Genomic DNA, 57671 nt, shown 5'->3' on the forward strand with positions numbered 1-57671 from the left:
AAGCCATCTGCCGGACAAGCGGTAGACGTGCCACTGCAGGTCTCGGCAACATCGCAGATGTCCGAGACCGGCCGGCAGACCGTGCCGTTGGTCGCAATTGCATCGGCCGGACACGCGGTCGTCGAACCGGTGCAGGATTCGGCGAGATCGCAGCCGCCTGCCGGCGAGCGACAGACGGTCGCCGTCGACGCCAATGCGTTGGCCGGACAAGTGGCCGTCGAGCCGGTACACGTCTCGGCCGGATCGCAGACTCCTGCCGAAGCGCGGCAAGTCGTCGTCGACGCGACCAACGAGTCGGTCGGGCACGCGGCCGACGCACCGGTGCAGTTCTCCGCGACGTCGCAGACTCCGCCGGAGCCGCGGCACACGGTCGCGCTCGAGACGAACGAATCGGCGGGACATGCGGCGCCGCTGCCGGTGCAGTGCTCGCCAACGTCGCAGACACCGGCGGCTGCACGGCACGTCGTCGCCGACGTCGCGAACGAATCGGACGGGCATGCGATGCCGGTGCCGGTGCACTTTTCGGCGACGTCGCAGACATCGGTTGCCGCGCGACAAGTCGTGGTCGAGGCGATGAAAAGGTCGGCCGGGCACGCGGCGGCCGAGCCGGTGCACTTTTCCGCCGTGTCGCAGACGTCGGCCACGTCGCGGCAAGTCACTGTGGACGCCGAGAACGAATCGGTCGGACACGCGGCGCCCGAACCCGTGCAGTTTTCGGCAAGGTCGCAGACGCCGGCCGAACCCCGGCAGGTGGTCGTCGAGGCTACGAACGCGTCGGCGGGACACGCGACGTCGCTGCCGGTGCAGCTCTCCGCGACGTCGCAGACGCCGGCCGAAGCACGGCAAGTCGTCGTCGGAGCCGAGAACGCGTCGGCGGGACAAGCGACGTTGCCGCCGGTGCAGTTCTCGGCGATGTCGCAGACTCCGCCGGAAGGTCGGCACGTGAAGGTGAAAGGCTGCAGCGCATCGTCGGGACACGCGGCGCTGCTCCCGGTGCACGCTTCGGCGACGTCGCAGACGCCGGCTGCCGAGCGGCAGACGGTCCCTGAATCGACGAACTCATCGACGGGGCAGTCGTTCGACGTGCCGTCGCAGATCTCGGCCAGGTCGCAGTCGCCGGTCTGGGCGCGGCACGTGGTGGTCAGCTTGGTGTCGTCCGGACAGTCCGGAGAGCTGCCGTCGCACTTCTCCTCGCTGTCGCAGACTCCGGCCGCCGCGCGACAAGACGTGTCGGCAGCGGAAAGCTCGGAGACGCAGATTCCCGCCAGGCAGGTGTCGTTCTGCGTGCAGGCGTGGTGGTCGTCGCAGGGGCCGCCTTCGTTGGTCGGCGTGTAGAGGCAGCTTCCGCCGCCATCCTCGGTGCACGAGTCGGCGGTGCAGTCGTTGTTGTCGTCGCAGTTGCGCGGCGTGAACACGCAGGCGTCGTTGCTGCAGGTGTCGACCGTGCAGAACAGGCCGTCGTCGCAGACGCGCGGAGTGCCCTTGCACGTGCCGTCCTGGCACGTGTCGCCTACGGTGCAGAAGTCGCCGTCGTCGCACGGGGCGCTGTTCGGCACGTGCGTGCAGTTGCCGCTTCCGTCGCAGACGTCGGTAGTGCACGGGTTCTGGTCGTCATCGCATCCGGTGACGCTGCTCGCGAAGGAATTGGCCGGGCACGCCGGCGACACTCCGGTGCACTGTTCGGCAACGTCGCAGAAATCCGCCGCCGGGCGGCACGTGACGTCCCCACCGAGGAATGCGTCCGCAGCGCACGCATTCGACACGCCGTCGCAGCTTTCGGCGACGTCGCAGATACCGGCGGAGCCGCGGCAGACCGCGGTGCTCTTGGCATCAATGGGGCAATCCGTGCCCGAACCGGTGCAGTGCTCGGCAAGATCGCACACTCCGCCGCTCGCGCGGCAGAGAGTGGCGCTCGAAGCGAACGCGTCGGTCGGGCACGCGGCGGTCGATCCGGTGCAGGATTCCGCGCTGTCGCAGATTCCGGCCTCGGGGCGGCACACGGTCGAGGAGTCGAGGAACTGGTCGGCAGGACACGCCGCCGTCGCGCCGGTGCACGACTCGCTCGTATCGCAAACTCCGGCGCTGGTGCGGCAAACGGTGTCCGACGAGACGAACTGGTCGGACGGACACGCGTTCGTCACGCCGTCGCAGTTTTCGGCGATGTCGCAGACGCCGGCCGCCGCGCGGCAGACGGTGGTACTGGGAATGACCGCGTCGGCGGGGCAGGAATCGGAGACGCCGTCGCAGGTCTCGACCGCGTCGCAGACATCGGCGGCCGGACGGCACACCGCGATGCTCTTCGTGTCGGTCGGACACGAGGCGCCGGCGCCGGTGCAATGCTCGGCGACGTCGCAGACGCCGGCGCTGCCGCGGCAGATCGTCGACGTGGATGCGAATGCATCGGTCGGACATGCAGCCGATGTGCCGGTGCAGCTTTCGGCGACGTCGCAGACGTCGGCCGCCGAGCGGCACTCGGCGCCCCCGGCGACGAAGACGTTGGCCGGGCAGTTGTTGGACACGCCGTCGCAGGTCTCGTCGACGTCGCAGACGCCAGCAGCGGCGCGGCAGAGGGCCGTGCTCTTGGCATCGGCCGTACAAGCCGTGTTCACGCCGTCGCAGGTATCGGCAAGATCGCAGACGCCGACAGCGCTGCGGCATACCTTCGTCGACGCCGCCACGGTGTCGGCGGGACACGAATCGGAAGTGCCGTCACAGCTTTCGGCCGCGTCGCAGACGTCGACCGCGCTGCGGCAGACGGCCGTGCTCTTGGCGTCCGTGGGGCACGCGGCCGAGCCGCCGGTGCAGTTTTCGGCCAGGTCGCAGACTCCGACCGACGAGCGGCACACGGCGGCCGAGGAGACGAACGCATTGGCCGGGCAGCCGGCCGACGTTCCCGTGCACGATTCGTCCACGTCGCAGACGCCGGCGGACGCGCGGCAGAGCGTACCGGATGAGACGAAGCCGTTGGCCCCACACGTCGTCGACGTGCCGTCGCAGGTTTCGGCGACATCGCAGATGCCCGCCGACGGGCGGCAGGCGACGCCCGATCCCTTGACGACATCGATCGGACAGGAGTCGGAAGTGCCGTCGCAGCTTTCCGCAAGGTCGCAGATGCCGGTTGCCGAGCGACAGACGGCGACACTCTTGGCATCGGCCGGACACGCGGCCGCAGCGCCGGTGCAGTTCTCCGTGAGATCGCAGATGCCGACCGATGCGCGGCAGACTGTGGTCGAGCTCACGAACGCGTTGGCGGGGCATGCCGCGGACGTGCCCGTGCAGGATTCGGCGAGGTCACAGATGCCTGCCGGGTCGCGGCAGACCGTGGTCGAGCTCACGAACGCGTTGGCGGGGCATGTCGCGGACGTGCCCGTGCAGGACTCGGCCACGTCGCAGACGCCTGCCGACGCGCGGCAGGTAGTGCCCGACGAGACCAGCGTGTCCGAAGGGCAGGAATTCGAAGTTCCCGTGCAGTTCTCGGCGACGTCGCAGGCGCCGGCCGCCACGCGGCACACCACGGTCGATGCGGACATCACGTCCGCGGGACACGAATCGGAAACCCCGTTGCAGGTCTCGACGGCGTCGCAGGCATCGGTGGCCGGGCGGCACACTGCCGCGCTCTTCGCATCCGCCGGGCACGCGGCCGTCGATCCCGTGCAATTCTCCGCGAGGTCGCAGACTCCGACCGACCCGCGGCAGAGGTTCACCGAGCTCAGGAACGAGTCGGTCGGACAGGTTCCGCTGGTGCCGGTGCAGGACTCGGCAACGTCGCAGACGCCGGCCACGTCGCGGCACGGGATTCCCGACGAGGAGAATGCATTGGCGGGGCAGGAGGTCGAGGTTCCGTCGCAGGTCTCGGCCACGTCGCAGACACTGACGGCGGCGCGGCACAGCGCGCCGGCATTGCCCGCCGTATGGGCGCAGGTGCCGGTTCCGTTGCACTGGTCGAGCGTGCACGGGTTGTTGTCGCTCGAGCACGAGACGCCGGCCGTGGTGAAGCAGGAAGCGGTGGCCTCGTTGCACGTGTCGTTGCACTCGGTGGTGCACGGGCTGCCCGCGTGGTTGCAGGTGCCGCCGCCGCAGGTGTCTGCGCCGTTGCAGAAAACGCCGTCATCGCATGCGAGCGTGTTGTTGCTGTGCGAGCACTGGGCGCCCTGCCCCGTCACCTTGCAGGTGTCGGTCGTGCAGACGTTCCCGTCGTCGCAAGGGGTGGACGTGCCGGCGTGGCAGGTGCCGCCGCCGCAGGTGTCGCCCGTCGTGCAGGGATCGCCGTCGTCGCACGGCGCGGTGTTGTTGACGTGCTGGCAGCCTCCCGAGGCGTCGCAGATGTCGTCGGTGCAAGGGTTGAGGTCGTCGGTGCAGGCGTGGCCCTGGTTGGCAAAACCGTTGGTCGGGCAGGAACCGGAGTTTCCGGTGCAGTTCTCGGCGACGTCGCAGATGCCGGCCGAACCGCGGCAGACCACGGTCGAGGCCACGAACGCATCGGCAGGACAGTTGTCGGAAGTTCCGTTGCAGCTTTCGGCGACGTCGCAGACACCGGACGCGGAGCGACAGACCGCGTTGCTCTTGGCGTCGGCCGGGCACGTGGTGCTGGTGCCGGTGCATCGTTCGGCGACGTCGCAGACACCAACCGCACCACGACACACGTTGACGGAGCTCAGCAGGGCATCGGCCGGACATGCGGAGCTGGTGCCGGTGCAGCTTTCGACGGCGTCGCAGACGCCGGCCGCCGAGCGGCACACCGTCGTCGAGGCCTGGAAGCCGTTGGCAGGGCACGCGTTCGAGACGCCGTCGCAGGTTTCCGCCGTATCGCAGACACCGGCAGAGGGCCGGCAGACGGCCGTGCTCTTGGCGTCGGCGGGACACGAGACCGAACCTCCGCTGCACGTCTCGGCGATGTCGCAGATGCCGAGGGCGGAGCGGCAGACCGTGGTCGAAGTCAGAAGGCCGTCGGCCGGACAGTCGTTGGAGACGCCGTTGCAGCTTTCCACCGCGTCGCAGACGTCGATCGCGGAGCGGCAGACCGCCACGCTCTTGGCATCGGCCGGGCACGATGCTGCCGCGCCGCTGCAGTTCTCGGCGAGATCGCAGACGCCGGCCGATGCGCGGCACTGCACCGTGCTCGCGACGAACGTGTCGGCGGGGCAGGCAGCGGCGGAGCCACTGCAGTTTTCGGCAACGTCGCAGACACCGGCCGATGCGCGGCACAGCGTGCTCGAAGGCAGGAACGCGTTGGTCGGGCACGTGGTCGACGTCCCGTCGCAGATTTCGGCGACGTCGCAGACGCCTGCTACCGCGCGGCACAGCGCGCCGGGGTTGCCGGCCGGATGCGCGCAGGTTCCCGTCCCGTTGCACTGGTCGACGGTGCACGGGTTGTTGTCCGTTGAGCACGAAGTGCCGGCCGCGCTGAAGCACGATGCATTGCCTTCGTTGCACGTGTCGTTGCACTCGGTCGTGCACGGGTTGCCCGAGTGGTTGCAGGTGCCGCTGCCACAAGTGTCGGTGCCGTTGCAGAATACGCCGTCGTTGCAGGGCAACGTGTTATTGCTGTGCGTGCAGGTCTGGGTCTGCTCCTTGCAGGTGTCGGTGGTGCAGACGTTGCTGTCGTCGCACGGAGAGCCGGTGCCGGCGACGCAGGCGCCGTTGCTGCAGGTGTCGCCCGCCGTGCAGAATTTTCCGTCGCTGCACGGGGCCGTGTTGTTCGTGTGCAGGCAGGTGCCCGAGCCGTCGCAGGTGTCGTCGGTGCACGGGTTGCCGTCGTCGGTGCACGCGGTGCCGACCGGCGAAGCACACGTATCGGTCGATTCGTTGCAGGTGTTGTTGCAGGTCGTCGTGCACGGGGTTCCGCTGTGCGTACAACTGCCGCCCGAGCAGACATCGGTGCCGTTGCAGAACAGGCCGTCGTCGCAGGACGCCGTGTTGTTCGGATGCGTGCAGAACACCGACGTTCCGCTGCAGACGTCGGTGGTGCACGGGTTGCCGTCGTTGGTGCAGCCGGTGATCGAGGACGCGAAGCCGTCGGCCGGGCAAGACGACGAGGTGCCGGTGCAGGTCTCGGCGACGTCACAGACGCCGGCAGACGCGCGGCACACCGTGCCCGAAGTCGACAGCGAATCGGTGGGACAGGTATTCGACGTGCCGGTGCATTTTTCGGCCGGGTCGCAGATGCCGGCGCTCGTGCGGCACGTGGTGGTCGAGGCGGCGAACGAATCGGCCGGACACGCCGCGGCGGTTCCGGTGCAGTTCTCGGCAACGTCGCAGAGGCCGGCCGAGCCGCGGCAGACGACGGTCGAGGCGACGAAGGCATCGGCCGGACAGGTATCGGAGACGCCGTTGCAGCTTTCGGTGACGTCGCAGGAGCCGGCTGACGGACGGCAGACTGCCACGCTCTTGCTGTCGGCCGGACAGACGGCCGAGCCGCCGTTGCAGAACTCGGCGAGGTCGCAGATGCCGTTGGACGCGCGGCACAGCGTCGTCGTCGGCAGGAAGCCGTTGCCCGGGCAGACCGTGGAGGTGCCGGTGCAGGTTTCGGCGGCGTCGCAGATTCCGACCGAAGAACGGCAGACGGTCGCCGTGGACGCGAAGGCGTCGACGGGGCATGCCGCTGCGTTTCCAGTGCAGGTTTCGGCGACGTCGCAGGTCACCGAAGCGCCGCGGCAGACGACCGAGCTTGCCTGGAACGAATCTGCCGGACAGCTCGCCGAGGTGCCGCTGCAGTTCTCGGCGACGTCGCAGATGCCGGCCGAGGAGCGGCAGACGCTCGAGGTCGATGCGAACGAATCGGCCGGGCAGGTGTTGCTTACGCCGTTGCAGCTCTCGGCGACGTCACACACTCCGGCCGATGCGCGGCAGACGGCCACGCTCTTGGCATCGGCGGGACAGGAGCCCGATACGCCGTTGCAGAATTCGGCAGGGTCGCAGACGCCGGCCGAGCTGCGGCACAGCGTGGTCGTGGACAGCACCGTGTCGGATGGACAGACCGTGGACGTACCGGTGCAGGATTCGGCGACGTCGCAGGTTCCCGCAACCGCGCGGCACAGGGTCCCGCTGGAGGCGAAGGAATCGCCCGGGCAGACGGTGGAGTTTCCGGTGCAGGTCTCGGCGACGTCGCAGACGCTGGTCGCGCTGCGGCAGACGACAGAGGAGGATGCCGGCACGTCGGCAGGACAATCGACGGAGTTTCCCGTGCAGGTTTCGGCGGCGTCGCAAATCGCGGTCGATGCGCGGCACACCACCGTCGTGGTCGCGAAGGAATCGGCCGGACAATCGTTGCCTACTCCGTCGCAACTCTCGGTGAGATCACAGACGCCGCTGGACGGGCGACAGACGGAAGTCAGTTTCGCATCGCCCGGACAGCTGGCCTGGCCGCCGGTGCATTTCTCGACGGCATCGCAGACTCCGGCCGCGTCGCGGCACACCGTCGTCGACGGAAGGAACGTATTGGCGGGGCACGTCGTCGACGTCCCGTCGCAGCTCTCGACGATATCGCAGGAGCCGGCTGCGGCCCTGCAGACGGTGCCGCTCGGCTGCCGCGAATCGGCAGGACAGCCGGCCGACGTGCCGTCGCAGGTCTCGACGGCATCGCAAGCGCCGGTGGCCGAGCGGCAGACCGTCGTGGACGTCACGAATGTGTCGACCGGACAGGCGGCATCGACCGCCGGAGTCTGGTTGCCGCACGTCTCGGCGAGGTCACAGACACCGGCGCTGGCACGGCAGACGGTGGTCGACGCAAGAAGATTACAGGTCTTCGAGTCGCAACAGGGGCCGGTCTCGCACTGCTCGTTGCCGTTGAGGATTCCGTCGGGGGCGCCGTGGCAGTTGTTCTGCGCGGCTGGGGCGGAGTGAGGAAGCAGGAGTGCGCCGGCCAGGACCACGGCCCAGGCGACTAGCGTGCGCGAGAACAAAGAATGCATCGTTCCTCCCAGTGCGGGGCGCTTCCGCACCTGACAGCCTCTTTCGAACCCCCGAAGCCGGGCCCCGTTCCCGACCGGCGCGGCGCTTGCGAGCCGGTGCAGCAATGCTGCGCCAGCACGCGAGCCGCGAGTGGGGAGCGACACGCTAGCCCAGAATCGCGGGCGCTACCATAAGGGATGGCACCCGAATGTGTGCGCTGAGGATTGCCAAAGACGGCCCCCGTGCAGATGCTGGACGCGAACGAGTCCGGCCGGGTCCGGCTCCACACCCGGGTGCGCCGGGGGCAGGATGATCGGCAGGATCGTCAGCGGGATTGCAGAAGGACCGTCAGCAGGATTGCCAGAAGGATCCTCGGCGGGATCACCACGATGATCCCAGGGCCGGGGCCGCTGCCACGGAGGATTACCAGAATGAGTTGCCAACGTGCCTGACCAGTGGTTGCCGGGTCGCCCTCCGGGCTCCCAGGGGCCGAACGACCCCATCGCCGAGTTGCAGAAGCTCTGGGGCCAGATCGTCGGAGGCCGCGGCGGCGGCAACGGCCAGTCTCCTCCCGGACCGGGCTTCAGCCTGAGCCCGTCGCTTCTGGCGGCGATCCTGGCCGCCGTGTGGCTGCTGTCGGGAATCTTCATCGTTGCGCCCGACGAGCGCGGCATCGTGCTGCGCTTCGGCCGCGTGGTCCGCGAAGCGGGCCCCGGCCCCGGCTATCACCTGCCGTGGCCGATCGAGGAAGTGATGAAGCCGTCGGTCACCGCCATCCGCAAGGAGGAATTCGGGTTCCGCACGGTGTCGGTCGGCCCTCCGGCGCGCTACGTCGACGAGGACAGCGAGGCGCTGATGGTCACGGGCGACGAGAACATCGTCAAGCTCCAGTTCATCGTGCAGTACCGCATCAAGCCCGACGCCAGCGGCCCTTCCGATTTCCTCTTCAAGGTCCATGACGGCCAGAGAACGGTGCGGGACGCCGCCGAAGCCGCGATGCGCGAAGTGATCGGCCGCAGCGACATCGACGACGCGCTGACCGAAGGCAAGGACAGGATCCAGACCGAGGCCCAGGTGCTGATGCAGCAGATCGTCGACCGCTACAGCCTCGGCGCCGAGATCATGACCGTCAAGCTCCAGGACGTCGATCCTCCCGACCAGGTTGCCGACGCGTTCAAGGACGTGATCAGCGCGCAGCAGGACCGCGAAAGAATGATCAACGAGGCCACCGGCTACAGCAACGACGTCGTCCCGAAGGCTCGGGGCCAGGCGGCGCAGATGCTGAACGAGGCCGACGCGTACGCGCAGACCAAGGTGCGCGACGCCGAAGGCTCGGCGGGACGATTCAGTGCGCTGCAGGCCGAGTACGCCAAGGCCAGCGACGTCACGCGCACGCGCCTGTACCTGGAAACGATGGAACAGGTGGTGGGCCGCAGCAATCTCATCGTCCTCGACGCCAACTCGGCAAAGCAGGTCGTGCCTTACCTTCCGCTGGACCAGATGCTCAAGGCACCAAAACCCGCGGCGGCAGAGCCGGCGGCGAAACCGTGACGGCGGCGGTACTGCGATGAACCGCCGACATCTGCCCCTGGCAATCTTCCTCGTCGTGCTCGCCGCCACGTGGAATCTCGCGCTCTACACCGTTCCGCAGTGGAAACAGGCGATGGTCGTCCAGCTCGGCGAGCCGGTGCGCATCGTCCAGGAGCCCGGCCTGTACTGGAAGATCCCGTTCGTCCAGAACGTGCTCTACTTCGACCTTCGCCTGATGGACTACGACGCCTCTCCGCGCGACGTGCTGACCAAGGACAAGCAGCAGCTCGTCGTCGACAACTTCGCGCGCTGGCGCATCCGCGATCCGCTGCAGTTCTACCGCACCGTGCGCGACGAGGCCGGCGCCGCCTCGCGCCTCGACGACATCATCTATTCGGACGTCCGTGAGAACCTCGGTCGTCACACGCTGGCGGAGATCATCAAGACCGACCGTCCCCAGATCATGGCCGAGGTGACACAGGCCTGCGACAAGAAGACGCGCGACTACGGCATCGAGATCGCCGACGTGCGCATCAAGCGCGCCGACCTGCCGGTCAAGACCGAGATGAACGTCTTCAGTCGCATGCGCACCGAGCGCGAGCGCCTGGCCAAGAAGTTCCGCGCCGAAGGCGACGAGGAGGCACGCAAGGTGCGCTCGGAGGCCGACAAGCAGGTCTCGATCCTGATGGCCGAAGCACGCAAGTCCTCGGAGATCCGCCGCGGCGAAGGCGATGCCCAGGCCGTGAAGATCTTCGCCGACGCGAGCGCGCGCGATCCCGACTTCTACCTGTTCGTCCGCACCCTGGAGGCCTATCGGAACGCGATCCAGCCCGGCACTTCGCTGGTTCTTTCTCCCGACAGCGAGTTCCTTCACCTGTTCCAGGGCGACCGCAGGCCGGCCCGGCCGTAATCGGCCGGGCCGCCGTCCCTCGCGGGCTGCCGTCTCTTGCGGACCGCCGTCTGTTGCGGACCACCGTCTCTTGCGGACCGCGGCGGCCAGTTCGCTGCGCGGCCGGCGGGCTCGCGGGCCCGCCCATGACGTTCGCCTCGCCTGAATTGTGCGACGGCGGTCCAGCGTGTAACCTCGCGCAAAAGGAGGACCACCAATGTTTTCAAGGAGCCACGGATACCTGGCCACTGCGCTGGCGGGAGCGCTGGTCGCGACGACCTCGGTGGCCGCCCTCGCGGCCGACGAAGCGAGCCCATACGGCGGAAAGTCGGCTTACGTCAGCGCCGGCGGTGTGTACGCAATCGAGAATTCCGACTCGAACATCACCCAGGGAAGCCTCGACAACAGTGGCGGCTACGACCTGCGCCTCGGCTACGGGTTCAATGACTGGGCCGCGGCCGAGGTCGAATGGCAGGCGATGACCCACTTCGACACGAACTCGCACGACCCGGCCACCGGCATCGAGAACAATCCGTCGCCCGAAGCCCGACTGCTGAGCCTCAACGGCAGGTACTCGCCGCTGACCGGCCGCTTCCAGCCCTACGGGCTGATCGGCGGCGGCTGGTACAACGTGCAGGCCGACACGCAGCGCAACTCCCTCCACGAGAGCTCGTTCGCGATGAAGTTCGGCATCGGCCTTGCGGCCTACATCACGAACCGCGCGGGAGTCGCCGTCGAAGCCGCCTACATCCTCCCGCTGAGCGGCACACTGGCCGGCGGCCACAGCTTCGACGTCATCCCCCTCACCTTCAGCTTCTTCTTCCACTTCAAGTAGGAAGAGCTCCGACCTTTGGGGTCAGGCACCATTCCTGTGGTGCCTGACCCCATTCCTGTGGTGCCTGACCCCATTCCCCTGGTGCCTGACCCCATTCCCAAGATGTAATAATCAGCGGACGAGCAGGAGGAAGAGGGCGAGCTCGTCGAGAGCCTTGCCGACGGGATGCGCAGGGTGCGCGACGATGACCGGCTGCAGCGTCGTCGCCCCTTTGTGAAACAGCTCCGGCGCCGCAGGAATGATGCCGTACTTCTTCAGCCCGAGTTGCGAGTTGATGTCGGCCGCCGCAATCGCATCCGGCATCTGCAGGCGCGAGACGATGACGCTGCCGATCGGCACGCGCACGTTCCACGACTGGAACAGCGACATCATCACGCGCGCTGCTGCGACGGACGACGGCTCGCGCTCGATGACCATGGCGACGAGGTCCGCCTTGCAGAGGATTTCCTTGTTGACGGCCGTGGCCTGGGACGCAAGGTCGATGATCACCAGGTCGGACGTGCGGATCGCGGCGTCCAGAATCGCACGCGCCTGTTCGACGCGCAGGATGCCGAAATCCTCGGGATTTTGCGGGGAAGCCAGCACCCGCAGCCCGTTCAAGTGGCGCGAAAGGCTCTGCTCGACTTTTTCCGGCGTGATCTGGTGGGGCTCGAGCACGAGCAGCGTCGCCATGTCGTGCAGCGGCGCGATGTTGACGAGCCTCGTCAGGTTTCCGTAGTCGCCGCGCATCTCGATCGCAGTGACCGACAGGCCCCTGCCGCACAGCGCGGAAGCGACGTTGGCGACGATCGTCGTCGTGCCTGCGCCGCCCTTGGCGCCGATCAGCGCGACGGTGCGTCCCCGCTTCGATGGCGCAGCCGGCGCAAAACCGGAGGCCGGCTCCTGCACCTTGGCCGCGTAACCTTCGATCGCGTAGCGAAGCGTGCGCGCGAGATGGCGTGAGCGCAGCTCGCTCTTGACGAGGTAGCCCGCCGCGCCGTGCTTCATCGCCTCGACGTCGACTTCGCGCGCGTCCTGTCCGGTCAGGATGATGACGGGACCGAGGCGCCCTTCCTGCAGCTCGCCGCAAAGCAGATCGAGGCCGCTGCGACGGCCGAGGCGGTAGTCGACGAGGAAGACGTCGTAGCCGCCGCGACGGATCTCGAGGATCGCGTCTTCGTAAGTCGGCGCCCACACCAGGTCGAACTGCTCGTCCTCGACTTCGGCGAGCAGCTCGCGGGTAAGCGTATAGTCGTCTTCGTCGTCCTCGACGAGCAGGATTCGAATCGCGGCCATGCGAAGTTGCTTCCCCCGGGAACTCCCGACCTCGGCTTCGGTCCCTCCCCGGACCGCGAGCCTGCCGATGCCGGCTTCCCGATCCCCTTTTACCGACTCGCCTCCCGAATAACAGCCGTCATCGGCGTCGCGGTGCCGAATGTTCCTTTGCAAGGCGGGTGGAGCCGAGCGCAGGACTCGGAAAACGGGCCGGGGTCGCGCAGGCAGCGCCACGCCGGTGCCGGACCCGAACTTGCCAGCGACGAGCCGGCGAACGGCCCGTTCGGGGCGCCGCGACGGAGCCGGGCTACTGGGCCGGGGCCGCCGGCGCCGCTGCCGCGGGGCCCTTCTGGGCGGCGATCGAGACCGCCGTGGCCCCTGCTCTCTTGGCCGCCTGCAGGATGTCGACGGCCTCGCCCAGCACGACGCTCTCGTCGCCCTGCAGGATCACGAGCTTCTTCGGGTCGTCGGCGAGCAGATCGCGAAGGGTCGGCTCGAGCTGGGCCAGCTCGACCGGGAGCTGGTTGACGAAGACCTTGTGGTCGGCCGTCACCGTCACCGTGAGCCCCCTCGATTCCTCGACCACCTGCTGGGCCTTCGGAAGGTTCACCGTCGCCGCCGACTCGACCATCGCGGAGGTCGTGATCATGAAGATGATCAGCAGCACGAGGAACACGTCGGTCAGCGGAGTGATGTTGATCTCGGCCATCAACGACTCGCCCGAGTCGTCGAGCTGGATCTTCCCGAGAGCCATCTACCGCTCCCCGACTGCCGATCCGGCAGCACCGGCTTCGACGAAACGCCCGAGGCCTACGCGAAGCTGGGTGTCGAGGTTGCCGATGCGCACCTGGAAGTAGTTGAAGAACAGCAGCGCCAGGATCGCGACGAGAAGACCGAGCGCGGTAGCGACCAGCGCTTCGGAGATTCCGGCGGCGACGACGGCGAAACCGCCCGTGCCCATGACCGCCATCTGGTGGAACGATTTGATGATGCCGATGACGGTGCCGAGAAGCCCGATGAACGGCGCGGAGGCGGCCACCGTGCCGAGCAGCCAGATGCTGCCCTTCAGGCGCCGCACCTCGTCCAGGCGGCGCCGCTCGCCGTACTCGAGCAGGTCGTCGGCGCTGGTGCGGCCGAGCAGGGAAACGAGCGGCGCATAGACGCGCGCTGCGGGGGAGGTCGTCATCGCGCCCTGCAGCGTCGCGCCCGCGCCGGCCGCATCTCCTGCCGCGAGCGAAGCGCACGCGCTTTCGGTGACGCCGTCGATCGAGCCGGCAAGGCCGCGCATGATCCACAGTCTCTCGATCATGATGCTCGTGATCATCACGGACATCGCGATCAGCGGGTAGGTCACGTACCAGCCGTTGCGGACCAGATCGATGATGCTGATGCTCGTGGCGACGGATTCGGGACTGGCGGCTGCGGTCGGGTCCATGGGTTCTCCTGTCTATCCGTTCCTGTTTCTATCCGGGCGCCGTTGCAATGGCGGGCTGCGGCAGGCGGCTGCGCTAGGGGCCGGCGCAGGACTTGGCCGCAACGTCGGCAAACTGCTTCTTCGTCGGCGCGTCGCGCAGATCGGGGTGGAAGCCGTCCACCTCGCGGACACTCTGGCAGGCCTTGTCCTTCTGTCCGGCGGCGACGAGGTCGCCGGCAAGCGCCAGGCGCGCCTCGTACCAGGCCGGGGTGGCAACCTGCTGGAGCATTGCCAGCCGCGACCACAATCCGGCGGCATCCTCGTTCTGCCCGCGCCGGTCGGCCAGCAGCGCGGAGGCTCTCAGCAGCGACCGCGATTCGGGCTGGGCGTGCAGCAGCTCGGCGTAAAGCGACGCTGCATCGCTCAGGCGATTCTGCTCGACGTAGGACATCGCCAGGTTGAGCTTGACCTCTTCCGGGATCGGCTTTCCTGCCGCGCGCATGCGGTCGAGCAGCGTCGTGGCCATTGCGGCCCAGCGCTGCGAGGCCGCGGGATCGGTGGGCGCCGCATCGGCGCTGCGCCTCAGCAGCGCGCGAGAGAGCTTCTCGACGATGTCGAAGTAGTTCGCTTCGGTGTCGGGCATCGCCGCCAGTATCTTGACCGCGGGCTCGGCAACATCGATGCGGTTCTGGGCGGTCGAGCCGGCGGCGCGAATCGCGGCGACCGGCAGCGCAAGGTCGCTGACTTTTGGATAGTGCGCCTCGAAGCCGTCGAGCAGCGACAGCGCTTCGGTAGAGTCGGCGCCGGGGCCGCTGCCGACGGCCATCGCATGCGCGACCGTCGTGCGTGCCTTCAGGTCTTCGGACGCCGATGCGCCGCCGCCGGAGGACAGCTTGTCGAAGCGCTTCCACGCATCCTCGGCGCGCGAGCGAAGCTCGGCGGCGCGCTCGGGCACGATGTTGTCGGTCGTGGCGATCGTGTCGGCCAGGCACTGAAGCTCGTTGGCCGCCGCGCGCAGACGAAACGCCGGCGGTCCCTCCACCTTCTCGAACGCGTCGGCGGCATCGGCATAGCGGCGCTGTCCCTGCAGCAGCTCCGCGTAACGGAACAGCCCTTCGTAGTGCGACTCGTGGTCGGGGTAGTTCTTGACGAAGTTTTCGACGACGGCGAAGAACGTGCCCTCGGTCTCCGGCGTCGCCGACGCACGATAGATTCCTTCGGCGGCCCGGAATTGCAGGTAGGCGGCTTCCGGGGCCAGCGCGCCCTTCGGTGCGGCATCGAGGTACTTGCGCAGCTCCCGCTCCGAGTCGGCGTAGCGGCCGAGGCGGAAGTAGCAGACGCCGAGGCGGTGGTGCACCTCGTTCTCGTGCGACCCCGCGTTGCCCGACTGCTCGATCTTCTCGTACGCCTTGGCCGCTTCTTCGAATTTCTCGGCTGCCGCGAGATTTTCGGCGGCGATCCATTCGGCCGACACCGTCGCTCCGAGCACGGGCCGCGGGTCTTTCAGGTGCGCAACGGCCATGGCGGTGACGCGCTGCGAGTACGAGGGACCGAGCGACGAAAGCTGAGCTGCCAGCGTCGCGGCTTCGCTGCGCACGTTGTCGCCGCCGCCCGCCGACATCGCCTGCAGCAGCGCTTCGAGGCGCAGCATGCGGATCTGCGTCAGCATCGCCGCGTTGACGCCGCCGCTTTGCGCTTCGGAAAGCAGTCGCTGCGTCTCGGCAAGGCCGCCCGAGCCTGAGGCCGATGCCTTCATCTGGCCGAGTGCCATGCGCGCCGGCCAGTACAGCGTCGTTCCCTTCGACTGCTCGAGCACGAGTTGGAGGTCGGATTCGGCTTCGCTCGTCTCGCCGAGCTCGCCGAGAGTGAGGCCGCGGCCGAGGATGCTCTCCATCCTCATTTTCGGGTCCGAAGCGCCGACGAACTCCGAGAATTCCTGAGCAGCCTTCTCGAGCCACGCCTTGCGCTTGTCCTTGTCGCTCGGGCTCAGCATCGCCATGCGGTAGTGCAGCCACGAGAGCTGCCCGGCTGCCGCCAGCGTGAAGCCGCGGTCGACCTGCCACCAGTGCTCCTTGTAGAGCACCTCGGGGTTGCCGTCGTCCCGGATGATGTCGGCCTGGGCCTTGTCGATGTGGCCCTGGTGGTGCGCGCGCAGTTTTTCGAGCAGCGGAAGAATCGCGCTTGCCGATGCGAGCGCAGCGCGGCGGCTCTCGTCGCTGCCGGTGCGCACCCATTGGTCGTAGCTGTCGGCAACCTGGTCCGACACCGCGGCCAGCTCGCCGAACAGCGCCTGCTCCTGCTGCTCGCCGAGGTTTCCCGCGACGGCGCGATCGGCTTCCGCGGCCATTTCGCCGATCGATGCAGCGCATGCAGCGCGCGGAGAGGCGCCAGCGATGACGAAGGCAGCGACGAGCGCGGCGATCAGAAATTGCCGGCTAATCGTCCCACCTCCTTTCGCCACTGCGGCCCGAAGGCCGCCACCAGCAGGTTCTCCGCAAGATCGGTGCTCTCCTTGACCTCGATCAGCTCGCCGCCGCCGTCGGCCGCGAAACGCCGGTACATCTCCTGGTTCTCCCTGAGGAACTGGGGAAGCGGCGTGATCTGGTCGGGCGCTCGACCGTGCAGGGTCTTGAACAGCTCGATCTCGTAGTCCCGGTGCATCTGCTCGGACAGGTCGATGAAGTGCACCGTGCCGCCCTTCTCGTGGAACTTGCGAAGCGTCGCCTCGAGAGGCGGGATCGTGTTCTCGTGCGGCGGAGAGCTGGTGACGACAACCATCGCGCGGTTGGCGTACTGGCGCCAGTCCATGTCCTCGACCGCCGTGCGCACCCCTTCGTAGACGGCCTCGGGATAATCGCCGCCGCCGCCGGCGTTGACCGACGAGATGAACGCCTCGAGCTTGTCGGCGTGGAACGAAAGCGACGACATGCGCACCGTGAAATCGTCGCCCTTGTCCTTGAAGACGACGATGCCGACGCGCGCGTTCGGCACCAGCGACTGGATGCGCGCGACGAGGTTCTCGACCTTGTTCTTCACGGTGTCGATCACGAACTCCATGCTGTTGGTCGCGTCGATCACGAAGACGACGTCGAAGCCCCACTTCTGCATCAGGCCGATGAAGTCGCCGAAACCGCGGCCGAAGCCCCTGCCAATTCCACCACCCATTCCGCCACCGGCGCCGAGGCCGGGACCGACCGCCATGCCGCCGCCGGTGGCTCCGCCGACGTCGCGAAGCGCCGAGGCAGTCCCCATCGGATTGATCTTCGGTGCGACGTCCGAGAGCTTGACGCCGACGTCGGAGAGGTCGGGAGTCACCTGGCTCTGCACCTGCGGCAGAGGCTCGACGTCGGAGGCCGCCTTCTGGATCGCCTCCTCGAGCGACTTCGACTCGTCGGTGCGCTCGGTCTGGGCATTGAGTTGCCCGTGTCCCACAAGGGTCGAAATCAACTCGCCTTTTCCGCCCTCCCCGTTGCCCGGACCACCACCACCCGACAGGAAGACGCTGGCCAGCAGGACGAAGATCACGAAGGCGTGAAGCCCGAGCGAGACGAGCCAGGAGACGCTGGTCTTGAAGTAGTCGCGGCGCAGCCACGGATAAACCGGGGGTGTGCGGCGCGGACGGTCTCCCCGGTCTTCGGTCACCGCGGCGAATCTACCAGAGCGCGCTCCGTTCGCCAGAACGCAAGTGATCGCGGACAGATTGCGTGCGCGTGGGCGAGGTCGCGACGCGGTGCGAGGCGCTGCGGGCTCCCCCGCAGTGTGGACCCGCTCGCCTGCCTCTGACACTGTTCCGCTCCTCGAAGACGCTGCCCGCGCGGAGTGCGCCGGCGCCGTCCCCAAAGGGAGAAAAGACCATGAAGGACTGCCTCGATTTTTACATCAACGGACAGTGGGTGAAGCCGGCGGTGGCCAATCCCTTCGACGTCGTCAATCCGGCGACCGACGAAGTGGTCGGGCACATCAGCCTCGGCAGCAAGGCCGACGTCGACAAGGCGGTCGCGGCAGCGAAGAAGGCTTTCGAGACCTGGTCGCGTACGACGCGCGAGGAGCGCATCGCGGTGCTCGAGCGCATTCTCGGATCCTACTCGTCGCACCTCGACGAGCTCGCCGAGACGATCTCGATGGAAATGGGCGCGCCGATGTGGCTCGCCAAGGCTGCCCAGGCTCCGTCCGGCATGGCCCACGTCGCCAACACGCTCGAGACGCTTCGCGCCTACGAATTCGAGACGAAGAAGGGCAAGACGCGCATCGTTCGCGAGCCGGTCGGCGTCTGCGGGCTGATCACTCCGTGGAACTGGCCGGTCAACCAGATCATGTGCAAGGTGGCGCCGGCCCTGGCCGCCGGTTGCACGATGGTGCTCAAGCCGAGCGAGATCGCTCCGCTGAACGCGATCGTCATCGCCAGGATCCTGCACGAGGCCGGCGTTCCCGCCGGGGTCTTCAACCTCGTCAACGGCGACGGGCCGACGGTGGGCACGGCGCTGTCGTCGCACCCCGACGTCGACATGATGTCGTTCACCGGCTCGACGCGCGCGGGAATCATGGTCGCCAAGAATGCAGCCGACACGGTCAAGCGCGTTGCCCAGGAGCTGGGCGGCAAGTCGGCGAACATCATCCTGCCCGATGCCGACCTGAAGACGGCCGTCACCGCCGGCATTCGCCAGTGCTTCACCAACAGCGGCCAGTCGTGCAACGCGCCGACGCGCATGCTGGTACCCGAAGCGAAACACGCCGAAGCGGTCGCGATCGCGAAGGAGGCCGCCTCAGCGGTCGCCGTTTCCGATCCCGCCACCGCTGATCCGGGCGCGATCGGCCCCGTCGTCAGCAAGGCCCAGTGGACGAAGATCCAGGGACTGATCAAGAAGGGCATCGACGAAGGCGCCCAGCTCGTCGCCGGAGGCCCCGGCCTTCCCGACGGCATGTCGCGAGGCTGCTTCGTCAGGCCGACCGTGTTCGCCGGCGTGCGCAACGACATGACGATCGCACGCGAGGAGATCTTCGGACCGGTGCTCACGATCCTGCCGTACAAGGACGAAGAGGAGGCGATCCGTATCGCCAACGACACCGTGTACGGGCTTTCGGGCTACGTGCAGTCGGCCGATGCGGAGCATGCGTACAAGGTCGCCTCGCGGCTGCGCACCGGAAACGTCCACGTCAACGGCGCCGGCCCCGATTTCGGCGCACCGTTCGGCGGCTACAAGCAAAGCGGCAACGGGCGCGAGTGGGGAGAATTCGGCTTCGAGGAATTCCTCGAGATCAAGGCGGTGATGGGCGCGCCGGCGTAGAGTGGTGGGGTCAGGCCCCAGCGCACATCAACTGGACGATGTCGCCCGCGCGATACGCGCTGGTGCCTGACCCCGGCACCGCGGCCGCTGGTGCCTGACCCCTATTTCCTTCGCCGCTCGCTCCGGGCAAGACTCCGCGCCCGGAGAAACGCCATGAAACCTCGCCAGGTCCTGTCCGTCGACGAGATCGACCTTTCTTCCATTGCGTTCTGGGAACGTCCCCTCGACGAGCGCGAAGGCGCATTCCAGACGCTGCGCAGCCAGAGGCCGATCTCGTTCTGCGCGGAGCCCGAGGTACCCGGTCTCGACAAGGGCCCCGGCTACTGGGCGCTGACGCGCCACGCCGACGTGCTCACCGTCAGCCGCAACCCGGAGATCTTTTCGTCGGCGCGCGGCGGCGTGAACGTCATCGACCAGCCCGCCGACTTCGGCGAGTTCTTCGGCTCGATGATCGTCATGGACGATCCGCGCCACGCGCGCTTGCGGCGCATCGTTTCCAAGGGCTTCACGCCGGCGATGCTGCGCAAGGTCGAGGACAACGTCGAGACGGCCGCCGCCGGCATCATCGACGCGGTGATCCGGCAAGGCTCCTGCGATTTCGTCTCCGACATCGCCGCCGCGCTGCCGCTGAAGATCATTTGCGACATGATGGGCATCCCCGAGTCGGACTACCGCTTCGTGTTCGACCGCACGAACATCATCCTCGGTGCCGGCGATCCCGAGTACGTGCCCGATCCGCTGTCGGTGATCCCTGCGCTGCTGCAGGCCGGGCAGGACCTGTCGGAGCTGATGCAGAACCTGGCGCGCTTCCGCCGCGAAAAGCCCACCGAGGACCTCACGTCCGCGCTGATCCACGCCGAAGTCGACGGCGAGAGGCTCACCGACCAGGAAGTCGGCTCTTTCTTCGTGCTGCTCGTCGCAGCGGGCAATGAGACCACCCGCAACGCGATCAGCCACGGCATGAAGGCGCTTTGCGACTTCCCCGACCAGAAGCGCCTGTGGCAGTCGAGCTTCGATCGCTACGCACCGACGGCGGTCGAGGAGATCGTCCGCTGGGCATCGCCGGTGATCCATTTCCGGCGTACCGCCACTGCCGACGCCGAGATCAGCGGCCAGAAAATTCGCGAAGGCGAGAAAGTGGTCATGTGGTACAACTCGGCCAACCGCGACGAGAAGGTCTGGGCCGATCCCTTCGCGTTCCGCATCGACCGCACGCCGAACGAGCACGTCGGTTTCGGCGGTCCCGGACCTCATTTCTGCATGGGCGCCCACCTCGCACGCCGCGAGATCACCGTGATGTTCCGCCAGCTCTTCCGGCGCCTGCCCGACCTCGAGGTCACGGCGCCGCCGGCGCGCCTGCTGTCGTTCTTCATCCACGGCATCAAGCGCATGCCTTGCGAGTTCACTGCCGGCGGCACGGTCGCCGCCTGACTTCCGGGCCGCGCCGCCGTCGCCGGCCGGCAATGGCGTTCGCAACGCTGCCTGCTGCTGCCCCGGCGCTCGACTCGACGACGCGAACGCGGACAATCGCGCGCGTCATCGAGGACCGGCCGTGACGCAGCGACTGATTGCAACAACCTGGCTCGTCCCCGCGAGCTGCTGCGTCCTTTTCGGTTGCAGCGTGCTCGGCCCGTCGGGAAACGGAGGCTGGTCCGGTGAGCGCCGCTCGCAGGAGATCGACCACGCCCGGCAGATGAGCCGCGCCGTCCTCGCGAGCACCGAAGCGAACACGGCCGCGCAAGCCGAGACGCCTGTGAGTAGCGCCACAGAAAGCGTCGCAACTGCGCCCGTCGCACGCACTCTCGACCTTGGCGCAGCGCTCGACCTGGCGTCCCGCAACAACCGCGGCATCGCGATTGCGCAGGAAAACGTCGCCGAAGCCGCCGGCAACGTCGCGATTGCACGGTCGGCGCTTCTGCCGACGCCGTCCGTACAGGCCGTCTACGACTGGTACAGCGACAAGGAGACGAACTCGATCAAGCTCGATCCGTCGCTGTTCCCGCCGGGCACGACGCTGCCGGTGGTCACCGTGCGCCAGCAGGAGTTCGCGACCGTCAATGCCGCCGTCAGCCTGGCCATCGACATCAGCGGGCAGCTGATGCACGTCCTCGAGTCTTCCCAGGCCTCCTATCGCGCCGAGAGCGCCCGCGCGTGGGCGACGCGCCTTCAGGAAGAGCGCGACGTCGTCGCGGCGTATTTCGGGCTGCTCGAAGCCAAGAGCCTTCTCGAGGTCAACCTGCAGACCGTGTCGCTGCACGAGCGCCAGCTCGCCGATGCGCAGAACCGCTTCGACCAGGGACGTCTGACGCGCAACGAGGTTCTCGTCGTCGACGTCGCGCTGGCCAATTCGCGCCAGAACAGCCTGCGCCTGGCAAACGTCGTCTCCTCGGCTCGCCGCGATCTCAACCGCGTCACCGGCCTGGAGATCGGCGACGACACCGACGCCCGCGACGTCGCGTCACGTCCGGGCCTTCCGACGCTCGACGGCGCGCTTGCGGCGGCACGTGCGAAGAACCCGCTGGTCACTTCGCTCGTCGAGGAAGTCCAGGCCGCCGACGAAAGGCTGACTGCTGCCCGCCGTGCCCGCCTGCCGCAATTCGGAGCGACCGGCGGCTACAGTACGACGACGGCCGACACCCTCCATCCGCGCGACTATGGTGCCGTTGGTGTCACGATGAACGTCGACCTCTACAGCTTCCGCCGCGAAGGCGAGATCGCGCGCCTGGATTCGGAGAGCCACCGCTCGCGCCTGCTGCTGGACCGCCTCGTGCGCGACATCGAAGCAATGGTTCGCGACAGCCACGACCGCGTGCGCGAGAGACTGTCGGCGATCGATACCGCACGCGTCGCCACCGACCAGGCCGACGAGAACCTTCGCATCCGCCAGGTACAGTTCCGCGAAGGCCGCGCCACCAGCGAGGACCTGCTCGACGCCGCCGAGCTGGCCGCGCGCCAGCGTGCCCAGCTCGCCTCGGCGCTCTACGAGGCCCACGAGCGCCGTGCCGAGCTTCAGCAGTTGATGGGCGAGCCGCTGGGCAACCTCCTTGCCGAGGGGTCGGTCCCGGCGGCTGCGTCGCGACCCCCCGCCCTCGCCGCGCCCGGGACGACCAGCGCGGCGCCCGCGCCGCCGCCCTCTTCGACGTCGCCCGCGCCTTTCGTCGAACCGCCGGTGCCTTCGACCGAGCCTTCCCGCACGAGCCAAGGAGACAGCGAACGATGAAACGCCTGCCCGCAATCGCTGCCATCGTCCTCGTCCTTGCCGGGGTGGTCTTCTTCGTGGTCCATCGCGACCACCGCAGCGGCGGCAAGTACACCGGATTCGTCGAAGGCGAGGAGCGGGTGCTAAGAAGCGAAGTCTCCGGCCGCGTCCTCGACATCGTGTTCCACGAAGGGGACTCGGTGCCGGCCGGCGCGGTCATCGCCCGCCTCGACGACGCCGACATTTCGGCGCGCGCCAAGTCGGCCAGGGACCAGGTCGACGTGCTGACGCGCCAGATCGAACAGGCCGTCATCGACGCCGATCTTCGCGAAGCGACGTGGAAACAGGACTTGAGGACGCGACAGGCCGAGTCCGACCAGGCCAGGGCCGACGTGGACCTCGCGGTGCGTACCGCCGAGCGCGAGGAGACGCTCGCCAAGAGCGGAGCGACGACGAAACAGTTCCTGGACGACACGCGAAACAGGCTTTCGGCCGCAAGGAGCGCTTCCGAGCGCGCTTCGGGCGTGCTCGAGCGCACGCGCGCCGAAGAAGCGACGATCACGTCGGCGCGCGCGAAAGTCGACGTGCTGAGGGAACAGAAGGAGCTGGCCGAAAGTCAGCTTGCCGAGCTCGAGGTCACGCACGGCAAGTTCCAGATCCACGCTCCGGCAGTGGCTACGGTGGTGCAGACCCAGCTGCTGTGGCCGGGAGAGCTGGCCCAGCCCGGCACACCGGTGCTGTCGGTGCTCGATCCGCGCGACAAGTACGTGCAGATCTACGTTCCGGTGCCGGATCTCGGCCGCATCCACGTCGGAACGAAGATGGACATCGATCTCGACTCCCAGCCCGACAAGCGCTGGCCGGGAGAAGTCTCGTTCGTTGCCGATCGTGCCAACTTCACGCCCGAAAAAATCGAAACGCGCAGCGACCGCGTCGGGCAGGTCTACCGCGTCAAGGTGCGCATCGTCGAAGGAGTCGAGTCGTTCCTGCCGGGCGCCGAGGCCGACGTGTACCTGAAGGACGAGGGAGCGAGGTGAGCCCGGCAGCGGCCGCGGAGAGGATCGAAGCGGCAGGCGTGCCGTCGATCTGCCTTCGCGCGCTGCGCAAGCGCTTCGGATCGCGCGAGGCGCTCTCCGGCATCGACCTCGACGTGCGCGGCGCGCAGATGCTCGGTGTCGTCGGGCCCGACGGCGCCGGCAAGACGACGCTGCTTCGCGTGCTGGCCGGCCTGCTGGAAATCGAGGCCGACGAAGCGCGAGTGCTCGGCTTCGACCTTCTCCAGGACGTCCAGCAGTACAAGCGCCACATCGGCTACGTGCCGCAGACATTCAGCCTCTATCGCGATCTCTCGATCCTCGAGAATCTTTCGTTTACCGCAAGGCTGCACCGCATCGACGATGCCGAGTTCGAGCGGCGCACGAGCGAGCTGCTCGAGCGAACCTCTCTCGCGCCGTTCGCCACGCGCATGGCCGGGGCCCTTTCGGGTGGCATGAAACAGAAGCTCGCGGTGGCCAACGCGCTGCTTCCGCATCCGTCGCTTCTCATCCTCGACGAGCCGACGGCCGGAGTCGACGTCGTCGCGCGGCGCGAGATCTTCGAGATCCTCGCCGAGCTGGAAAGCTCGGTGCTCGTCGTCGTCTCGACGAGCTACCTCGAGGAAGCCGCACTCTGCGACCATCTCGTCTACCTGCGCCGCGGCAGAGTGATCGCGCAGGGAAGCCCGCTCGAGCTCGAAGCCGCCACGGGGACCGAGCCGTACCGCGCGTGGACCGACGACTGCGAGACGGTACGCAACGCGGTGCGCGCGCTGCCGTGGGTCGACGGCGCCCGCGACTGCGGCCGCTTCGTGCGCGTCGAAGTGGAACGCGACAAGTCGCCGGGCGCCGAGGCCGTCTGCCGCGCGCTCGCCGATGTCCGCGGTGCCGACGGCACAACCGCCGTCGCGCTGGCCGAAAGGGCTCCGGCCGACCTCGAGTCGACGCTGCTGGCGCTCGGCCGCCGCGCAGGAGTGGCATGACGGCCGGCGCGCGAAACATCGTCATCGAGGCGAACGGCCTGACCAAGCGCTTCGGTGATTTCACCGCGGTCGACGACGCGACGCTTCACGTGCCGGAGGGCACGGTCTACGCGTTCCTCGGCGCCAACGGCTCGGGAAAAACGACGACGATCCGAATGCTGATCGGGCTGCTGACGCCCACCCACGGCAGCGTCACCGTCGCCGGCGTCGACGTGATCGCGCACCCTCGCCGCGTGCGCGAAGCCATCGGTTACATGGGCCAGAAAGTCAGCCTCTACCGCGGGCTGAGCCTCTACGAGAACGTCCAGTTCTACGGCGGACTGCACGACATCTCCGGAAAGGAGCTGAAGAGGCGCTGGGGATCGCTCAGCGAGCGTTTCTCGCTGGCGGAAGCCGAAAAATACCTCGCCGACGACCTGCCCGGCGGCCTTCGCCAGAGAGCGGGCCTGGCGCTGGCGATGCTGCACGAGCCGCGCGTGCTCTTCCTCGACGAGCCGACGGCCGGCGTCGACGTCGGCAGCCGCACGCTTTTCTGGGAGCTGATCCGCGAGCAGCGGCGCAGCGGCGTCACGGTGTTCGTGACGACGCATTTTCTCGACGAAGTCGACTACTGCGACCTCATCTCGTTCATCGACGCGGGAAGGATCCTCGTCGATTCCACACCCGAGGGATTGCGCGAGCGCTGGTCGGACGGCTACGAAGCGTTCTGCCCGGTGCCGGCCCACGGCGGCGCGGACAAGGTCGCCGCCGAGCTGGCGGCGGCGGGCTGGCAGGTGGAGACGGTCGAAGGCGGGCTGCGCCTGCGCGCGCGCTCCGCGAAAACTGCCATGCTGGCAGCGCTGGCACGCGCGGCAGGCCCCGAGGGTGCGCCGCGTGTGCAGGTGCAGCAACCGGCGATGTCGGACGTGTTCCAGAAGCTGATGACCGACGGAAAGAGCGAGGCGCCGCTGCCGTCATGATGAAGATGCCGAACCTCGCCTCCATCCGCAGGAGCGGCCGGCGGCTGCGCACGCTGATGGTACGCGAGTTTCGCGCGACGCTGCGCGACCCGTTCACGCTGTTCGTGATGATCTCGGTGCCGCTCGGCTCGCTGATGGCATTCGGCTTCATCGTCTCGACCGAAGTACACGGCATTCGCCTCGGCGTCTTCGACGGCGCCCAGTCGTCGCTCAGCCGCCGCCTCGTGGCCGAGCTGGCTGCCAACGACACCTTCGATCCGATCGTCTACCGCACGCGCGAAGAAGTGGAGCACGCGATGATCGGCGGCGACATCGGCGCGGCGATCGTGATCCCGGCCGATTTCGAGCGCGAGAGGCTGAGGGCGCTGGCATCGAGCCCCGCGGACGAGGCCGCCGAGATCCAGCTCTTCTACGACGGCGCCGAGCCGGTGCTCGCGCTCAACGCCGAGGCATCGATGCGCGGCATCGTCGCGGCCGCGCTCGCCGACGTCGCCGCCTCCGGCGGAGCGGCGCCGCAGATCCGCACCCACGGCGTCGATGCCGTCGTCCGGCCGATCTTCAACGCGACGCTCGACGGCCGGCCGTTCATGGTGGCGGGCACGTTCGGCTTCGTGCTGACGTTCCTGACGACGCTGATCACCGCCGTCTCCATCGTCAACGAGCGCCTGACCGGAACCTACGACCAGCTGCAGCTCACGCCGGCCACTCCGCTCGAAATCCTGCTCGGCAAGATGGTGCCGTTCGGCGCGGTCTTCTCGTTCGACCTGATCCTGATGATGCTCGTCGCGGGTTTCGTGCTCGGCACCTGGCCTGCCGGAAATCCGTTCCTGTTCTGGATCGTGGCGACGTTCTACGTCGCAACCTCGCTGGCGATGGGACTGATCTTCTCGGCCACCTCGGCCACGGCCGCCGAAGCCGTGCAGAAAACCGTGCTGTCGAGCATCCCGCTGATCCAGCTGAGCGGCTTCATCTATCCGGTGCGCAGCATGCCGCAGCCGATCCGCTCTCTGGCCCAGCTCATTCCGGCGACGCACTTCCTCGAGGTAAGCCGCGCAATCTATCTTCGCGGCGAGGGCGTGGCCGAGCTGTGGCCGCAGATCGCCATCCTCACGGTGATGGGCCTGGCGCTGGTCGCCATCGCGCTTCGTACGCTGGAGTCACGCGCGTGAGCTTGTCGTTCTGGCAGAACGTGCTCGCGATCGCGTACAAGGAGGCGACGCTGCTGCGGCGCAGCGTCGTCGTCATCGGCGCCGTCGTCGCGCAGCCGGTGATCTTCCTGCTGCTGTTCGGATTCGTGCTGTCGAGCAAGCCGGCCAATGTGCCGTGGGCGGTGCTCGACCGCAGCCACAGCGAGCTTTCGCGCCGCCTGGTCGCCGAGACCCAGGCGAGCGGCTATTTCCTGCCGCGCCGCGAGGTCGCCAGCTACGAGCAGGGCATCGAGTGGCTGCGCCGCGGCAAGATCCTTGCGCTGCTGGTGCTGCCTCCCGAGCTTTCGCGCGACGCCGAGCGCGGCGGAGCCAGGGTGCAGATCCTGCTGGACGGCGCCGATCCGATCGCCGCCGCGCGCATCGGCGGCTACATGAAAGCGATCGCCGCGTCGGTCGAGACGACGGCGGGGCTGGACACCGACGAGCGCTTTGCCGCAGCCCCGGTCGAGCTGCGCCAGCGCTTCTGGTTCAACCCTACGCTGGCCGACAGCAACTTCCTGCTGGTCAGCCTGGCGGGAATGCTGCTGACGAACCTTTGCCTGTCGGTCGCCAGCTTCGGGCTGGTCAGCGAGCGCGAAGACGGCACCTGGGAACAGACGCTGGCGCTGCCGGTCACCGTCGTCGAGCTGGTGATCGGAAAGCTGATTCCCGACGTCGTGCTCTGTTACGGGATCCTCACGATCTCGATCCTCGGTCCCGGCATTTTCTTCGGCGTCTGGCCGGCCGGCAGCATCCTCGCGCTCGCGATCCTGACGCTTCCGTTCGTGCTGGCCACGCTCGGCGTCGGCGTCTTCATTTCGACGCTCGCCTCGACCGTGGCCCAGGCCGTGTTCATCTCGGTCTTCGCGATCATGCCGTCGTTCGTGCTTTCGGGCGTGATGATGCCGTACCAGCTCATGCCGACCGGCCCGCGCTGGGTGGGAGCCATCGCGCCGCTTCGCTGGTACCAGATCGGGCTGCGCCGCATCGTCGCCCGCGGCGGCGGCCTCGAAGACGTGCTGGTCCCGATGCTGGCCGTCTCGGTCATGTTCGCCGCCTTCCTGGCGCTGATCCGCCTTCGAACCCGCCCGCGTCTCGGCTGAGCGCGCCGAGCTCGTGACGATCGCATGAAGCGCAAGCCCGCCGGGACGCAGGATCGCGATTTGCCTCGCATGCGCTTCGGCAGACAATTGCCGTTCGTGCTGCGGCGCCACCATTCGTTCCTGCTCTGGATCGCGCTGCTGCTGTGCGCTCCCCTTCCGTTCTTCCTCCTCGAGGTCGGACACCAGCCGCTCATTGCCACCGCACAGCTGCTCGTCGTCACCTTGGCACTGATCGCCAGCGAGGGCGCCAGCGGAGCACTCACAGTGACGGCATGGATCCTGGCGCTGCAGATCCTGCTCGGAGCGATTGCGTTCGGGATGCTGTCGATCGTCGTCACGCGGGCCCTCGATCGTGCTCTCGGTGCCCGCGCCGTCCCGGCGACGATGGTGTTGATCGTCGTGATGTTCGCCGTGGCGCTGACCCAGCCGATCTACCGCACTCCGTTCCGCACGACGGGGCTGCAGTCGACGCTGCCGGAGGCATTCGAGTGACGAAGCTGTCGTGGCCAAAGCGCGCGACGGCCGCCTTGCTCGCCGGAGCGCTCGGCACGGCGCCGCTGGTCGTCGCCGGCCAGGACGCCGTTGCCCACGCGCGCGCGGCTGCGTCGCATCAACAGGTCGGCCGCGGCGAGGATCCAGGCACCCCGTCCCACCGCTGCGCCTCGTACACGCCGCTTCGCCGGCCGCTGTTCGGCGACCTGCACGTGCACACGTCGTTGTCGTTCGACGCCAACTCGCTCGGCGTGCGCAACATGCCGCCTGCAGCGTACCGATTCGCCAAGGGCGACCAGATCGGGCTGCAGCCGTACGACGAGGCCGGCAAGCCGCTGCGCCATGCCAAGCTCGAGCGACCGCTGGATTTCGCCGCCGTTACCGACCACTCCGAGCTGCTCGGCGAGCTTCGCATCTGCCATACGCCGGGCACTCCGGGCTACGATTCGATGGTCTGCCGAATCCAGCGGCGCTGGCCGCTTCTCGCGTACATCTTCGTGAGCAGCCGCATGCTCAACAGCGCCGATCCCAAGCGCTACAGCTTCTGCGGCAGGAACGGCGAGATCTGCCGCCAGGCGGCCGCCGGGCCGTGGCAGGAAATCCGCGATGCCGCGGCCGAAGCCTACGACCAGACCGACGCATGCTCGTTCACGAGCTTCGTCGCGTACGAATGGAGCGGCGGCCCCGGCGGCAACATGACCCACCGCAACGTGATCTTCGCCGACGAGCACGCGCCCGATCTTCCCGTCAGCTTCATCGACGAGAGCACCGGCGAAGGTCTGTGGAAGCACCTCGACCAGGATTGCCGCAAGAGCGGCTGCCGCTACATCACGATCCCGCACAACACGAACCTCTCCAACGGGATGCTGTTCAACACCGAGACGCCGACGCGCGAAGACGCCGAGAGGCGCCGCCGCCTCGAGCCGCTGCTCGAGGTCATCCAGCACAAGGGCGACTCCGAGTGCCGCGCCGGCGCGGCCGACGAGCTGTGCTCGTTCGAGAAGCTGCCGTTCTCGCGCATGCAGGAGCAGCCGTTCCACGTGACCTGGAAGCAGCCCGGTCCGCTCAGCTTCGCGCGCGAAATCCTCGGCGAAGGGCTCGTGCGCGAATCCAGGCTCGGGCTGAATCCGTTCCGCCTCGGCATGATCGGTTCCACCGATACCCACTTGGCAGCGGCCGGGTTGACGGCAGAAAAAGGCTATCCGGGCCACGGCGCCGGCGGCGACACGAGCGCGACCGAAGTGCCGCGCGTCGCCGATTCGGTATGGTTCAACCCCGGAGGCCTCGCGGTCGTGTGGGCCGAGGAAAACAGCCGCGAGTCGATCTGGGCAGCGCTCAACCGGCGCGAGGTCTACGCCACCAGCGGCCCGCGCATGATCGTGCGCTTCTTCGGCGGTTTCGATTACCCCGACAACCTCTGCAACAGCATGCGCTTTGCCGAAGACGGCTACGCCGGCGGCGTGCCGATGGGCGGCGAGCTGCACCAGTTCCCGGACCAGCCGAAGGCCCCGGTATTCGCGGTCTCCGCGCTGCAGGACGCCGGCACCAAGGACAGCCCCGGCACTGCGCTCGACCGCCTGCAGATCGTCAAGATCTGGTATTCGGGTGGGTCGGTGCACGAGAAAACCATCGACGTCACGACGGGCGCAGGCGCGAGCGATCTCGACGCGAGCACCTGCGCACCCACGAAGAGCGGCAGCGCCAGCCTGTGCGCCACCTGGCGCGACACCGAGTACGATCCGAAAGCCTCGGCGCTCTACTACGCGCGCGTCGTCGAGCAGCCGAGCTGCCGCTGGACCGGATTTGCATGCGCGGCCGTCCATGCCGACTGCCGCCATCCGGGCTCCCTTCCGGAGGGCTTCGCGTTCTGCTGCGACGCTGCCGTCGCCAAGACGGTCCAGGAAAGGGCGATCACGTCGCCGATCTGGCTTCCGACGGGACCGCCGAAGTAAGCCACCCACCGCCGCGTGCAAAAATGGTTTTGGTCGCGGCCGGCGTCGTGCTATCCGGCGCGACCGTGCGAACCGACAGGCTGCTGGCCCGCAAATCCATCGAAACCCTTCACGCCGAGCTCGCCGGCGCCGATCGACTCCACCGGGTGCTCGGCCGCTGGGCGCTGACCGCGCTCGGGGTCGGCGCCATCATCGGTGCCGGGATCTTCGTGCTGGCCGGGCTGGCCGCGCGCGACTACGCCGGCCCGTCGCTGATGCTGTCGTTCGTGCTCGCGGCCATCGGCTGCGCGCTGGCGGGTCTCTGCTACGCCGAGTTCGCCGCGATGATCCCTGTCGCCGGCAGTGCCTACACCTACGCGTATGCGACTCTCGGCGAGCTTCCCGCGTGGATCATCGGTTGGGACCTCGTGCTCGAGTACGCGATCGCTTCGTGCGCGGTTGCCCACGGCTGGTCCCACTATTTCCAGGCATTGCTGAGCCTGTACGGGATGTCGCTGCCGCCGTGGCTCAGCGGCGATCCGTTCAGCGCGACGGCCCAGGTGCTGGCCGCGGCGCCGCACATCGGCGGCATTCCGATCGTGTTCGACGCTTCGGCGCTGTCGATCGCGCTCCTGCTGACGATCGTGCTCGTCATCGGCATCCGCGAAAGCGCCGGCCTCAACACCGCGATCGTGCTGTTCAAGCTCGGGATCGTGCTGTTCGTGATTTTCGCGGGCATCCCGCACGTCGATGTGAAAAACTGGACGCCGTTCTTCCCGTACGGCGTCATGGGCACGTTCTCCGGTGCCTCGTACGTCTTCTTCGCGTACATCGGGTTCGACGCGATCAGCACCCACGCCGAGGAAGCGAAGACGCCGTCGCGCGACGTCCCGTTCGCGATCCTCACGTCCCTCGGGGTGTGCACCGTGCTGTACATCGCGGTCGCCGCCGTGCTGACGGGGATGATTCCCTACAAGGAGATCAACATCGATGCGCCGATCGTCGCGGCGTTCACGGCCAAGGGGCTCGGCGCCGCCAGCATCGTGATTTCGGTCGGCGCCGTGGCCGGCATCACGAGCGTCCTCCTGGTGATGATGCTGAGCCAGGCGCGCGTGCTGCTGGCGATGGCCCGCGACGGCCTGCTGCCGCACTGGATGTTCGGTGCCGTGCACCCGCGCTTTCGCACGCCGTGGCGCTCGACGATCCTGGTCGGAATGCTGGTGGGCACCATTGCGGCGCTTGTCCCGCTCAAAATCCTCGCCGAGGTGGTCAACATCGGAACGCTGTTCGCGTTCGTCGTCGTCTGCTCGGCGGTGCTCGTGATGCGCCGCACCAGGCCCGAGGTCGAAAGGCCGTTCCGCACCCCATGGGTACCGTTCGTGCCGATTGCCGGCATCGCCGCCAACCTCATCCTGATGCTCGCGCTGCGCTGGGAGAACTGGGCACGCCTGGTCGTCTGGATGGCAGTCGGCCTGGTGATCTACGCGGCCTACGGCTACCGCCACAGCAAGCTTCACGCGGCCGACTGAAGCTCTCGCGTACGACTGCTGCCGCGCCCGCGGCGCAGCGTCACGGCCGCTCGTGCACCCCGATGATACCCGTGCGGATCGCGTAGACTGTCAGCTCGGTGCGGTCCCGCAGACCCAGTCTCTGGAAGATGTTGTTCAGGTGGGTCTTGACCGTCTGCTCGCTGATGAACAACTTGCGCGCCACTTCGGCGTTGCGCAGCCCCAGAGCAACGTGGCGCACGACTTCTTCTTCTCGCGTCGAAAGCGGAATGGCGTGGGGCTCGCGAAGCCGCGCGGCCAGCTCGCCCTGGACGTGAGGCGGCAGCCAGACCTGCCCTGTCGCTACGCTGCGGATCGCATCCATCAGCGTCTCGACCGCGAAGCGCTTGAGCACCACCGCACGCACGCCGAGGCGAACCGCGGCAAGCGCGTCGCCGATCAGCTCGCTCGCCGTCACGACGATCACCGGAATCCGCGCAGCGATGGCCGGGATGTCCCCGAGGGAGCTCCGGTCCATCTGCACGTCGAGCAGCAGCACATCGGCCACGGTTTCCGGAAGAAGCGCGAGCAGGCGGTCCATCGTCTCGGCTTCGGCCACCACCGTGACGTCGGGCTCGTGCTTGAGCAGGGACTTGAGACCTTCGCGGAAGAGCGCGTGGTCGTCGGCGAGGATCAGGCGGATGGGCATACGAAGTCCTCAGCACCTCGGGAGCAGGATCTGCATGTGGAAACCAGGCACGCCGGCGTCGCCGAGATCGATGCTGCCGCCGATCTCGCGCACGCGTGAGGCAATCGACCACGGCGGCGCCGGGCTGCGCAGCCCGAGCCCGTCGTCTTCGATCCAGATACGCACGCCGGACTCTTCGGTCGCGACGCGGATTCGCGCCGAAGCAGCCGCCGAATGGCGGCGCACGTTGCTCAGGCCCTCGCGCGCGATCTGCAGCACGTGGTCGGCAAGATCGATCGAGCCGTCGACGCTGACCCTCAGCGAAAAACGCGTGCGGCTGGCCGACGCAGGCGACGACGGCGACGGCGGCAGATCGGCCAGCGTGCGCATGAACGAGCGCAGCTCGTCGTACTCGCGCGTAACGCTGGCCTGCAGCTCGGTCAGCTCCCCGAGCGCCTCGGCCGTCTTGCTCGCACGCAGCAGGCGGCGGCAGCTTTCCACCTTCAGGTTGATGCCTGCCATCGCCTGCGCGAAGCCGTCGTGCAGGTCGCGCGCGATGCGATGGCGCTGCTCGGCCGCTTCGCGGATCTGCAGCTCCTGCTCGAGCTCGAGCCTCTGCTGCCCGAGATAACCGACGAGGTAGCCGACGATGGCCAGGTACACCGGCCGCATCATGTAGATGTTGGTATTGCCGGGCGCCGAGATCGCGATCATGCACAGGTACAACGCGACGCTGGCGGCGGTCACGACCAGAGCCTGGCGCAGCCCGGCACGAAGGCCGGAGACGACGACGGCATACGCGAAGAACGGATAGAACGGGCTGGTCGCCCCTTCCGTCATCAGCGCGATCGCGCCGCCGAGCAGCACGTCGATCCAGATCGTCAGCGTCGCGAGGCGTTGCGGCGCGATGCTTCCCGTCCGGGCCGCCAGCAGCGCCAGGATGCTGTAGACGAGGTGGGTGCCCATCACGGTGAGGACCGCCGGATCGATCGTGAAACGACCGCTGGCGATCGGGATGCGCGAGGCAACGAACGGAGCCGTCGGGTCCAGGAACACGGCGGCGAGCGCGACGACGGAAAGCACCAGGCGGCACCCTGCGATGCGGCTCTCGAACTGCGGAGACTGCTCGACGCTCATTGCCTTGCACCTCGTGACCGGTCGACTGCTATTCCATCGCGGCGGCGTCCGGCAATCGCCCGGCGGATGGAATCCCGTCCCTCGCGGGGAGCGCGTGCCGGAAACGCCGCAGGCCCGACATCCGGCGCCGAATGCGGATCGTCTCAGGAGCGCGGCCGGCGGCCAGGCGACGACGGTCTGCCGGCTCCCGGACAACGGCGACTCAACCCTCCAGCAGTCGGGCGGAACGTGTCATGGTTCGCGCCTTCGGCGCGGGAAAACAGCCGCACGTCGCCCGACTGAAGGTTTTGACAGGTTTCAGGACAAGAATGGCAAAGGGAAATCGAAACCGCCTCCCTGCACAAAAGCCGCAGTTTTGTGGTCGCCGCCACCGTTAATCCTGACGATGTAGTAACTTCCACCCACATACCGTTTGGAACAATCAGCGTTTCGTAGAACAATTTGCCCCGCACTTATAAGCGTGCCCGGTTCATCGGGAGGATCGTGGGCACGCGGAGGGTAATCAGGATGGCCAGGAAAACACTCATGGCGGCAGCCGTTGTTCTGCTGCCGCTTTTCGTCACTCAAGCCCACGCGCAGACGCCGACAATCTGCGGGGACGTGGACGCCAGCGGGGCGGTCGTCGCAAGCGACGCGCTCAGGGTTCTGCGGTTCGCCGTGGGACAGAACGTCACGCTGGTCTGTCCGGCCGCAGCGGCCGGCATCAACAACCTGTGCTGGGACACCAACGGAAACTCCACCTGTGATCCGGCAGAAGACCTGAACGGGGACGGCTTCTGCGATGCCCAGGACTGCCAGGGTCCAGCGGGTCCTGCGGGTCCGGCTGGCGCCGCGGGCGCGACCGGCTCTGTCGGCCCAGCGGGTCCCACGGGTCCCCAGGGTGCTGCGGGTGTCCAGGGCGACGCGGGCGCTACCGGCTCCGTCGGTCCGACCGGTCCTGCGGGTGCCGCCGGCCCGACGGGTGATACCGGCGCTACCGGCTCTGTCGGCCCCACCGGCCCGACTGGCCCTTTCGGCCCCTTCGGTCCTCCGGGACTGAACGGCAACCCGGGCCTCAACGGCAAGGACGGCCCCCAGGGACCTCCGGGATCCGACGGACCTCCGGGTCACGACGGCCAGACGGGACCTCCGGGTGCCACCGGCCCTCCGGGACATGACGGCTCGCAGGGCCCTCCGGGTCTGCAGGGCAATCCGGGTAAAGACGGCATAGCTGGTCCTCCGGGGTCCACAGGACCTCCGGGACAGACCGGCGCCAACGGCGTTCCGGGCTCGCCCGGCAAGGACGGCGTGGCTGGCCCTCCGGGATCCCAGGGTCCTCCGGGGCTGATGGGCCCCAGCGGCCCTCTCGGCCCTCCGGGACAGAACGGCAAGGACGGCACCAACGGAGTTGACGGCAAGGCCATCGGCTGGACGAACACGTTCAACAATGCCGCCATCAGCGGCACGTTGACCGACGTCCTCGTCAAGACCGTCACCGGCGCGACGTCCTACATGGTCAACGCAAAGGTCGGCACTCCGTTCGCGAACAACCAGAAGCAGGTCAACTGCAACCTGGTTGCCGTCGAGAACGGAGCAGCAACGTCGATCGACTCGTCGGAGACGATGCTGCTCGCCAATGCGACGACGACGGCCAAGGGCGTAGTCGCGCTCGGCGGCGTCTTCAATGCAGCGAGCGCGTCCGACAGCATCGACATCGTCATGCAGTGCCAGACGGGCGGTGACGCCCGCCAGCTGACACGCGGCGTGCTGAACGTCGTTGCAGTAGCCAACCAGAACTGATCGCTGCGGGAGCCGGCATCACGCCGGTTCCCGCCTCTCTCGAAAAAAGGCCCCTGCATCGCAAGATGCAGGGGCCTTTTTGTCGGCGCCGATGCGAGCCCGAAGCGCGGAGCGCTCGTTCTCCTGGAGCGCGGAGCGCTCCGTTCGCCTGGAGCGCGGAGCGCTCCGTTCGCCTAGGAACGCAGAGCGCTCCGTCCAACTGCAGCCGCCGAACGCTACGCTCGAGCGGCGATCTCGCAGATCTCGGCAATGATCGTCGGCCAGGTCCCCACGGGCAGGTCATGGCCCATCCCTTCGATGGAAACGAGCTTCGCGCCCGAAATCGCGCGGGCACTGGCAACGCCGCATTCGTACGGGACGAGCGGGTCGGCTTTGCCGTGGATGACGACGGTCGGCGCGTTGACGGATGCCAGGCGCGACGTGCGGTCACCGGAAGCGAGGATCGCGGCAATCTGGCGCGCGACGCCTTCGGGATGGAACCCGCGGTCGAACGAGCGGCCGGCAAAATCGAGGATGCGTGCTTCGTCGAATGGAAAGCCGGGGCTGCCGATTGCGCGAAAGACCGTGACGGCCCGCGCGAGGTTCGATTCGCGCGTCGCGGCCGGCGGCGTCAGCACGGCGTTCATCGCATCCGGGGTCGCCTGCGGAAGTGACGGGTCGCCGGTGGTGGACATGATCGACGTCAGCGAGCGTACCCGCGCCGGCATCTCGATGGCCATCGTCTGCGCGATCATGCCGCCCATCGACGCGCCGACGATGTGCGCGCTGCGGATCCCGAGCGAGTCGAGCAGCCCGGCGGCGTCGGCGGCCATGTCGCTCAGCGTATACGGTGCGTCGACGGGAGCGCCCGTCATCTGCGCCATGATCAGCGCACCGAGATCGGGGGCGCCCGCGTCGGCGAGGCACGTAGACGCCCCGACGTCGCGGTTGTCGAAGCGCGTGACGTGAAACCCGCGCGACGCAAGCTCGCGGCAGAACGCATCGTCCCAAAGAATCATCTGGGCACCGAGGCCCATGATCAGCAGCAGCGGCGGATTGCCCGGCTCGCCGAAGCTTTCGTATTCGATTTCGACTCCGTTGGAGGCAGTGCGCGGCATTGCGGTCTCCTTCTTCAGCTCCAGCGCGGTTCCTGCGGTGCGCCGGTCAGAACGTCATCGGAAGCTTGAGGTAGCTGCGGTAGATGCGGTCGCGGTGCTCGAGCAGCGCGGGGTCCAGCGCCGCCGCCACGACGGGACCGACTGCCGAATACCAGCGGCGAAGGTTGTCCGGAAGCGGACAATCGGCCCCGGCAAGCGGCGCAAGCATCACGGTGAATGCTGCCCAGTAGATGTCCAGTGCGGTCAGCGACGAGCCGACGAGGAAGTCCCTGCCGGCAGCCCTCTGGCGTCCGAGCTGGGCAGAGAAGGCGACGAGGATCGATGCGACGCGGGCCGGGGCAGCGGCGGCGACCTCGGCCGAGTAGCCGTAACGGGCGCCGAGCACTTCTCCCGCGCGGCGGCCCTGTTCGGGCGCGCCCGGCGCGACCAGGGAGTCGATCATCATCAGGCGCCGCGACCAGCCGAGCCCGTGCTCACCGCAGATCTCGCGGGCAAGACCGAACATCAGCGCCCGCTCCAAGGCGTCGGCCGGGACGAGGGACGGCTCGGGCGCCACGCGCTCGGCAAGAAACAGGATCTCGGCCCAGCCGCTGCGCGGCGGCTCGTCGTCGCACATGGCGACGGGGGCGTTGGCGTGGCCGGTCCATTCGACCAGCTCTTCGTTCGCCATCGTCGCGTACTGGGCCACCGCAGCGTACGGAATCGATTTGACGTGAAGAATGCTCTTGGCGGCTTCGCCCCAGGGTCCGGGCACGCCGGCCGACAGCACCAGGCGAAGACCGCGACGGCTTCGCGCATCGGCGACACTCAGGTACTCGAACGCAGTCTGCACAGGTGCTGTGCGATACCTCCGGGACGATCGATTGCCAACACTGCAGCGTCCGGGCGCCAAGATTGACAGGCAGGGGGCTGGCCCCCATGATAATCGGACCTTGCGGGGCGGCACGGGCCTCGGCAACGGCAAAAAGGAGACGTCAATGAACCGGACCATTCTGCCTCGGCTGCTCATCTCGGGGCTCGTCGTCGCCTGGGGTGCGAGCGCCCGCGTTGCGGCCGCCGATCCTGGAGCGTCGCCTTCCAACGAATACCATCTGCCGCTGCGCACGGCTGTCACCTTCGTCACCGACGCGGAGACGTCGCCAGGCATCTGGGCCCAGGTCGGAACGGCCTACGGCGCCGAGAAAGACAACGCGACACCGCAGCCCGTCGAGCATGTCTTCGACACGACACTGCTGTTCGCGTACGGGCAGGAGAAGTGGGAAGTCGGCAGCGTTCTGCCGATCTTCGACTCGAGCAACCATGCCGGGCGCGGGCTGCACAACACGCACGATGGGATCGGCGACCTTGCGTTCTGGGGCAAGTTCCTGCCGGTGAGAAACGAGCACATCACTGCAGGTGGAGGCCTCGGAATCACGACGCCGACGGGCACCCATTCGTTCGGCAGCACCAATGTCGGCTTCGAGCCGTTCGTCACTGCTGCCGAACCGGTCGGCCCGGTCAGCATCCGTGAGCATCTCGGCTACCAGACGTACACCGACAACCACGACGACAGCCTGATGTACTCCCTGGCGGCGCTGTATCCCTACTCGTCGGTCGTCGGGTTCCGCGCCGAGCTCGTCGGCCAGCATGGCTTCGACCACGGACAGGTCGCGGACCCGATCGGGGCGTTCCCGTCGACGTGGCGCCGCGGCTCCGACCCTGTCAGCATCCTGCCGGGCATCGACCTGCAGGGTGTCGAAGCGGGCTGGGAGATCCTGATGCGCATTACCGGCGGCGGCGGCCTCACCAAGGCAGCGCCCGACTACCAGTTCGGCTTCAGCCTGGTCTTCGCCAAGATCATGCAGTGAGCGCGCTGCGGGAATCGCGCCCACCGGCGCGATTCCCGCAGCCCTCTGCGCGCCACTTCCCTCTCGCTTTCCCCCGCTTCTCCCGCCTCGCATCGCAGCGCGATTCGCCGCTTGCTCACGGCCGCGCCGCGTCAGCCTGCCGATTTCCCGCCCATGAATCCGAACAGCGTGCCGGCCACGCGGCGGATCTGAATCTCTTCGGAGCCCTCGGTGATGCGATATCGCCGGTGATGGCGATAGATGTGCTCGAACGGCTTGTGGCGGGTGTAGCCGATGCCGCCGTGGGTCTGGATCGCCTGGTCCGCAGCATTGCAGACTAGACGATTGGCGCGATAGTTGGCCATCGACACGAGATGGCTCACATCCATGTGGTGCCCGTGGTCCAGGTGCCACGCCGTCTTGTAGACGAGCCCGCGCACCATCTCGCACTCGGTGTGCAACTCGGCCAGCGGCCACTGGATCGCCTGGTTGACGGCGAGAGGTTTCCCCCACGTCCTGCGCTCGCGCGCGTATTTGACCGACTCGTCGATGCAGTACTGCGCCGCGCCTACGCCGGATGCCGCCTGGCGAATGCGGTTCTCGTGCACGAAGTGCTGGGCGAGGTCGAGCCCCTCGCCTTCGACGTGCAGGATCGCCGACGGCGGCACGCGCACGTCCGAGAACGTCACGTCGGGATGGTCGGACGGCATGTTGAACGTCCACCACATGAACTCGACCTTGACACCGGGAAGCTCGGTGGGGACGACGAAGCACGTGATGCCGCGCGCGTCGCCGGGATTGCCGGACGTGCGCGCGAACACGAGGTCGTGCGTGGCGTGGTGCATGCCCGTGTTGAAGCGCTTGGTGCCGCGGATCACCCAGTCGTCGCCGTCGCGGTGCGCCGTCGTCTCGAGCCAGGTGGCGTCCGAGCCGTGGTTCGGCTCGGTAAGGCCGAAGGCGACCCGCTTTTTGCCGGTGATCATGTCCTCGAGGAACTCGGCTTTTTGCGCGGACGTCCCGAACGCATCGATCATGTGCACGACGGGAAAGTTGCCGACGATGGAGCTTTCGTTCTGCAGGTCGTTGTGGAGGCCGAGGCCTTTTGCGGCCAGGTGCTCGCGAATGACCGCCATCGCAAGGTTGCTGCCCCCGCTGCCGCCGAGGTGGCGAGGAAGCGCAAAACGCAGGTGCCCTGCCCTGTCGGCGCGCCGGCGCATCTCGGCCAGCAGCGCTTCCCATTCGCTGCGCGGCCGGCCGTCGTTGTCCCAGTCGGTGCGCGCGTGCTCGCGGCGATGGTCGAAGTACTGGATGTTCTCGCGTTCGAGCGGCTTGATCTCGCGCTCGATGAAATCGTCGAGCTCGGCCAGCTTGGCGCGGATGTCGGCGGGGACCTGGAAGTCCATGAAGTTCGTGCTCCTTTCGATCTAGCCGCAGCAGCCGCGCGACGGCCGCCGGAGACGATCCGGGATCGCGAAGTGACCCGGATCGCAAACCTGCCGCCGCGGTCCCTTGTCATGATCGAGTCGATTCATTCCACCTCGTCCAGCGCCGGCGCGCCCCAGATCTTCCGGCTCTGCGCCTGCCACGGACAGCGAGACCGGGGCGCCGCGAGGAACTTCCCGCGGCGCCCCGCGCGACGCTTTTTCAGTCCTCGGGAATCGCCCAGCGGCGCGGGTCGACCGCGAAAACGCGCCCGCGCATCGCGCGGCCTTCGCTTCGCCCTTGCGCATTTTCGAGCGCGCGCTCGCGAAGAAGGCGCATCGCCGCGCGGTCGTCGGCGTATCGGCCGTCGCAGGCTGCAACCGCCGCGCGGCCTGCGTCGTGCTCGTCCAGGTGCTCGGCGAACAGCGCACGGCGCAGGCCTCCGGCCACGCCAGCGTCCCACGTCGTCACGTTGAGCTCGGTATCGTCGTAAAACGAGCGGAACATCGCGTTGGCCGAGCCGATCGTCGCCCACTCGTCGTCGATGACCGCGACCTTGGCGTGCACGTAGATGTCCTCGTGCGAGCCGTCGTCGTGCGAAGAGCCGAGCGCGGCCATCAAGAAGCGCTCATGGCGCGCCAGCTCCTCGATCATCGCAAACAGCGGCGCCGCCTTGGGATGACGCCTGGCGCGCGCGATCTCAGGCATCGCGCGGCCGGGAACGACGACGGTGACCTCGACGCCGCGCTCGAGCGCAGCATCCAGGCTCGGCACGAGCATCGGGCACAGCAGGATCTGGTTCTCGATGTAGATCGTGCGCTCGGCTGCCGCGACGGCCGTCAGGTACTGCTCGAAAATGCTCGTCTCGCCGCCCGCGATCGCCAGCGCCGCGGCGCGCGGTGCGGCGGCGTCGCGGCGGTAGGCACCGCTGCGAACGGTACGCGCGACCTGCACGATGCTCGATCCCCGCTCCGGCGACGCCTCGGCCGGAACCTCGAGATCGTCTGCCCGCTGCAACGACGGAAACGAGCCGTACGGCGCTTCCCTTTCGCTGGCCTCGTTCCAGCGCTGTACGAAGTTGTGATGCACGTCGCTTGCCGACGGCCCGCGAAGCTCGGCGTAGACGTCGTGTACGCTGTCGCCGCGATTCCCTTCGCCGGCCGGATGGCGCGGCGACACCAGCGAGTCACGGTCGAGGTTGATGCCGCCGACGAACGCGACTTCCCGTTCGGCTCCGGCGTCGACGAGCCAGCTCTTCTGGTGGTGGCAGTAGCCGCGCAGGCGGTCCCAGCGCGCGAGCACGTGTGGAGCGCGTTCGGCAAGGATGCGAAAGTTCTGCTCGCCGGCCGGAAAGTGCGAAGAGTCGGCGATCATCGTTTCGATCTCGGGCTCGCTCCAGAACAGGACGCGCACGTCGAGGCCGCGCGCGGCCGCGCGCTCGAGCACGTCGAAGAACGAGCCGCGCCCGTCGGGAAATTCAAGATCCTGCTCGAGAAAGGCGACGGTCACCCACACGCTGGAGACGGCCGCATCGACGGCCGCAAGGATCGCGCGAAACGCGGGAAGGCCGTCGATCAGGGGCCGGACGAGATTGCCGCCGCGAACCGGGTAGGAGCAGGCCGTTGCCGCCGGAATCCGCATCGCCGGGAAGCTAGCACGGGCACGCGGCGGGCGGCATCATCGAAGCAGTCCCGCCGCGGCTTCGGATGCCGCACCGCGCGACGCGGAGGTTTTTCATGCTCGCATTTCGATCGCGCTCGTTCCCGGTTGAGGCGACAACGATTGCCGTTGTCTTCGCGTTGTTCGCAGGCGCCACGGCCCGGGCCGACAGCTTCGACCCGGCCCACGCCCGCCTCGTCGACCTGACGCACCCGTTCGGGCCGAGCACGGTGTACTGGCCGACGACGCCGTCGGGCTTCGGCTACGCATTCCTCAGCAACGGCAAGCAGCCCGGAGGCTGGTACTACGCTGCCGGCGCTTTCCAGGCTCCCGAGCACGGAGGCACCCACATGGATGCTCCGAGCCATTTCAAGGAAGGCGGTACCACCGCCGACCAGGTCGCGCTTTCGCACCTCATCGCACCGGTCGTCGTCCTCGACGTGACCTCGGCCGTCGCGGCGGACCCCGACTACGAAATCACGCCGATCGACGTGATGTCGTACGAAACGCGGTACGGCCCGATTCCTCGCGGCGCCATCGCGCTGGCCTACACGGGCTGGAGCAAACGCTGGCCCGACAAGAAGGAGTACCTCGGCGACGACACGCCGGGGGAAGCCGACAACCTCCACTTTCCGGGATTCGGCGCCGAAGCGGCCAAGATGCTCGTCGAAGTGCGCGGCGTCGCGGCCATCGGGCTGGACACCGCGTCGATGGATCCGGGAAAATCGCAGGAGTTCCCCGTTCACCAGCTCACCGCAGCAGCCGGTGTGCCGGGATTCGAGAACCTGACGAACCTCGACCAGGTGCCGGCGCGCGGGGCATGGCTGCTGGCGCTGCCGATGAAGATCGAAGGAGGGACCGGCGGGCCGCTGCGCGCGGTCGCGATGATTCCCGAAGGCAAGTAGCGCGCTTCAGGCGGCCGCTTGCAGCGCGTCGACGTCTGGTGCCTCGCTCGAGGCGGCAGCCGCCGCGCGAAGCTGGCGCGACGTGAGCGTCGTGCCGTCGGGACTCCAGCCCGGCGATGCAAAGAGATAGCCGGACACTTCGCGAATGCCGCGTGCGCGGCGAACGTCGGCCGCGATCGCGCGAAACTCGTGCATCGCGATGTCCAGCAGGCGGAACGTGCGGATGTTCTTCGTAAGTCCGTAGCGCACCGGCGCGCGCTCGGGCTCGAACGTCCCGAACAGCTTGTCCCAGACGATGAAGACGCCGCCGTGGTTGCGATCGAGGTACTCGATGTTCGTGCCGTGATGCACGCGGTGGTGCGAGGCCGTGTTGAAAACCATCTCGAGCCATCCGATGCGATCGACGAGCTCGGTGTGGATCCAGTACTGGTAAAGCGTGTTGACGGCCTCCAGCGCGAAGATCATCACCGGATCGATGCCGGCAAGCGCCAGCGGCCAATAGAACGGCATGCTCGTGAGCGGCGTCGTCCACGACTGGCGAAGCGCGGTCGACAGGTTGTAGCGCTCGCTCGAATGGTGGTTGACGTGCGCGGCCCAAAGGATGCGCACGTCGTGCGAAGCGCGGTGGAACCAGTAGTACGCGAAGTCCACTGCGACGAACGCGATCAGCCACGCCTGCCAGGCCTGCCAGCCTGCTGCATCCAGGTGCCACGGCGCAAGGCGCGAGAAGTACGTCAGCAATGCGAACTGCAGCAGGCCGGCGACCGAGTTGATGAGCACGTTGACGATGCCCATCGCGATGCTCGCGCGGGTGTCGCGTACCTCGTACCCGCGCATTTCAGGATGACCGCGCAGGATCGCGGCCTCGAGGAGCATCGTGACGATGAAGACAGGAATGGCGGCGACTTCGAGGCCTGTCATTTCGGCTCCTGGGCGTCGGTCTTGCGCGCGCGGCGCGGCGTCACGCTGCCGAGCACGCGTCGGCGGCGCGCAGAGGCGGCATCGGTGGCGAGCTTCTCGATCAGCGTGGTGAGCGCGCCCTGCGAGGGATCTTCGCCGTAGAGACCGCGTGCGACCGCCATGCCGACCATCGCGTGCAGCAGCAGGTCCAGCGTGAGGTGGAAGCGCTCGTCACCGGCGGCTTCGGGGAAGTAGAGGCGCGCAAGACCGATCACGTTGTCCCGGTGGGCTGCCGCTACAGGAACGAGGCTCTCGCGAAGCTCGGCGTCGGTGCGCGCGGCGGCGTAGAGGTCGAGCACCGCGAAGTGGCGCGGGTCCATGCAGCTGGCCTGCAGCAGGCCGACAGCGCGGGCGGGGCTCCGTTGGCCGGCGCCGAGGGCAGCGAAGGCGCGGCGGTAGTCCTCGGTAAGCCCGGCAAAGACGTGGGCGACGGCAGCGGCGACCAGGCAGGCCCGGCTCGGGAAATGATGGAGCTGGGCCCCGCGCGACACGCCGGCCCGGTCGGCGACGGTCGTCGTGTGGAAACCCTGGTAGCCGCCGTCGATCAGGCACTCGACGGCCGCGTCCAGCAGGGCCTTGCGCGTCGTGGCGCTGCGCTCCTCCTGGGTGCGGTGGACCCGGGGAGCCGACGCGGTGGCGGGCGGCATGGGACGGGACTCTAAGGCAAAAATAACAAACAGTCAAGACTGATTGTTTCCGTGCCGGGGCCCTCCCCGGTCTCGAAAGTCCCGCACGCGCGCCGATCCGAGACCACGTTTCCCGACGGCCTCTCGCGCCGGAGCCATGACATCGATCGCATGATCGTCGTGGCCGCCGCGGCCATGACACTCGTGGCATGAGCAGCGCCGTCGTGGCCGCGCATGACATGCGTGGCATGGACGCGCGCCCCGGTTCTCTCCTACCAACGCGGCGGAGGGAACAACCATGCAATCCATCTTTCGTCACGCCGCGGCGGCCGCCTGCATTGCCGCGTTCCTGCAACCGGCTCGCGCCGACGTCCTGCCGCCGATCCTCAGCCACGACATCGGTGCCTACGCGCTCTACGGACGCAGTTACGTGGCGTGGGACGGTGCCGCGACGATGCCGGCGCGCGGCAGCGTCGGCTCGGAAAGCAGCGTCGCGTTCTCTGCGTTCACCGCGGCCGACGGCGAAGACAGCTTCGTCGCTGCCGCTACGGTGCAGGCAACGGCGGGCACTCGCATCCACGCCGTTTTCTCGAGCTCGCTTGCTACGTCGGCCGATGTCGTCATCGAGCATCCGCCGATGCCGCTGGCTTTGCCGGTCGTCTCCAGCATCGACTTTCCGCAGGCACCTGCGTTCGATTGCGGCGGAGCGGACATCACCGTCGACAGCACGAACTCGCCGCTGTCTCTGCCGCCGGGCCGCTACGGCAACATCACCGTGATGCAGGACCAGACGCTTCGCCTCCAGGCAGGCGGACGCTACGAGGCCTGCAACATGCGCGTCCGGCCGGGCGCAACCGTCGAAGCCCATTCCGGGACTTTCGTGCTGCTTCGCGATTACCTGCTCACCGGCGCAAGGGCCCATATCAGCGGCGACGACGCCTGCGGCGCGCGCTGGATCGCACTGGCAACCACCCCGTCGCCCGCGCCATCAGCGGCCGGCTTCGAGTTCGACCAGGGCACCGGCTCCCAGAATCGCGCGCTGATCCAGGGGCAGTTCTTCACGCCGGGCCGGATCACGATGGCGCAGCCGAACGACTATGTCGGCAGATTCTGGGCCGACCGCATCGACGGGCTCGGAGGCACGCAGGTGACGCGCACGCTGGCCGACTGCACCGCGTCGCGCTGCGGTGACGGCGTTCTCGATCCCGGCGAGCAGTGCGACGACGGCAACAACCGCGACGGCGACTGCTGCTCGGCGTTCTGCCAGCTCGTCGCGGCCGGTTCCTCCTGCGACGACGGAAAGTTCTGCACGATGACCGACACCTGCGATGGCAGCGGTCACTGCAGCGGAAGCCGAGATCCTTGCGTTCCGCCCGACGGCGATGCCAACTGCTCGGAGTCCTGCAACGAAGTCACCCACGCCTGCGATGCGCCCGATCCTGACGGCTCCTCGTGCGACGACGGCCTGTGGTGCAACGGCAGCGACCGCTGCGCCGGCGGCCAGTGCATCGCCCATTCGGGAAGCCCCTGCCCCGGTCCCGACCAGGACTTCAGCTGCCACGAGAGCTGCGACGAAGCGGACCATGCCTGCGACGCTCCCGATCCGGTCGGCGCACCGTGCAACGACGGCCTTTTCTGCACCGTCGGCGAAACCTGCAATGCCAGCGGTGCCTGCATCGGTGGATCGTCGCCGTGTCCCGGGGCGGACGGCGACGGCAACTGCGCCGAAACCTGCGACGAGCTGGGCCGTTCCTGCACGGCGTCCGATCCCGAGGGTTCGCCCTGCGACGACGGGCTTTTCTGCACCGCGACCGACACCTGCGACGGGCGCGGCACTTGCCGCGGGTGGGGAGACCCCTGCGCCGCCGATGTCGGTGACGGCGACTCGGACTGCTCCGAGTCCTGCAGCGAAGCCGACCGCGCGTGCAGTGCGCCCGACATCGACGGGGCACCGTGCGACGACGGGCTTGCGTGCACGATCGGCGAGCGCTGCATCGGCGGCGCGTGCACGGCCAGCGGCACGACGAGCTGCGATGACGGCAACCCCTGCACCGACGAGTTCTGCGCGCCCGACGGCAGCTGCCTGAGAAGCTACAACAGCAACGCCTGCAACGACGGCAACCCGTGCACGACCGGCGACCGCTGCCTCGGCGGCACCTGCACGGGCAGCGGCACGATCGATTGCAGCGACGACGACCTGTGCACGAGCGACGTCTGCGATCCGATCGACGGCAGCTGCCATCACTCGTACGCTCCCGCGACCGACTGCCATGTGGCCGGCACCAGCACGACAGAGTTCGAGCTCGGCTACTCGCCGAAGGACGGACAGCTTGCCGAGCTTTTGGAAACCGCGTGGCGCGGCGCGCGCGACGTCGATGCAACGGCGCGCGAGGAGCTCGGCGATCCGAGCCAGGGCGATGCGTTCTCCGTGTGCTTCTATGACGAAGCAGGCGGCGTCCCGTCGCTCGCGTACCGTCTCGATCTCGAACCGTCGACGGTCGATGCCTCGAAATGGAGCCGCACCTGGCGCGAATCCGGGCTCGTGTATCGCATGAAAGCGACCGACGGCACTTCGCAGGGCGTCTCGCAGATGAGAATCGGCGTCGACAAGCACGGAGCGCCGGCGTTCAAGCTCAAGGCGGGAGCCAATAACGGCTGCACGAGCGACTGCCGCGCGAAGTTCCAGCCTCCGGCTGGAACCGGCGACGGCAGGCTCTTTTCGATGGAGCCGGGCATGACGGTGCAGTGGGTGGCATCGACCGGTGCCTGCTGGAGCGCGCGCTACGACGCGGCGTCCGTCAACACGAGCCAGAGCTTCCACGCTCGCTCGCGTCCGCATTGAACGCGGCTGTGCGCAGGCGGCTGCAACGGGCCGCCTGCGCACAGCCTCACGATGCGCTCTGAGGGAATGTCTCCGGCTGCGTCCCTGCCGCAGCTCGAAGCGACGATCATCCAATATCGAGCAGGAGCGAGATCGAACGAGATGCGCCGGCCTCAGCGACTTGCCCGCGACGCCATCGTGACGACCAGGAGGCCGACGACGCTCACGGCAACGCCTGCAGTGCCGATCGGCGAGAGGTGCTCGCCGGCAAGCACGACGCCGAGCAGCACTGCGACGACGGGATTGACATAGACGAAGCTGGTCGCGAGCGCCGGGCGCACGTTGCGGATCAGGAACGTGAACGACGAGAAACCGATGAGGGAGCCCGCGACGACGAGATAGCACCACGCTGCCACCGACGACGGAGTGAGGGCGGACACGATGAGTCTTTCGCCGATCGCGTACCCGAACCCGGTCATCAGAATGCCGCCCGACAGCAGCTCGACGGCGACGAAAGTCGCTCCTTCGGGCAGCACGAGGCGACGCGTCAGCACCGAACCGGCGGCCCACGACAGCGTCGCACCGAGCAGGGCTGCGGCGCCGAGAGGACTGGCCCTTAGCTCGCCCTCCAGGTTCAGCAGCAACACGCCGGCAAAGCCGATCGCGATGCCGGCCTGCTCGGTGCCGGTGGGCTTTTCGCCGAGGGCGGCGAGCATCAGCACCAGCCAGATGGATCCGGTCGAGGCGACCGCCGCAGCAAGTCCGGAAGAGACGGACTGCTCGGCCCAGGTCACCAGTCCGTTGCCGCCGGCAACCATCAGAACGCCGACGAGCGCGGCGTTGCCAAGTGCACGCCAGGACACCGGCGAGTGGCCTCGCCAGCGCCCGAACGCGGCCAGCAGGGACCCGGCAACGAGCCCGCGAAGCCCGGCCAGGAGAAACGGGGGGAACCCCGCCAGCGCGATGCGAATCGCGAGATACGTCGAGCCCCAGGCCAGATAGACCGACAGCAGGCACAGCAGGACGAGGCCCGACGGATGGGGCGAAGGATCGTCGCCGCGGCCCGCGCGCCTGTCGTCATGCGGGCGCGACGTCACCGGAGCACTTTAACAGCGCCCGTCCAGCGGCCCTACTACCCCGCCCGAATCCGCACCGTCCGATGTGAGATCGGGGCGTGACTTGAGGAAAACTTTCAGACAGACTGACGCAACCTCGCAAGTCCGCTCCCCGTCCCACTTTATCTCGTCGTCCACGGAGACCACCGCGTGATGAACCGGAAATCCTTTGCCCTGCCGGCCGCTTTTGCAGCGCTGGCGCTGTCCGCTTCCTTCGCCGCCGCCGAGCCCCCTGCTCCCGGCACGAAGATCAACCGCAGCAACGTCGACAAGTACAAGGAGTACATGTCGCCGGGCGTCAAGGCGGCCGTCGACAACGGCAGCGAGCTCTCGGTGGTGCCTTACCAGAAGATCCCGATCCCGAAGGCCTACATCGAGGCGACCGAGAAATACGCGGGGCAGGTCTCGCTCGACGACAAGAACGACTTGAAGAACTGGGTCGCGGGCCGTCCCTTCCCCACCATCGATCCGAACGATCCGAAGGCCGCCGTCAAGATCATGTGGAACTTCGGGCGCACGTCGTACTTCAACGACGACCTCGGGGTGCACCTTCCCGACGCCGACACCGGCAGCTACGCGAAGAACGGCGACAAGCCGAACTATCTGGTCGAGCGCCACTTCATCGTCGACTGGAGCCGCAACCTGCGCTTCTTCGGGCGCCTGCACCACGATCCGATACCGGCCATTCCCGACAACCCCGACCAGGTGTTCAACAAGCAGGGGTTCTTCCCGCTGATCGAGCCCTTCGACCTGAAGGGCGTGGGTTCGGTGAGCTTCCGCTACATCGATCCGACGCGCCAGGACGACACGTGGCTGTACACGCCGACGATCCGCCGCGTGCGCCGCCTTTCGAGCGCGCAGCGCTCGGACGCCCTTTTCGGCCAGGACATCGACCTCGACAGCTTCGGCGGCTACGCGGGCCAGATCCCGTGGTTCGACTGGAAGCTGATCGGCCAGAAGCCGATGCTCGCGTCGCTGCACGGCAAGAACCTTCCGCCGAAGATCTGTCCCGGCGACGGCGGCGTCACCTATTGCGAAGACTGGGAGATGCGGCCGAAGATGTGGGTCGTCGAGGGCCGCGCCAAGCTGCACGGGTACGCATACAGCAAGCGCCTCATCTACGTCGACGACGAAGCGTCGATGATCCCGTACTCCGATCTCTTCGACAACAACGAAGAGCTGTGGAAGGTCGTGCTGATCAACATCCGCAGCTCGAACCAGCCCAACCCGCACGTCGATTTCAAATACCCCGAAGAGAGGATGTTCGTGTACGGGTTTACCGTGCTCGACCTGCAGCTCGGGCACGGCACGCGCGCGGCAATTCCGGGCATGGCGTTTCCGGACGAGCCGGGCTGGTACATCGATCGCGGCCAGCAGGCGCCCGAGTCGGTGCCGGTGGACTGGTACAGCATCCCGTCGCTGATCGCGGCGGGGCGCTGACACCGCGGGAAATTCGCAGGATCCGTCGTCGCGCCGGCGCGCGGCTATTTGCCCGCTGCTGCGGCCGCCTGCGGCGGCGAGACGAACTTGCCCACGTAGGTATCGCCCGGGAATCGCCGCAGCGTCTCGTCGGCATACAGGCGCGCGAGATCGTGGCGGCCCGACGCGGCTTCCGCTTCGACGAGATAGTCAAAGGCCTCGTGCACGAGGGTTTCGGGCTGGGCCGTCAGCAGCACGCGATTGATGCCGCAGATGGCCGCCTGCCAGTGCCCCTCGTCCATGTCGAGGGTCGCCAGCTTCCAGTACGCGTCGAGAAACCAGTGGTCCAGGTACACGTAGTCGGGTCGGATCGAGGTCCCGACCGCATCGAGACTGGTCACGAGCCGGCGATAGTGAACGGCTGCGGCGCTGCGACGCTGAGTCCGGTACAGGGCGCGCGCGTATTCCTCGATGAGGAACGGATTGTCGTGGTCCTTCTGGAACGGCTCCTCGAGCGCGGCGGCCGACCCGGAGAACTCCTGTTTCGCGTACAGCGCAGCCGCCTGGTCGATCTGTTTCTGGAAACGCGCCGAGACCGCCGCCGGTCGCGCCAGCGGCTGGCCGACGGTCTGCCCGAAAATCGCCATCTTTCCGGTCGCGTCGTCGGGGACGACGTGGCCGTGCATGATCCCTTTCTTCTGGTCGAAACATTCGTTCCAGACGGGAACGATGATGTCGTCGCCCTTGCGGTCGACGTCCAGCGCAACGGCATGCTCGCCGCTTCGCACGTCGCTCCACAGCGGCGCGTAGGCGAGCGGCACGCCCATGGCCTGCTGCTCCTTCAGCGACGGCGGTTTTTCGCTGCAGGCGCCGAGGCCACAGGCCGCCACGGCAAGAGCCAGCAGGAATACCCGCGGCCCTGCGCCGGCGGCGCGGAGACGCAGTGGGAACGTAGGGAAAAACTGGAGGGGATGCCGCGACATGATCTCTCGACGCGACTGCCGGCCGCCTTGGCAGGTGCCGGGCCATCGCGAGGGCGCCGCCGGACGCACAGGGGCGCCGTGGCTGCGCGAGAGTATAACGATGCGCGGCCGGCCGCGAATTCGCAGGGCGAAACGCGGCTGCCTGCGATGGGGCTCGCTTTGGCAACCCCGCCACTGGCACGCGCCCCCCGCTCCCGCTAGCTTCCGCGGTCGCCGCACTGCCGCTGCATCCACTACGCCCGACGCGCGGTCGGCCCTATCGGCCGGCACCGCTTCCCGGGCGGCTCTTCGGCCGCGTCTCGCCTGGCGGGCGCGTGAAACAACGCGTTCGCAAAGCGAACGCGCGAAAAACGCGTCCGCTTTGCGGACGCGCAGAACGGAAACGGCCGCGCTGCAAGAGACGTCCACCATGGTCAAGGGAATCGACGAGCCGAAGGTCAGCGACTGGCTGATCGCCAATTGTCCCGGTCTTGCCTCGCCGCTCGTCTTCGACCCGATCACCGGCGGTCATTCGAATCTCACGTACAAGGTCACCGATGCGAGCGGTCGCCGCCTCGTGCTGCGACGCCCTCCCCTCGGTGCCGTGCTGGCCACGGCCCATGACATGAGCCGCGAGCATCGCATCATCCGCGCGCTCGCAGCGACGCAGGTTCCGGTACCGCCGGCCATCGGCCTTTGCGTTGACGACAGCGTCAACGGAGCGCCGTTCTACGTCATGGAATTCGTCGACGGCGCGGTGCTCGACACGCCGGCGATGGTGCGCCAGACGCTGCCGTCGCCGCAGGCACGCGGCCGCCTGAGCGACTCGGTGCTCGATTCGCTGGTCGCCCTTCACACGCTCGATCCCGACGCCGTCGGTCTCGGCGACCTCGGCCGCAAGGAAGCCTACCTCGACCGCCAGCTCACCCGCTGGCGCACCCAGTGGGACAAGTCGAAGACGCGCGAGCTGGCCGCAATGGACGAAACGCACGAGCTGTTGCTCGCCGCCAAGCCGCCCCAGAAGTACACAGGAATCGTCCATGGCGACTACCGCCTCGGCAACATGCTCTCGACAGCCGACGGCAACGTGGCCGCGGTGCTCGACTGGGAGCTGTGCACTCTCGGCGACACGCTGGCCGACGTCGGCTACATCATGAACAACTGGGCCGATGCCGGCGAGGAAGGCCCGAGCCAGGCCGTGGCGATGCCGACCTCCACCGGCGGGTTCCTGAGCCGCGCCGAATTCCTGCGCGAATATACCAGACGAAGCGGTCACAGCGTCGACGGCGTCGAGTACTACAGGGCCTTCCAGTGGTGGCGCCTTGCGGCAATCGTCGAAGGCGTGCTCGCGCGTTACATCAAGGGTGTCATGGGAGATTCGGGAGTGGCGCTGGACGTGTTCCGCATGCAGGTAGACCAGATGGCCGACGCCGCGCTGACGATGGTACGGAGCATCGCATGAGGACGTGCACGATCGGCAGCACGAGCGCGGGGAAGTACGCGCGTCTTGCTGCGCTTGCGCTCAGTACGAGCGTTGCGCTGCTGTCCGGATGCACGTCGATGATGGGTCGTCCGACTTCGCCGCTCGTCGTCAAGCGCGAAATTCCCGGCGTCGTGCTGTGCATGTCGGAGCGCTCGGACAACGGCGGGCTTCGCATCGTCGGCAAAGTCGATCCGGGCATCTATCCGATCACGAAGGCGACGATCCAGTATCGCCTGGCCGGTCCCTCCGATCCGGTGCCTGCCGACGCTGTCAGCGGCCGACTCGAGCTTGCCAAGCCTCGTTCCGAAACGGTGCCTTACCGCAAGGGATCGAACCAGGTCAGCTTCTCGATCGACGGCGAGGCGGTACGGGCGCTGGTTGGCAAGGTGATCTGGTACCGCTGGACCCTCGAGTACAGCCGCGGCGGCAGCAGCGGCAGCGACATCACGGAAATCCACCGCACCAGCCTCGAAGAAGCGGGGCTTCCGCGCGCACCCTACACCCCGGGGCCCGACGCTTCGGTAGCGCCGGCGACGCACCGCCGCTGACCCGAACCTGGCGGGCTGCGGAATCCTGCTAACGGGCGCGCGAGGCGCTGCGCTGGCGCCAGAGCGCGGAATCCACCGCTGCGGCCATGGCATCGCGATCCAGCCCGCCGCCGACGAATTCATCGATGCGGACCGCGGTTGCGCGCGCATCGGCCAGAATTTCCAGGTGCACGACGCGAAGCAGTCTCATGTCGGGGCGCGCTCGCGCCTTGGCGAGCACCGCCGTCACGTGGCGGCGAAAGCTTTCGGCCATGCTCGCGTCGCTCGTGCGATCGGTCGGCTCTCCCCTTCGCTCGAGCATGCGGCGCTGGGACGCGAGCACCTCACCGAGGTCGCGCTCGATGAAGATCACGCGGTAGAGGTGGGCAGGAGGAAGCTTGTCCAGCAGCGCAGAGACGACCTTGACTGCGCGACCCTCGGCTCCCGACAGCCACTGGTCCGAGGCAGGAAGGGATTTGACCGCCTCCAACTCGAAGTAACCGCGCGGATTGTCCTCGTCGGCTTCGCGCCGCCGGTCCGTGAGCGATGCGATGCCTCCGGCCTCGAGCATGCGCATCAGCATCGAAGTTCCCGAGCGCGGAAGGCCGGAGACGACAGTGATGAAGTCGCGCGCCATGGGTCCTGCTAGCGCGCCGCGGCGAAGGAGCCAAACGAACGCGGCCGGGCGCGCGAAGCGGCGAGATCGGCGCTCTTCGTCGAAGAGCAGAGACGGACTTTCGAAACGCGCCCTCTTCGTCTACACAGTAGAGTTCGGTGCCGAATCCAGGCCGGCCCCGGAGCGCGATCCGCCGTCCTTCGCGGCCGAGGCGCATGGTGGAGGACTCGAGCGCTGATTCCCCGATCGATCCGCGACAGGCTTCGCTACTGCGAAATCGGCAGCGATCGCCTCGGTCTCGAGCGCTTTCCCGACTTCCTGATCGTCGGCCCCCAGCGCACGGGCACCACGTGGCTGCACCAGATCCTGGTGCGCCATCCCGAGGTGTTCCTGGCCGAGCCGAAGGAGCTGTACTTCTTCAGCCGCCTGAAGGACCGCACGAGCGAGCGCTTCCAGTCGGCCGAGCTGGACTGGTACCTCGATCATTTCCGCATCGGTGCCAAGCGCTGGCTGGCGAGCCAGGCCTGGTCGCTGTCGCACCTGGGCCGTCCGTGGCGACCGCGCATCCGCGGCGAAGCGACGGCGAGCTACGCGGCGATGGACCTCGACCTCATCGAGGAGATCGCGACGCTGCGCCCCGACGTCAAGGTGCTGCTGATGGTACGCCATCCGGTCGACCGCGCGTGGTCGCACGCGAAGAAGGATCTCGTGCGCAACCGGCGGCGATCGGCGGCCGCGGTCGGCGACGACGAATGGCGCGCGTTCTTCCGCGATCCCTACCAGCTTCGCTGTGCGCGCTATGAGCAGAACCTCGCGAACTGGCGCCGCTGTTTTGCTGAATCGTCGGTGTTCGTCGGCACCTTCGAGGAAGTCGAGCAGACGCCCGTGGAGTTGCTCGGCAGGGTCACGCGCTTTCTCGGCGTGTGCGACGATCCGAAGCTCGTCGATCCGCGGCTGCTGCACAGCGCCGTCAATCCGACCGGACGCTCGGAAATTCCCGAGCGCCTGCGCGTCTATCTCGAAACGCTGCTCGCCGACGAGATCGAAGGGTGGCGTCGCCTGACCGCCCGGGAGCCCGCCGCGCTGCACTCCGCGTGAGCTTCGCCTCGGCAGAGCGCAATGAGACGCGTGTCACCAGCAGGCTGCGGAAAAACCCCCTCCCGTCGGCCCGCGCGCCGAAACCTGCTAGTCTTTAACGCCGCCGCCCGGCAACAATTCCCGACGCGTCTCCACAGAAGGGAGATTACGACTCGCCGTGCGGTGCGTAATACGTGCCTGTCCCGGATTTCACGAAATTGTCACACGCACTGCATTTGATCCCGTCTCGCGCTTGGCCGAAACGGTAGACGGAGAGAGCACGGGGATGGACAAGAACGAGTTACTGGCTTCGAGCGATATTTTCGGCGGTATTTCCGGCCAGGCCAGGCAGCACGTGGCCAACCGGTTGTCGAAGCGCTGCTGCCAGGCCGGCGAAGTGGTCTATCGACGCGGCGAGCCCGCGCGAACGTTCTACGGGATCTGCGACGGCCTCGTCCGCTTCAGCGCAGCATCGCCGGGGAGCAAGGACGTCGTTCTCGGTGTTTTCGGTCCGGGCCAGTGGTTCGGCGAGATCGGCGTCTTCGACGGCGGACCTCGCGCCGTCGATGCGACTGCCGCCGAGACTGCGACCCTGTACGCGCTGGAGCAGCGCGACCTGCTCGAGCTCTGCCATGAAGAGCCGGGCCTGTTGCTGCGCTTCGTCGAGCGATTCTCGCGCAGCGTGCGCGTCGCCGAGGACAGCATCATCGATTCGAGCTTCCTGCGTCCCGAGGCTCGCCTGGCCAAACGGCTGCTGGCGTTCTGCGACAACGACGGCTGCATCGAGGCCACCGAGCGCGGCCCTTCGATACGCGTCGCCCTCGACGAGGTCGTGAGCATGGCCGGCATCACTCCCGAAAATGCCGGGCGCCAGCTGAAGAGCTGGGAGCGCGACGGTCTGGTCTCGTGCGATTACGGGCGCGTCGTGCTCGTCGACATTCCGCGCCTGCGGCTCGTCGTCTCGAACACCGCACGCGAGTAAAAAGTCCGCCGCTGCCGCGAACAGGAGCACTTCGAATGAGCGACCGCTCTGCGGACATTCTCGGCGACCTGGATGCCACCGGACAGGCCGAGTTGGTGCGCAGCGGCCGCGCAACGCCGTCGCAGCTCGTCGAAGCGGCGATCGCCAGGATCGAAGCGCTCAATCCTTCGCTCAACGCGGTGATCCACAAGCTCTACGACAAGGCGCGCGTCGAAGCCGCGTCGCCGTCTCTTGCAGACGGGCCCTTTCGCGGAGTTCCGTTTCTCGTCAAGGACGTCCTGTGCCACACGGCCGGCGATCCTTTCCACTGCGGCATGCGCGTGCTTCGCGACCTCGGCTGGCGCGAACAGCACGACAGCTATCTTGCGGCGCGCTTTCGCAAGGCCGGATTCGTGTTCGTCGGAAAGACCAATACGCCGGAGCTCGCGTTTGCGCCGACCACCGAGCCGCTGGCTTACGGCCCGTCGCGCAATCCATGGAATACCGACCTTTCGACGAGCGGCTCCAGCGGCGGCGCCGCGGCGGCAGTGGCATCCGGAATGGTCGCTGCTGCGCACGGCAACGACATGGGCGGATCGATCCGCACTCCGGCCAGCGTCTGCGGCCTCGTCGGACTGAAGCCGACGCGCGCGAGATCGACGCTCGGCCCCGGATTCGGCGAGTTCTGGTGGGCCACGACGCACGAGCACGCACTCACGCGCAGCGTGCGCGACAGCGCGGGCATCCTCGATGCGATCCGCGGCCCGGCGCCGGGCGATCCGTACACGGCGCCGGCGCCGGAACGCCCCTACGCGCAGGAAGTCGGCCGCGATCCCGGGCGCCTGCGCATCGGCATCCACACGATCCGGCCGGGAATCGGCACACCCGCTCATCCCGATTGCGTTCGCGCGGTCGAGGAGACCGCACGCGTGCTCGAGGGCCTCGGCCACATCGTCGAACAGAGCGCTCCGGATTTCCGCGTGAGCGAAGACAACGCGGTATTCACGATGTTCACGACGTCGATCGCGCGCGACATCGATCGCTGGTCGTCGCGCATCGGCCGCACGATCTCGCTGGAGGAGATCGAGCCGACCAATGCCCTGGCCGTGGAAATCGGAAGAAGCACGAGCGCGACGCAATACGTCGAAGCCACCGAAAACCTGCAACGCGATGCGCGAACGCTCGCGTCGTGGTGGGCCGGCGGTTTCGACATCCTGCTGACGCCGACTCTTGCCGAGCCGCCGTGGCCGATCGGTCCGCTCGGGCCCGGCGGCGCCGAGCCGATGGAAACCATCCGTCGCTGGACGGTCTACAGTCCGTTCTGCATGCCGTTCAACATGAGCGGCCAGCCTGCGGTCTCCTTGCCGCTGTCCTGGAACGACGACGGACTTCCGATCGGAGTCCAGGCGGTGGCCGCGTACGGCCGCGAAGACCTGCTCATCCGCCTAGGCTGCCAGCTCGAGCAGGCGTTGCCGTGGAAGCATCGCGTGCCGGGCGTGCACGCATAGAAAAGACGCTCGACCCCCCCCCAGCCGGGGAGGCGCACTGATCCCGCACCCCGCAGATTCGCCATTGACGCTGCACGACCGGGCTTCTATGTAGAATCCCTCGTGCAGTCCGCTGCTTGCGGACCGCACCGGCCCAGGGAGGAGACCGTCCAGATGAAACCGATTCCTGCCGGGAGACCATCCCGGCGCGCCGCATTCGTGTGCGCCGCGCTGCTGCCGCTCGTGGCGTCGAGCGCTTTTGCCGCCGCGTCGATTTTCCGCGAGCCGGCCTGGGGCCTTCCCCACATCTACGGCGACACCGACCTCGACCTTGCCTACGAGAACGGCCGCGAGATCTCCAAGGACCGCCTCGCCCAGCTCATCCTGCTCGCCCGCGCCGGCCGCGGCACGCTCGCGCAGGCGTTCGGCCTTCTCGACCCGAGCTTCGTCGACAGCGACATCGAGACGCGTCTTTCCGGCTACACGTCGAAGGAATACCAGGCGATGTTCGCGAAGCTGCCGCCTTCCGCGCAGGCTTACCTGCTGCGGTACTGCGACGGCGTCAACGACACGATCGAGGCGGCGCTCGCGTCGCCGACCGGCACGGCCGGAGACTTGAGGCCGATCGAAGTGACGGTGCTTTCCGGCCTTCCGGGAACCAACCTGAGCTCCGATCTTTTCGGCAACGCGACGAACCTGTCCGACCAGGTCGACCCATATTACAAAGCGCCGGGCGGCGCAGATCCGGCTCGCCCGAACGGCGGCTACCAGTTCACGCCGGAGATGGCGCTGGCGGTCGGCGTACTCGAGGTGCGCAACTTCGGGCTCAATACTTTCCAGGAAGAGAACCGCCTGTCCGAATTGCTCGCCCTGCAGAATGCGCACGGGCAGGCAACCGGCGAGCAGCTCTGGCACGACTACAACTTCCTCGTCGATCCGCTCGCGCCGTCGTCGGTGCCCGATCCGCAGTCTCCCGGCTACGGCGGCCCCCTTGCACAGGCGAACGATCCGAAGAGCGCAATGCTCGAGGCGCGCGCGCTTGCCGACGCCTCCACTCGCTGGAAGGGCCGCGACTGGGAAGCATCCGCCGAAGAGATCCACGCGCGTGCGGCCAGCCGCGAAGCGCTGCTGAAAAAGTGGAGCGCGTGGCCCAAGCTCGGCAGCTACGGCTGGATCATTTCCGCCGACCGCTCCCAGACGGGGCACCCGTGGCTCGGCGGCTTTCCGCAGACCGGAATCCAGACTCCGTCGCTGATGCACTACGTCGAGAACCGCAGCGGCGAAGGCATCTCCGGCAACGGCATGGAGTTCGTCGGCGCGCCGTACGTGCTGATCGGCCACACCGACTCGGTCTCGTACACGACGACCACCGCCCAGCTGCGCGTCATCGACAGCTTCTTCGAGCAGGTGATCGCCGAGAACGTCGACGCTGCACGCTACAACGACCAGGGCACGCCGGCTGCGATGAGCAAGCGCACCGAGAACATCATCCAGGGAGGCGTCCCGCCGACCAACGTGCCGAAGGTGTTCTGGCGCACCCACGAGCGCGGCGGCAACGGAGGATCGCGCGCGGTGCTCGATTTCGTCGGCGATGCCGAAGGCACCGCCGAGAGCGGATCGACGACGACACTC

The 57671-nt window shown here is 67.7% G+C and carries 42 protein-coding genes (1 of these 42 running past the window's edge); 25 read left to right on the forward strand and 17 right to left on the reverse strand.

What is annotated here, in order from left to right; genetic code table 11:
• A partial coding sequence (locus VGK20_10990) for a hypothetical protein (protein ID HEY2774559.1) occupies nucleotides 1-7910 on the reverse strand: 7910 nt, incomplete at its 3' end.
• A 424-nt stretch (nucleotides 7911-8334) separates the two neighbouring features.
• Here VGK20_10990 and hflK point away from each other — a divergent pair.
• The 3 genes from hflK to VGK20_11005 all read left to right on the forward strand — a co-directional run bounded on the left by hflK (nucleotide 8335) and on the right by VGK20_11005 (nucleotide 11144).
• Nucleotides 8335-9441, forward strand: a complete 1107-nt coding sequence (gene hflK, locus VGK20_10995; protein HEY2774560.1) for an FtsH protease activity modulator HflK — start codon at nucleotides 8335-8337, stop codon at nucleotides 9439-9441.
• A 16-nt stretch (nucleotides 9442-9457) separates the two neighbouring features.
• Nucleotides 9458-10330: a protease modulator HflC gene (locus VGK20_11000; protein ID HEY2774561.1), complete on the forward strand. Its 873-nt coding sequence runs from the start codon at nucleotides 9458-9460 to the stop codon at nucleotides 10328-10330.
• A gap of 196 nt (nucleotides 10331-10526) precedes the next feature.
• On the forward strand, nucleotides 10527-11144 hold the full coding sequence (locus VGK20_11005) for a porin family protein (protein ID HEY2774562.1): 618 nt from the start codon (nucleotides 10527-10529) through the stop codon (nucleotides 11142-11144).
• 111 nt (nucleotides 11145-11255) lie between these two features.
• Here the strand turns inward: VGK20_11005 and VGK20_11010 are convergent, their stop codons facing one another.
• The 5 genes from VGK20_11010 to VGK20_11030 all read right to left on the reverse strand — a co-directional run bounded on the left by VGK20_11010 (nucleotide 11256) and on the right by VGK20_11030 (nucleotide 17454).
• Nucleotides 11256-12419, reverse strand: a complete 1164-nt coding sequence (locus VGK20_11010) for a response regulator (GenBank protein HEY2774563.1) — start codon at nucleotides 12417-12419, stop codon at nucleotides 11256-11258.
• A gap of 286 nt (nucleotides 12420-12705) precedes the next feature.
• Nucleotides 12706-13152 (reverse strand): biopolymer transporter ExbD, encoded by a 447-nt coding sequence (locus tag VGK20_11015; GenBank protein HEY2774564.1) that lies wholly within the window; start codon nucleotides 13150-13152, stop codon nucleotides 12706-12708.
• On the reverse strand, nucleotides 13153-13833 hold the full coding sequence (locus VGK20_11020; protein HEY2774565.1) for a MotA/TolQ/ExbB proton channel family protein: 681 nt from the start codon (nucleotides 13831-13833) through the stop codon (nucleotides 13153-13155).
• Nucleotides 13834-13906: 73 nt separating this feature from the next.
• Nucleotides 13907-16159 (reverse strand): tetratricopeptide repeat protein, encoded by a 2253-nt coding sequence (locus VGK20_11025; GenBank protein HEY2774566.1) that lies wholly within the window; start codon nucleotides 16157-16159, stop codon nucleotides 13907-13909.
• Nucleotides 16160-16233: 74 nt separating this feature from the next.
• A complete protein-coding gene (locus VGK20_11030; protein ID HEY2774567.1) occupies nucleotides 16234-17454 on the reverse strand; it encodes a vWA domain-containing protein in 1221 nt (406 codons plus the stop codon).
• Between the two features lie 212 nt (nucleotides 17455-17666).
• On the opposite strand from VGK20_11030, the gene VGK20_11035 reads away from it, so the two are divergent.
• From VGK20_11035 to VGK20_11085, 11 genes are all read left to right on the forward strand, one after another.
• On the forward strand, nucleotides 17667-19097 hold the full coding sequence (locus VGK20_11035) for an aldehyde dehydrogenase family protein (GenBank protein HEY2774568.1): 1431 nt from the start codon (nucleotides 17667-17669) through the stop codon (nucleotides 19095-19097).
• Nucleotides 19098-19250: 153 nt separating this feature from the next.
• Nucleotides 19251-20528 (forward strand): cytochrome P450, encoded by a 1278-nt coding sequence (locus tag VGK20_11040; protein ID HEY2774569.1) that lies wholly within the window; start codon nucleotides 19251-19253, stop codon nucleotides 20526-20528.
• Nucleotides 20529-20649: 121 nt separating this feature from the next.
• A complete protein-coding gene (locus VGK20_11045; protein ID HEY2774570.1) occupies nucleotides 20650-22317 on the forward strand; it encodes a TolC family protein in 1668 nt (555 codons plus the stop codon).
• Nucleotides 22314-23333: an HlyD family efflux transporter periplasmic adaptor subunit gene (locus VGK20_11050; GenBank protein HEY2774571.1), complete on the forward strand. Its 1020-nt coding sequence runs from the start codon at nucleotides 22314-22316 to the stop codon at nucleotides 23331-23333. The genes VGK20_11045 and VGK20_11050 overlap by 4 nt, the downstream gene beginning before the upstream one ends.
• A complete protein-coding gene (locus VGK20_11055; protein HEY2774572.1) occupies nucleotides 23330-24313 on the forward strand; it encodes an ABC transporter ATP-binding protein in 984 nt (327 codons plus the stop codon). Before VGK20_11050 ends, VGK20_11055 begins: the two co-directional genes overlap by 4 nt.
• Nucleotides 24310-25272 (forward strand): ABC transporter ATP-binding protein, encoded by a 963-nt coding sequence (locus VGK20_11060; protein HEY2774573.1) that lies wholly within the window; start codon nucleotides 24310-24312, stop codon nucleotides 25270-25272. The genes VGK20_11055 and VGK20_11060 overlap by 4 nt, the downstream gene beginning before the upstream one ends.
• A complete protein-coding gene (locus tag VGK20_11065; protein ID HEY2774574.1) occupies nucleotides 25269-26441 on the forward strand; it encodes an ABC transporter permease in 1173 nt (390 codons plus the stop codon). Before VGK20_11060 ends, VGK20_11065 begins: the two co-directional genes overlap by 4 nt.
• Nucleotides 26438-27562: an ABC transporter permease gene (locus tag VGK20_11070; protein HEY2774575.1), complete on the forward strand. Its 1125-nt coding sequence runs from the start codon at nucleotides 26438-26440 to the stop codon at nucleotides 27560-27562. Before VGK20_11065 ends, VGK20_11070 begins: the two co-directional genes overlap by 4 nt.
• A 24-nt stretch (nucleotides 27563-27586) precedes the next feature.
• A complete protein-coding gene (locus VGK20_11075) occupies nucleotides 27587-28054 on the forward strand; it encodes a hypothetical protein (GenBank protein ID HEY2774576.1) in 468 nt (155 codons plus the stop codon).
• On the forward strand, nucleotides 28051-30006 hold the full coding sequence (locus VGK20_11080) for a DUF3604 domain-containing protein (GenBank protein HEY2774577.1): 1956 nt from the start codon (nucleotides 28051-28053) through the stop codon (nucleotides 30004-30006). Before VGK20_11075 ends, VGK20_11080 begins: the two co-directional genes overlap by 4 nt.
• A 65-nt stretch (nucleotides 30007-30071) precedes the next feature.
• The gene (locus VGK20_11085; GenBank protein ID HEY2774578.1) at nucleotides 30072-31514 is read left to right on the forward strand and encodes an amino acid permease; all 1443 of its coding nucleotides are present in this window, start codon (nucleotides 30072-30074) and stop codon (nucleotides 31512-31514) included.
• A 40-nt stretch (nucleotides 31515-31554) separates the two neighbouring features.
• Here VGK20_11085 and VGK20_11090 read toward each other — a convergent pair whose 3' ends face one another.
• Together VGK20_11090 and VGK20_11095 are read right to left on the reverse strand one after the other, a co-directional pair.
• Entirely contained in the window at nucleotides 31555-32181 is a 627-nt protein-coding gene (locus VGK20_11090) for a response regulator transcription factor (GenBank protein ID HEY2774579.1), read from the reverse strand.
• 9 nt (nucleotides 32182-32190) lie between these two features.
• On the reverse strand, nucleotides 32191-33297 hold the full coding sequence (locus tag VGK20_11095) for a histidine kinase (protein ID HEY2774580.1): 1107 nt from the start codon (nucleotides 33295-33297) through the stop codon (nucleotides 32191-32193).
• A 525-nt stretch (nucleotides 33298-33822) separates the two neighbouring features.
• Between VGK20_11095 and VGK20_11100 the strand changes: the two genes are divergently transcribed.
• Entirely contained in the window at nucleotides 33823-35076 is a 1254-nt protein-coding gene (locus tag VGK20_11100; GenBank protein HEY2774581.1) for a hypothetical protein, read from the forward strand.
• Between the two features lie 215 nt (nucleotides 35077-35291).
• Here VGK20_11100 and VGK20_11105 read toward each other — a convergent pair whose 3' ends face one another.
• Together VGK20_11105 and VGK20_11110 are read right to left on the reverse strand one after the other, a co-directional pair.
• Complete coding sequence (locus tag VGK20_11105; protein HEY2774582.1) at nucleotides 35292-36173, reverse strand: alpha/beta hydrolase; 882 nt, start codon at nucleotides 36171-36173, stop codon at nucleotides 35292-35294.
• Between the two features lie 46 nt (nucleotides 36174-36219).
• On the reverse strand, nucleotides 36220-37005 hold the full coding sequence (locus VGK20_11110) for a hypothetical protein (GenBank protein ID HEY2774583.1): 786 nt from the start codon (nucleotides 37003-37005) through the stop codon (nucleotides 36220-36222).
• A gap of 145 nt (nucleotides 37006-37150) precedes the next feature.
• On the opposite strand from VGK20_11110, the gene VGK20_11115 reads away from it, so the two are divergent.
• Complete coding sequence (locus tag VGK20_11115; protein HEY2774584.1) at nucleotides 37151-38020, forward strand: hypothetical protein; 870 nt, start codon at nucleotides 37151-37153, stop codon at nucleotides 38018-38020.
• 131 nt (nucleotides 38021-38151) lie between these two features.
• Here VGK20_11115 and VGK20_11120 read toward each other — a convergent pair whose 3' ends face one another.
• Nucleotides 38152-39402, reverse strand: a complete 1251-nt coding sequence (locus tag VGK20_11120; protein ID HEY2774585.1) for an acyl-CoA dehydrogenase family protein — start codon at nucleotides 39400-39402, stop codon at nucleotides 38152-38154.
• A 241-nt stretch (nucleotides 39403-39643) separates the two neighbouring features.
• The gene (locus VGK20_11125; GenBank protein ID HEY2774586.1) at nucleotides 39644-41062 is read right to left on the reverse strand and encodes a phosphatidylserine/phosphatidylglycerophosphate/cardiolipin synthase family protein; all 1419 of its coding nucleotides are present in this window, start codon (nucleotides 41060-41062) and stop codon (nucleotides 39644-39646) included.
• Between the two features lie 95 nt (nucleotides 41063-41157).
• Here VGK20_11125 and VGK20_11130 point away from each other — a divergent pair, with 95 nt between their 5' ends.
• Entirely contained in the window at nucleotides 41158-41985 is an 828-nt protein-coding gene (locus VGK20_11130; GenBank protein ID HEY2774587.1) for a cyclase family protein, read from the forward strand.
• Between the two features lie 6 nt (nucleotides 41986-41991).
• Here the strand turns inward: VGK20_11130 and VGK20_11135 are convergent, their stop codons facing one another.
• Both VGK20_11135 and VGK20_11140 read right to left on the reverse strand, forming a co-directional pair.
• Nucleotides 41992-42906, reverse strand: a complete 915-nt coding sequence (locus VGK20_11135) for a sterol desaturase family protein (protein HEY2774588.1) — start codon at nucleotides 42904-42906, stop codon at nucleotides 41992-41994.
• Nucleotides 42903-43592 (reverse strand): helix-turn-helix domain-containing protein, encoded by a 690-nt coding sequence (locus VGK20_11140; GenBank protein ID HEY2774589.1) that lies wholly within the window; start codon nucleotides 43590-43592, stop codon nucleotides 42903-42905. The genes VGK20_11135 and VGK20_11140 overlap by 4 nt, the downstream gene beginning before the upstream one ends.
• Before the next feature lie 277 nt (nucleotides 43593-43869).
• Between VGK20_11140 and VGK20_11145 the strand changes: the two genes are divergently transcribed.
• Nucleotides 43870-46413: a hypothetical protein gene (locus VGK20_11145; GenBank protein HEY2774590.1), complete on the forward strand. Its 2544-nt coding sequence runs from the start codon at nucleotides 43870-43872 to the stop codon at nucleotides 46411-46413.
• Between the two features lie 152 nt (nucleotides 46414-46565).
• Here VGK20_11145 and yedA read toward each other — a convergent pair whose 3' ends face one another.
• The gene (yedA, locus tag VGK20_11150; GenBank protein ID HEY2774591.1) at nucleotides 46566-47489 is read right to left on the reverse strand and encodes a drug/metabolite exporter YedA; all 924 of its coding nucleotides are present in this window, start codon (nucleotides 47487-47489) and stop codon (nucleotides 46566-46568) included.
• 171 nt (nucleotides 47490-47660) lie between these two features.
• On the opposite strand from yedA, the gene VGK20_11155 reads away from it, so the two are divergent.
• Nucleotides 47661-48947, forward strand: coding sequence for a DUF1329 domain-containing protein (locus tag VGK20_11155; protein HEY2774592.1), 1287 nt, complete (start codon nucleotides 47661-47663; stop codon nucleotides 48945-48947).
• A gap of 44 nt (nucleotides 48948-48991) precedes the next feature.
• On the opposite strand, the gene VGK20_11160 is transcribed toward VGK20_11155, so the two are convergent.
• Nucleotides 48992-49816, reverse strand: coding sequence for a hypothetical protein (locus tag VGK20_11160; protein HEY2774593.1), 825 nt, complete (start codon nucleotides 49814-49816; stop codon nucleotides 48992-48994).
• Between the two features lie 502 nt (nucleotides 49817-50318).
• Between VGK20_11160 and VGK20_11165 the strand changes: the two genes are divergently transcribed.
• A complete protein-coding gene (locus VGK20_11165) occupies nucleotides 50319-51350 on the forward strand; it encodes a phosphotransferase family protein (protein ID HEY2774594.1) in 1032 nt (343 codons plus the stop codon).
• On the forward strand, nucleotides 51347-51919 hold the full coding sequence (locus tag VGK20_11170) for a hypothetical protein (GenBank protein ID HEY2774595.1): 573 nt from the start codon (nucleotides 51347-51349) through the stop codon (nucleotides 51917-51919). The genes VGK20_11165 and VGK20_11170 overlap by 4 nt, the downstream gene beginning before the upstream one ends.
• Nucleotides 51920-51947: 28 nt before the next feature.
• Here the strand turns inward: VGK20_11170 and VGK20_11175 are convergent, their stop codons facing one another.
• The gene (locus tag VGK20_11175) at nucleotides 51948-52535 is read right to left on the reverse strand and encodes a sulfotransferase family protein (GenBank protein HEY2774596.1); all 588 of its coding nucleotides are present in this window, start codon (nucleotides 52533-52535) and stop codon (nucleotides 51948-51950) included.
• Nucleotides 52536-52835: 300 nt separating this feature from the next.
• On the opposite strand from VGK20_11175, the gene VGK20_11180 reads away from it, so the two are divergent.
• The 4 genes from VGK20_11180 to VGK20_11195 all read left to right on the forward strand — a co-directional run.
• Complete coding sequence (locus VGK20_11180; protein ID HEY2774597.1) at nucleotides 52836-53612, forward strand: sulfotransferase; 777 nt, start codon at nucleotides 52836-52838, stop codon at nucleotides 53610-53612.
• Nucleotides 53613-53877: 265 nt separating this feature from the next.
• Nucleotides 53878-54573: a Crp/Fnr family transcriptional regulator gene (locus tag VGK20_11185; GenBank protein HEY2774598.1), complete on the forward strand. Its 696-nt coding sequence runs from the start codon at nucleotides 53878-53880 to the stop codon at nucleotides 54571-54573.
• 35 nt (nucleotides 54574-54608) lie between these two features.
• Entirely contained in the window at nucleotides 54609-56060 is a 1452-nt protein-coding gene (locus VGK20_11190) for an amidase (protein HEY2774599.1), read from the forward strand.
• Nucleotides 56061-56213: 153 nt separating this feature from the next.
• On the forward strand, nucleotides 56214-57671 hold the 5' end (the start) of the coding sequence (locus VGK20_11195) for a penicillin acylase family protein (GenBank protein ID HEY2774600.1). It continues 2364 nt past the right edge of the window; the window shows 1458 of its 3822 coding nt (coding positions 1-1458); the start codon lies at nucleotides 56214-56216; its stop codon lies beyond the right edge, outside the window.

It is taken from the genome of Candidatus Binatia bacterium (assembly GCA_036493895.1).
Classification (GTDB): Bacteria; Desulfobacterota; Binatia; order UBA1149; family CAITLU01; genus DATNBU01.

Coding starts and splice junctions, on each gene's coding strand:
- VGK20_11000 (HEY2774561.1), top strand. CDS start 9,458: ATGAACCGCCGACATCTGCCCCTGGCAATCTTCCTCGTCGTGCTCGCC.
- VGK20_11005 (HEY2774562.1), top strand. CDS start 10,527: ATGTTTTCAAGGAGCCACGGATACCTGGCCACTGCGCTGGCGGGAGCG.
- VGK20_11010 (HEY2774563.1), bottom strand. CDS start 12,419: ATGGCCGCGATTCGAATCCTGCTCGTCGAGGACGACGAAGACGACTAT.
- VGK20_11015 (HEY2774564.1), bottom strand. CDS start 13,152: ATGGCTCTCGGGAAGATCCAGCTCGACGACTCGGGCGAGTCGTTGATG.
- VGK20_11020 (HEY2774565.1), bottom strand. CDS start 13,833: ATGGACCCGACCGCAGCCGCCAGTCCCGAATCCGTCGCCACGAGCATC.
- VGK20_11025 (HEY2774566.1), bottom strand. CDS start 16,159: ATGGCCGCGGAAGCCGATCGCGCCGTCGCGGGAAACCTCGGCGAGCAG.
- VGK20_11035 (HEY2774568.1), top strand. CDS start 17,667: ATGAAGGACTGCCTCGATTTTTACATCAACGGACAGTGGGTGAAGCCG.
- VGK20_11040 (HEY2774569.1), top strand. CDS start 19,251: ATGAAACCTCGCCAGGTCCTGTCCGTCGACGAGATCGACCTTTCTTCC.
- VGK20_11050 (HEY2774571.1), top strand. CDS start 22,314: ATGAAACGCCTGCCCGCAATCGCTGCCATCGTCCTCGTCCTTGCCGGG.
- VGK20_11060 (HEY2774573.1), top strand. CDS start 24,310: ATGACGGCCGGCGCGCGAAACATCGTCATCGAGGCGAACGGCCTGACC.
- VGK20_11065 (HEY2774574.1), top strand. CDS start 25,269: ATGATGAAGATGCCGAACCTCGCCTCCATCCGCAGGAGCGGCCGGCGG.
- VGK20_11075 (HEY2774576.1), top strand. CDS start 27,587: ATGAAGCGCAAGCCCGCCGGGACGCAGGATCGCGATTTGCCTCGCATG.
- VGK20_11090 (HEY2774579.1), bottom strand. CDS start 32,181: ATGCCCATCCGCCTGATCCTCGCCGACGACCACGCGCTCTTCCGCGAA.
- VGK20_11095 (HEY2774580.1), bottom strand. CDS start 33,297: ATGAGCGTCGAGCAGTCTCCGCAGTTCGAGAGCCGCATCGCAGGGTGC.
- VGK20_11100 (HEY2774581.1), top strand. CDS start 33,823: ATGGCGGCAGCCGTTGTTCTGCTGCCGCTTTTCGTCACTCAAGCCCAC.
- VGK20_11105 (HEY2774582.1), bottom strand. CDS start 36,173: ATGCCGCGCACTGCCTCCAACGGAGTCGAAATCGAATACGAAAGCTTC.
- VGK20_11115 (HEY2774584.1), top strand. CDS start 37,151: ATGAACCGGACCATTCTGCCTCGGCTGCTCATCTCGGGGCTCGTCGTC.
- VGK20_11120 (HEY2774585.1), bottom strand. CDS start 39,402: ATGGACTTCCAGGTCCCCGCCGACATCCGCGCCAAGCTGGCCGAGCTC.
- VGK20_11125 (HEY2774586.1), bottom strand. CDS start 41,062: ATGCGGATTCCGGCGGCAACGGCCTGCTCCTACCCGGTTCGCGGCGGC.
- VGK20_11130 (HEY2774587.1), top strand. CDS start 41,158: ATGCTCGCATTTCGATCGCGCTCGTTCCCGGTTGAGGCGACAACGATT.
- VGK20_11135 (HEY2774588.1), bottom strand. CDS start 42,906: ATGACAGGCCTCGAAGTCGCCGCCATTCCTGTCTTCATCGTCACGATG.
- VGK20_11140 (HEY2774589.1), bottom strand. CDS start 43,592: ATGCCGCCCGCCACCGCGTCGGCTCCCCGGGTCCACCGCACCCAGGAG.
- VGK20_11145 (HEY2774590.1), top strand. CDS start 43,870: ATGCAATCCATCTTTCGTCACGCCGCGGCGGCCGCCTGCATTGCCGCG.
- VGK20_11155 (HEY2774592.1), top strand. CDS start 47,661: ATGAACCGGAAATCCTTTGCCCTGCCGGCCGCTTTTGCAGCGCTGGCG.
- VGK20_11165 (HEY2774594.1), top strand. CDS start 50,319: ATGGTCAAGGGAATCGACGAGCCGAAGGTCAGCGACTGGCTGATCGCC.
- VGK20_11170 (HEY2774595.1), top strand. CDS start 51,347: ATGAGGACGTGCACGATCGGCAGCACGAGCGCGGGGAAGTACGCGCGT.
- VGK20_11175 (HEY2774596.1), bottom strand. CDS start 52,535: ATGGCGCGCGACTTCATCACTGTCGTCTCCGGCCTTCCGCGCTCGGGA.
- VGK20_11185 (HEY2774598.1), top strand. CDS start 53,878: ATGGACAAGAACGAGTTACTGGCTTCGAGCGATATTTTCGGCGGTATT.
- VGK20_11190 (HEY2774599.1), top strand. CDS start 54,609: ATGAGCGACCGCTCTGCGGACATTCTCGGCGACCTGGATGCCACCGGA.